The organism is Periweissella fabalis, from assembly GCF_012396505.1.
GTDB classification, from domain to species: domain Bacteria; phylum Bacillota; class Bacilli; order Lactobacillales; family Lactobacillaceae; genus Periweissella; species Periweissella fabalis.
The window spans coordinates 1-57,671 of the sequence record NZ_JAAXPN010000003.1; the positions used below are offsets into that span (position 1 = coordinate 1).

60 protein-coding genes (1 of these 60 running past the window's edge) are annotated in these 57,671 nt (G+C 38.2%); 8 read left to right on the forward strand and 52 right to left on the reverse strand.

Features of this window, described 5'->3' with window-relative positions; genetic code table 11:
- Positions 1-563 precede the first annotated feature (563 nt).
- Entirely contained in the window at positions 564-716 is a 153-nt protein-coding gene (locus HF964_RS03970) for a hypothetical protein (RefSeq protein WP_168721768.1), read from the forward strand.
- 50 nt (positions 717-766) lie between these two features.
- Here the strand turns inward: HF964_RS03970 and HF964_RS03975 are convergent, their stop codons facing one another.
- Positions 767-1,681, reverse strand: a complete 915-nt coding sequence (locus HF964_RS03975) for an NADP-dependent oxidoreductase (RefSeq protein ID WP_168721769.1) — start codon at positions 1,679-1,681, stop codon at positions 767-769.
- 20 nt (positions 1,682-1,701) lie between these two features.
- Entirely contained in the window at positions 1,702-2,028 is a 327-nt protein-coding gene (locus tag HF964_RS03980; RefSeq protein ID WP_168721770.1) for a hypothetical protein, read from the reverse strand.
- Positions 2,029-2,131: 103 nt separating this feature from the next.
- On the opposite strand from HF964_RS03980, the gene HF964_RS03985 reads away from it, so the two are divergent.
- From HF964_RS03985 to HF964_RS03995, 3 genes are all read left to right on the forward strand, one after another.
- Positions 2,132-2,767, forward strand: coding sequence for an NAD(P)H-hydrate epimerase (locus HF964_RS03985; RefSeq protein ID WP_276508942.1), 636 nt, complete (start codon positions 2,132-2,134; stop codon positions 2,765-2,767).
- Positions 2,768-2,800: 33 nt separating this feature from the next.
- On the forward strand, positions 2,801-4,663 hold the full coding sequence (locus HF964_RS03990; protein WP_168721772.1) for an FAD/NAD(P)-binding protein: 1,863 nt from the start codon (positions 2,801-2,803) through the stop codon (positions 4,661-4,663).
- A 229-nt stretch (positions 4,664-4,892) separates the two neighbouring features.
- A complete protein-coding gene (locus HF964_RS03995) occupies positions 4,893-6,281 on the forward strand; it encodes a methyl-accepting chemotaxis protein (RefSeq protein WP_168721773.1) in 1,389 nt (462 codons plus the stop codon).
- A gap of 199 nt (positions 6,282-6,480) precedes the next feature.
- On the opposite strand, the gene HF964_RS04000 is transcribed toward HF964_RS03995, so the two are convergent.
- On the reverse strand, positions 6,481-7,377 hold the full coding sequence (locus HF964_RS04000) for an alpha/beta hydrolase (protein WP_168721774.1): 897 nt from the start codon (positions 7,375-7,377) through the stop codon (positions 6,481-6,483).
- Between the two features lie 137 nt (positions 7,378-7,514).
- On the opposite strand from HF964_RS04000, the gene HF964_RS04005 reads away from it, so the two are divergent.
- Positions 7,515-8,771: a hypothetical protein gene (locus HF964_RS04005; protein ID WP_168721775.1), complete on the forward strand. Its 1,257-nt coding sequence runs from the start codon at positions 7,515-7,517 to the stop codon at positions 8,769-8,771.
- A gap of 429 nt (positions 8,772-9,200) precedes the next feature.
- Entirely contained in the window at positions 9,201-9,839 is a 639-nt protein-coding gene (locus tag HF964_RS04010) for a DUF4097 family beta strand repeat-containing protein (protein WP_168721776.1), read from the forward strand.
- Positions 9,840-9,978: 139 nt separating this feature from the next.
- Here the strand turns inward: HF964_RS04010 and HF964_RS04015 are convergent, their stop codons facing one another.
- Genes HF964_RS04015 through HF964_RS04030 form a run of 4 tightly spaced genes read right to left on the reverse strand, consistent with a single transcriptional unit; the run spans position 9,979 to position 13,139 of the window.
- Positions 9,979-10,614, reverse strand: coding sequence for an ATP-binding cassette domain-containing protein (locus tag HF964_RS04015; protein WP_168721777.1), 636 nt, complete (start codon positions 10,612-10,614; stop codon positions 9,979-9,981).
- The gene (locus HF964_RS04020; RefSeq protein ID WP_168721778.1) at positions 10,604-11,509 is read right to left on the reverse strand and encodes an iron chelate uptake ABC transporter family permease subunit; all 906 of its coding nucleotides are present in this window, start codon (positions 11,507-11,509) and stop codon (positions 10,604-10,606) included. The genes HF964_RS04015 and HF964_RS04020 overlap by 11 nt, the downstream gene beginning before the upstream one ends.
- Entirely contained in the window at positions 11,506-12,369 is an 864-nt protein-coding gene (locus HF964_RS04025) for an ABC transporter substrate-binding protein (protein WP_168721779.1), read from the reverse strand. Before HF964_RS04025 ends, HF964_RS04020 begins: the two co-directional genes overlap by 4 nt.
- A 20-nt stretch (positions 12,370-12,389) precedes the next feature.
- Complete coding sequence (locus HF964_RS04030; RefSeq protein WP_168721780.1) at positions 12,390-13,139, reverse strand: NEAT domain-containing protein; 750 nt, start codon at positions 13,137-13,139, stop codon at positions 12,390-12,392.
- A gap of 143 nt (positions 13,140-13,282) precedes the next feature.
- Between HF964_RS04030 and HF964_RS04035 the strand changes: the two genes are divergently transcribed.
- Complete coding sequence (locus HF964_RS04035; protein WP_168721781.1) at positions 13,283-15,940, forward strand: leucine-rich repeat domain-containing protein; 2,658 nt, start codon at positions 13,283-13,285, stop codon at positions 15,938-15,940.
- 53 nt (positions 15,941-15,993) lie between these two features.
- On the opposite strand, the gene fliS is transcribed toward HF964_RS04035, so the two are convergent.
- The 45 genes from fliS to flgB form a co-directional block, all read right to left on the reverse strand.
- Positions 15,994-16,365 (reverse strand): flagellar export chaperone FliS, encoded by a 372-nt coding sequence (gene fliS / locus HF964_RS04040; RefSeq protein ID WP_168721782.1) that lies wholly within the window; start codon positions 16,363-16,365, stop codon positions 15,994-15,996.
- Positions 16,366-16,379: 14 nt separating this feature from the next.
- Positions 16,380-16,709: a hypothetical protein gene (locus tag HF964_RS04045; protein WP_168721783.1), complete on the reverse strand. Its 330-nt coding sequence runs from the start codon at positions 16,707-16,709 to the stop codon at positions 16,380-16,382.
- A gap of 25 nt (positions 16,710-16,734) precedes the next feature.
- A complete protein-coding gene (fliD, locus tag HF964_RS04050) occupies positions 16,735-18,273 on the reverse strand; it encodes a flagellar filament capping protein FliD (protein ID WP_168721784.1) in 1,539 nt (512 codons plus the stop codon).
- 250 nt (positions 18,274-18,523) lie between these two features.
- Positions 18,524-19,444: a flagellin N-terminal helical domain-containing protein gene (locus HF964_RS04055; protein ID WP_168721785.1), complete on the reverse strand. Its 921-nt coding sequence runs from the start codon at positions 19,442-19,444 to the stop codon at positions 18,524-18,526.
- A 198-nt stretch (positions 19,445-19,642) separates the two neighbouring features.
- Positions 19,643-20,599 carry a flagellin N-terminal helical domain-containing protein gene (locus tag HF964_RS04060; protein ID WP_168721786.1) on the reverse strand — a complete coding sequence of 319 codons (957 nt, stop codon included), beginning with the start codon at positions 20,597-20,599 and terminating at the stop codon, positions 19,643-19,645.
- Between the two features lie 749 nt (positions 20,600-21,348).
- Positions 21,349-22,323: a flagellar hook-associated protein FlgL gene (gene flgL, locus HF964_RS04065; protein ID WP_168721787.1), complete on the reverse strand. Its 975-nt coding sequence runs from the start codon at positions 22,321-22,323 to the stop codon at positions 21,349-21,351.
- Positions 22,323-23,909 carry a flagellar hook-associated protein FlgK gene (gene flgK / locus HF964_RS04070; RefSeq protein WP_168721788.1) on the reverse strand — a complete coding sequence of 529 codons (1,587 nt, stop codon included), beginning with the start codon at positions 23,907-23,909 and terminating at the stop codon, positions 22,323-22,325. The genes flgL and flgK overlap by 1 nt, the downstream gene beginning before the upstream one ends.
- A gap of 9 nt (positions 23,910-23,918) precedes the next feature.
- Positions 23,919-24,278: a hypothetical protein gene (locus tag HF964_RS04075; protein ID WP_168721789.1), complete on the reverse strand. Its 360-nt coding sequence runs from the start codon at positions 24,276-24,278 to the stop codon at positions 23,919-23,921.
- 13 nt (positions 24,279-24,291) lie between these two features.
- Positions 24,292-24,597, reverse strand: coding sequence for a flagellar biosynthesis anti-sigma factor FlgM (gene flgM, locus HF964_RS04080; protein WP_168721790.1), 306 nt, complete (start codon positions 24,595-24,597; stop codon positions 24,292-24,294).
- A 111-nt stretch (positions 24,598-24,708) separates the two neighbouring features.
- Complete coding sequence (locus HF964_RS04085) at positions 24,709-24,960, reverse strand: hypothetical protein (protein WP_168721791.1); 252 nt, start codon at positions 24,958-24,960, stop codon at positions 24,709-24,711.
- 157 nt (positions 24,961-25,117) lie between these two features.
- Complete coding sequence (locus HF964_RS04090) at positions 25,118-27,277, reverse strand: methyl-accepting chemotaxis protein (protein ID WP_168721792.1); 2,160 nt, start codon at positions 27,275-27,277, stop codon at positions 25,118-25,120.
- A gap of 100 nt (positions 27,278-27,377) precedes the next feature.
- Positions 27,378-29,468 carry a methyl-accepting chemotaxis protein gene (locus tag HF964_RS04095; protein WP_168721793.1) on the reverse strand — a complete coding sequence of 697 codons (2,091 nt, stop codon included), beginning with the start codon at positions 29,466-29,468 and terminating at the stop codon, positions 27,378-27,380.
- Positions 29,469-29,733: 265 nt separating this feature from the next.
- Positions 29,734-30,900, reverse strand: a complete 1,167-nt coding sequence (gene fliY / locus HF964_RS04100) for a flagellar motor switch phosphatase FliY (RefSeq protein WP_168721794.1) — start codon at positions 30,898-30,900, stop codon at positions 29,734-29,736.
- Entirely contained in the window at positions 30,893-31,903 is a 1,011-nt protein-coding gene (gene fliM / locus HF964_RS04105; protein WP_168721795.1) for a flagellar motor switch protein FliM, read from the reverse strand. The genes fliY and fliM overlap by 8 nt, the downstream gene beginning before the upstream one ends.
- A gap of 15 nt (positions 31,904-31,918) precedes the next feature.
- The gene (locus HF964_RS04110; RefSeq protein WP_168721796.1) at positions 31,919-32,311 is read right to left on the reverse strand and encodes a chemotaxis protein CheW; all 393 of its coding nucleotides are present in this window, start codon (positions 32,309-32,311) and stop codon (positions 31,919-31,921) included.
- Between the two features lie 21 nt (positions 32,312-32,332).
- On the reverse strand, positions 32,333-32,695 hold the full coding sequence (locus HF964_RS04115; protein WP_168721797.1) for a response regulator: 363 nt from the start codon (positions 32,693-32,695) through the stop codon (positions 32,333-32,335).
- Between the two features lie 12 nt (positions 32,696-32,707).
- Positions 32,708-33,295, reverse strand: coding sequence for a chemotaxis protein CheC (locus tag HF964_RS04120; protein ID WP_168721798.1), 588 nt, complete (start codon positions 33,293-33,295; stop codon positions 32,708-32,710).
- Complete coding sequence (locus tag HF964_RS04125) at positions 33,285-35,345, reverse strand: chemotaxis protein CheA (protein WP_168721799.1); 2,061 nt, start codon at positions 35,343-35,345, stop codon at positions 33,285-33,287. The genes HF964_RS04120 and HF964_RS04125 overlap by 11 nt, the downstream gene beginning before the upstream one ends.
- A gap of 16 nt (positions 35,346-35,361) precedes the next feature.
- Positions 35,362-36,138 carry a CheR family methyltransferase gene (locus HF964_RS04130; protein WP_168721800.1) on the reverse strand — a complete coding sequence of 259 codons (777 nt, stop codon included), beginning with the start codon at positions 36,136-36,138 and terminating at the stop codon, positions 35,362-35,364.
- 2 nt (positions 36,139-36,140) lie between these two features.
- Complete coding sequence (gene cheB, locus HF964_RS04135; RefSeq protein WP_168721801.1) at positions 36,141-37,145, reverse strand: chemotaxis-specific protein-glutamate methyltransferase CheB; 1,005 nt, start codon at positions 37,143-37,145, stop codon at positions 36,141-36,143.
- Between the two features lie 17 nt (positions 37,146-37,162).
- Positions 37,163-37,645, reverse strand: a complete 483-nt coding sequence (locus HF964_RS04140) for a chemotaxis protein CheD (protein ID WP_168721802.1) — start codon at positions 37,643-37,645, stop codon at positions 37,163-37,165.
- Complete coding sequence (locus tag HF964_RS04145; RefSeq protein WP_168721803.1) at positions 37,638-38,108, reverse strand: chemotaxis protein CheW; 471 nt, start codon at positions 38,106-38,108, stop codon at positions 37,638-37,640. The genes HF964_RS04140 and HF964_RS04145 overlap by 8 nt, the downstream gene beginning before the upstream one ends.
- Before the next feature lie 16 nt (positions 38,109-38,124).
- Positions 38,125-39,249: a methyl-accepting chemotaxis protein gene (locus tag HF964_RS04150; protein WP_168721804.1), complete on the reverse strand. Its 1,125-nt coding sequence runs from the start codon at positions 39,247-39,249 to the stop codon at positions 38,125-38,127.
- A gap of 112 nt (positions 39,250-39,361) precedes the next feature.
- Positions 39,362-40,141, reverse strand: coding sequence for a flagellar hook-basal body protein (locus HF964_RS04155; protein ID WP_168721805.1), 780 nt, complete (start codon positions 40,139-40,141; stop codon positions 39,362-39,364).
- Between the two features lie 16 nt (positions 40,142-40,157).
- Complete coding sequence (locus HF964_RS04160) at positions 40,158-40,862, reverse strand: flagellar hook-basal body protein (RefSeq protein WP_168721806.1); 705 nt, start codon at positions 40,860-40,862, stop codon at positions 40,158-40,160.
- A complete protein-coding gene (locus HF964_RS04165; RefSeq protein ID WP_168721807.1) occupies positions 40,859-41,572 on the reverse strand; it encodes a sigma-70 family RNA polymerase sigma factor in 714 nt (237 codons plus the stop codon). The genes HF964_RS04160 and HF964_RS04165 overlap by 4 nt, the downstream gene beginning before the upstream one ends.
- A 32-nt stretch (positions 41,573-41,604) precedes the next feature.
- Positions 41,605-43,680, reverse strand: coding sequence for a flagellar biosynthesis protein FlhA (gene flhA, locus HF964_RS04170; protein WP_168721808.1), 2,076 nt, complete (start codon positions 43,678-43,680; stop codon positions 41,605-41,607).
- A gap of 22 nt (positions 43,681-43,702) precedes the next feature.
- Positions 43,703-44,770, reverse strand: a complete 1,068-nt coding sequence (flhB, locus tag HF964_RS04175; RefSeq protein ID WP_168721809.1) for a flagellar biosynthesis protein FlhB — start codon at positions 44,768-44,770, stop codon at positions 43,703-43,705.
- 3 nt (positions 44,771-44,773) lie between these two features.
- Positions 44,774-45,526 (reverse strand): flagellar biosynthetic protein FliR, encoded by a 753-nt coding sequence (gene fliR, locus HF964_RS04180; RefSeq protein WP_168721810.1) that lies wholly within the window; start codon positions 45,524-45,526, stop codon positions 44,774-44,776.
- 7 nt (positions 45,527-45,533) lie between these two features.
- Positions 45,534-45,797: a flagellar biosynthesis protein FliQ gene (gene fliQ / locus HF964_RS04185; RefSeq protein ID WP_168721811.1), complete on the reverse strand. Its 264-nt coding sequence runs from the start codon at positions 45,795-45,797 to the stop codon at positions 45,534-45,536.
- Between the two features lie 12 nt (positions 45,798-45,809).
- Positions 45,810-46,595: a flagellar type III secretion system pore protein FliP gene (gene fliP / locus HF964_RS04190; RefSeq protein WP_168721812.1), complete on the reverse strand. Its 786-nt coding sequence runs from the start codon at positions 46,593-46,595 to the stop codon at positions 45,810-45,812.
- On the reverse strand, positions 46,596-46,952 hold the full coding sequence (locus HF964_RS04195) for a flagellar biosynthetic protein FliO (protein ID WP_168721813.1): 357 nt from the start codon (positions 46,950-46,952) through the stop codon (positions 46,596-46,598).
- A 15-nt stretch (positions 46,953-46,967) separates the two neighbouring features.
- A complete protein-coding gene (locus HF964_RS04200) occupies positions 46,968-47,456 on the reverse strand; it encodes a flagellar basal body-associated FliL family protein (protein ID WP_168721814.1) in 489 nt (162 codons plus the stop codon).
- Between the two features lie 6 nt (positions 47,457-47,462).
- Entirely contained in the window at positions 47,463-47,657 is a 195-nt protein-coding gene (locus HF964_RS04205) for a flagellar FlbD family protein (protein WP_168721815.1), read from the reverse strand.
- Positions 47,658-47,674: 17 nt separating this feature from the next.
- Positions 47,675-48,553 carry a flagellar hook-basal body complex protein gene (locus tag HF964_RS04210; protein WP_168721816.1) on the reverse strand — a complete coding sequence of 293 codons (879 nt, stop codon included), beginning with the start codon at positions 48,551-48,553 and terminating at the stop codon, positions 47,675-47,677.
- Between the two features lie 62 nt (positions 48,554-48,615).
- On the reverse strand, positions 48,616-49,140 hold the full coding sequence (locus HF964_RS04215; protein ID WP_210726989.1) for a flagellar hook assembly protein FlgD: 525 nt from the start codon (positions 49,138-49,140) through the stop codon (positions 48,616-48,618).
- Between the two features lie 12 nt (positions 49,141-49,152).
- Positions 49,153-50,514 carry a flagellar hook-length control protein FliK gene (locus HF964_RS04220; protein ID WP_168721817.1) on the reverse strand — a complete coding sequence of 454 codons (1,362 nt, stop codon included), beginning with the start codon at positions 50,512-50,514 and terminating at the stop codon, positions 49,153-49,155.
- Between the two features lie 21 nt (positions 50,515-50,535).
- A complete protein-coding gene (locus HF964_RS04225; protein WP_168721818.1) occupies positions 50,536-50,976 on the reverse strand; it encodes a flagellar export protein FliJ in 441 nt (146 codons plus the stop codon).
- An 11-nt stretch (positions 50,977-50,987) separates the two neighbouring features.
- Positions 50,988-52,319 (reverse strand): flagellar protein export ATPase FliI, encoded by a 1,332-nt coding sequence (gene fliI, locus HF964_RS04230; RefSeq protein WP_168721819.1) that lies wholly within the window; start codon positions 52,317-52,319, stop codon positions 50,988-50,990.
- A 125-nt stretch (positions 52,320-52,444) separates the two neighbouring features.
- Positions 52,445-53,017 (reverse strand): FliH/SctL family protein, encoded by a 573-nt coding sequence (locus HF964_RS04235; protein ID WP_168721820.1) that lies wholly within the window; start codon positions 53,015-53,017, stop codon positions 52,445-52,447.
- Complete coding sequence (gene fliG / locus HF964_RS04240) at positions 53,001-54,005, reverse strand: flagellar motor switch protein FliG (protein WP_168721821.1); 1,005 nt, start codon at positions 54,003-54,005, stop codon at positions 53,001-53,003. The genes HF964_RS04235 and fliG overlap by 17 nt, the downstream gene beginning before the upstream one ends.
- Positions 54,006-54,026: 21 nt before the next feature.
- A complete protein-coding gene (fliF, locus tag HF964_RS04245) occupies positions 54,027-55,553 on the reverse strand; it encodes a flagellar basal-body MS-ring/collar protein FliF (RefSeq protein WP_168721822.1) in 1,527 nt (508 codons plus the stop codon).
- Positions 55,554-55,579: 26 nt separating this feature from the next.
- Positions 55,580-55,900: a flagellar hook-basal body complex protein FliE gene (fliE, locus tag HF964_RS04250; protein ID WP_210726990.1), complete on the reverse strand. Its 321-nt coding sequence runs from the start codon at positions 55,898-55,900 to the stop codon at positions 55,580-55,582.
- Between the two features lie 17 nt (positions 55,901-55,917).
- Positions 55,918-56,361, reverse strand: a complete 444-nt coding sequence (gene flgC / locus HF964_RS04255) for a flagellar basal body rod protein FlgC (protein ID WP_168721823.1) — start codon at positions 56,359-56,361, stop codon at positions 55,918-55,920.
- 20 nt (positions 56,362-56,381) lie between these two features.
- A complete protein-coding gene (gene flgB / locus HF964_RS04260) occupies positions 56,382-56,750 on the reverse strand; it encodes a flagellar basal body rod protein FlgB (RefSeq protein ID WP_168721824.1) in 369 nt (122 codons plus the stop codon).
- A 262-nt stretch (positions 56,751-57,012) separates the two neighbouring features.
- On the opposite strand from flgB, the gene HF964_RS04265 reads away from it, so the two are divergent.
- Positions 57,013-57,671: the 5' portion of a MotA/TolQ/ExbB proton channel family protein gene (locus tag HF964_RS04265; RefSeq protein WP_168721825.1), read on the forward strand. The gene runs 100 nt beyond the window's last position; only the first 659 of its 759 coding nucleotides appear in the window; it begins with the start codon at positions 57,013-57,015; its stop codon lies off the right edge, out of view.

Consider the following 57,671-nt stretch of genomic DNA (forward strand, 5'->3'; position numbering starts at 1 on the left):
GGAGACGTTTGAAGCATAATTTACTAGCGAAATTGACATTCGCAAATTTGTTTAACTCTGAAAATTAATTTCAAAGTACTTACACATTTGATTGTCAAAACTTTATTCAGTTTTCAAAGATCTACGTTTGTGCTTCGTAATGAAGCAACATCTAATTACTATACTCGCTTTAATTTAATAAGTCAACAACTTTTTAAATTAATTTTGAAATAGTTATTTGAATGTTGATGTCATGCGGTTTGGCTGTTTTTGTACTGCCTTACGAGACAACTTAAATATCATATAACAACATTGTAACCTACGCAAGTATTTTTTTAAAATAATTTGCTCATTGTAAATATTCACTGTCTATTAATAGTTTTGCTTCATTATATAAACGTTAAAAGATGAATTTACTAAATCATGTATTTATTATTAAAGCTACTACAATGTCCCCTGTTAAAATCACAAAACTTCACATATTTCAATAACTTTTCTCACAATTAATTGGTTTATTACTTGTACAAATGTCTTAGATACGTTAAAATAATTCGGTAGTACATTCACGAGAGGAGACATTAAACATGGCACAACGTAAACCATACAACTCATGGGCAGGCACACGTCCCGTTGCTCCTGCTAACGATACTGCTAAAGCTAAGCGTCGCGCAGAAGTTGACGCAATCGCAGCTTGGGCTAAAGGTAAGGGCGACCTTCCTACTAAAGACGCTAAGTAATTAGCCGTTAATAAAAACCGGTAACGAATTATCGTTACCGGTTTTTTTGTTTATTCATAAACTAAAACATATTTACGATCATAATGCCCACTACCAACTAATTCATGACCAACACGGACATTTGCTAACGTCATTGGTACTACTTCTATTGGCGGTAACATTAATACGCCATTTACAATCATGTTCAAAAGTGCTTCTAAGTCAGCTCCTGAACTAGTTAAGAATTCTTGGGTCGCCGTAATGTCAGGCCGTTGCGTATTAGGTTCATCAACAATTGAAACTAACTTACCACCCGATTTTAAGGCTACTAAAGAATCTTTTAACGTTTGACCACCAATTGTATCTAAAATTAAATCAAATTCAACACCAAACTCAGCTAAAGAGGTCTTAGTATAATCAATTGCAATAATATCAGGAAGCTTACTTAATTTAGCCACATTAGCTGTACTTGCAGTCGTATAAACTTGTGCACCAGTATTTTGGGCTAATTGAATTGCAATGCGCCCAACATTTCCCATCCCCCCATGAATTAAAATCTTTTGATTAGGCATGGGTTGTAAATAATGACGAATCATTTGATAAGCTGTTTGACCAGAAACGGCTAAACTTACTGCTTGAGCATAACTCATTTCAGCTGGAATGCGGGCTAGTTCGCGTTGGTTAACCGGTACATATTCACCATATGTTTTTAAATAACGTGAAGCAACCACTCGCTCACCAATATGATAACCGGTCACTGCATCCCCAACAGCGACAATCTCACCAGCTACACTTGAACCAGGAATAACAGGTAATACATGACCATCAGTCTGACCAGCACAAAAAGCTACATCATATGGCTCAATTGCAATCGCACACTGGCGTACTAAGACTTGCTTAGGGGTTAAGGTTGGTTCTGGTGTACTTATCTCCACTAAATGAGCTAAATCACCAAATTCACGTAATACATATGCTTCCATTTCCATGATTGACCTCCACGATCTAATTACCGCCCTAAAATTTTAACTACTTCTCGCTCCAACATATCCCACAAGAATGGGGCTTGATTTTCAAAAGCACTTACAAAGTTAAACTGGGTGTTAGTAATGGTACCAACTTCTTGTTTCATAAAGTCAGTGACAACAAAATCATCACCAACTTGTCGCACTGTATAGTAATGGCCTTCAAGTTTTTCATCAAAAATAGCTTGTAGACCACGTAATAATGTATCCATGATTAATAATGGGGCGGTCGTTGCTTGACCATTTGCATTCAAATATGCCAATTGTTCCATTAATTCTGGCATGTCAGCAGCAATGATATCTTTGTCCATCTTAATTAATTCTACCTTTATTGTTTTTACTTACTTTATTTCATTGTATAATAATAACCGAATTGATTCTAGAAATAATAATAAAGAAGTAGAGGTGAGCATTTTGGAACCAACTGTAGTAACAGCTCAACAGATGCAAGCTTACGACAAATATACAATTGAAACTATTGGTATGCCGAGTGCAGTCTTGATGGAACGAGCAGCTTTATCCGTAATTGCAACAGTTGCTGCTGGCGGCTTTGATTTGACACACGTCCTAGTTGTCGCCGGCACTGGTAATAATGGTGGCGATGGTTTAGCGATTGCTCGCATTTTGCACCTTAGAGGTGTTGATGTGAAGGTTTTATTGCTAGGTGATGAACGCAAATTATCAAAAGCTAACAAAGAGCAATTAGCAATTTGTCGTAAATATCAAGTTAAAGTCGGTCACTCAATCAAAGATTTCCGGGAATATACCGTTATTATCGATGCCCTCTTTGGGATTGGTTTAACGCGTGATATTACGGGTAAATTAGCAGAAGCGGTTAAAAAGATCAACGCTTCTAACCAGCCAGTTGTCGCCGTTGATATCCCATCAGGCTTAGATGCCACAACTGGGAAGATTCTAGGCTCAGCCATTCGTGCTAATACCACTGTTACTTTTGGCTATTTGAAAGTCGGTTTGACAGTCGGTGATGCCAACAAACGAGTTGGAAAAGTCATCGTCAAAGATATCGGGATTTACGCCCCAGAATTTTAAACGATTTTTCAAACTAGGAGAGAACCAAAAATTATGAAGACAATTCTCGTCGGTGCGGGGCCACGAAGCCTCATTTTAGCCGAACGTCTAATCAGCAACTATGAGCACGAGGCCAGCCAAGATACATTGAGTATCCAATTAATTGACCCCTACGCTATTGGGGGCCGCGTATGGCGTGTCGACCAAAATCCACTATTTTTAATGAATAGTGCGATTCAACAACTTACATTCTTCACAGATGACGCCGTAACCATGGCCGGGCCCGTGCACAATGGTCCTAATTTCTACGAGTGGGTTCAAACTCAAGCACCAACATATTTGACTACCCACATCGATCAACCAAATGCTAAGTACTTTTTAGACCATTTAGCTGATTTAACATTAAATAGTTATCCTAGTCGCGGCTTATTAAATTTTTATGCCAACTGGTTTTATGAACAACTACAAGCCCGTGCTCAAGCTGTAGGTATTGAATTAACTTACACACAAGCAGAAGTTACAGATATACAAAATAACCAACCACCTTACAATGTCATTACTGACAAAGGTACATTTTTAGCTGACCGTATTGTAATGGCCCTTGGACATTCTAGTAATCGACCAACACCAGAAGAGGCCCAACTCGCTAAATTTGCAGATGAACATGCCTTGCGTTATATTAAAGCCCAGCACCCAGCCGAGGCTGATTTAAACGTGATTCCAGCCGGTGAAGATGTTGTAATTCGTGGCTTAGGTTTAAACTTCTTTGACTATATGATTCAATTAACCATACATCGTGGTGGCCATTTTGAACCTACTGCAGCTGGTACATTACGTTATCACCCCAGTGGTCTAGAACCACATATCATTGCTGGTTCTCGTAGTGGATTACCCTTGCACGCCAAAGGAATCAACCAAAAAACGCAAGGCACTCGTTATCGGACGCATTTCTTAACGGAAGCTAAGTTAGCTGAATTGACTGATAATGGCCAACATCCAGTCGCTTATGAGACTTTTAAAGCCTTATTTGTTGCCGAAATGGAATACGTCTATTATACCAACCTAGCCAAGGAACGTGGAATTGCCAGTGATGATTTAGCAGCTGCATTAGTTGCTAGTACAAATTTAAATGCAACCGCTTTGGCCTTTGGTTTTAAGCCGGCTGATTTATTTGATCTCCAAAAGGTCATCCATCCATTTGGCAACGAAGATAATATCACATCAGAGTATGAGACATTAATCGAACGTTACTTAGCCTTTGATATTGAAGATTCTGGTAAAGGAAATCTTGATGCCCCATTGACCGCTGCTTTTGACTTAATTCGTGATATTCGTGATAATATTCGAATCTTGATTGAAGGCAATGGTTTTAGCAATGATGATCGCAAAAAATTCCTTACTGAGTTTAACGCATTATCAAGTTTGATTTCAGTTGGACCACCACGCCTGCGAATTCAGCAAATGCTTGCTTTAATTGAAGCTGGCGTTTTAGAAGTTGCACCAGCAGGCTTGCAAGTTGGTATTACTGAAGATAAATTTTTTGTATCAACTGATAATCCTAATTACCAATATATCGTTACAAACTTAGTAGAAGCTCGTCTTGGTGCGATTGATTTACATCGAAGTACCAATCCACTTGAAGAAAATTTACGTGATCGTGGAACAATGACAAGCGCTAGTTATCTACTAGCTGATCAATCAGTTTACTCAACTGGTGCTTTAATTGTTGATCGTAAGAACTTTGAATTAATCACCAGTACTGGTCAGCACATGACTGACTTACATGCATATGGTGTGCCGACTGAAAAATACATGTGGTTTACAACATCACTCCCTCGCCCCTATGGGAACGACCGGATGCTACGAGATGCCGATAACATTGCGCGCACAATTTTAGCTGGTGTTAAAGTATGCTAAATTAATCTGCAAATAAAAATGACATTGTCAGCGAGTAATTTTCACTTGCTGACAATGTCATTTTTTAATTACTAAAGATAGACAAAAAATTTGCTAATTATTTAAATTAAGTTTAGTCTATATTTGTTTATTGATTTAATTTATATATATAAAAGCTTTTTTGTTTAAATTTTAATCTTATTTAACTAATAAATAAACATATAGAACATAATCTTGGGGGATTAATATTATGACAAGTATCACGGGGAAAAGCATCATTGCAGCAAAAATGTACCAATTAGTTAGTGGCATAATAATTGCCATGTTAATTTCATTACTTGCTGGATATTTTATTATGCACCAAACTTTAATCAACGCAGGCATCAATACCCACCTTAATGCCCAAGCAACGCTAACATACTGGCTTGTTGGTTTATTGATAATCATTATTACTACTATAGTTCTAAGTATCATTGCAAAACGAGCAGCTACTGGGGTTACTATCTTCATGCGCTTTTTTTCTAATTTATATCTAGAAATCGGGCAAGGCAAATTAAAAAAAATCCACCCACTTACGGACGCCGAAAAAAAAGTGACTTCTAAGCAATTTCAAAAGCTCGCTACCTTATTTTTACCGGATCAAAACGGTAATGAAATGGCGCAAATGAGTTATAACTTCAACGTAATGTTAACAGCCATTGATCAAATTGTTAGTGAAGTGCAACAAGAAAGCCAAAATCTGGCCCATGATGCAACTGAATTATTGAGCTTAGCTACTAAAACTAATACTTCAACCGATGATGTTGCCCACACGATTACTGCAATTGCTCAAGTTACGGGTAGTCAGGCACAAGATACGGAAAAAAGTGTCGGCCAAGTGCGTGATTTGTCAGAAGTCGTAAGTGAATTAAAAAATCTTGTTTCACTAATGAGTGATAAATCCAATCAATCAGCACGCTTAAATAAAAATAATTTAGCATTAACTAATAGCGTTGATGCTAATTGGCAAAAAGAATTACAAAATATGCAAACGTTATTAAATAACGTCAGTATCATGAACACTAGCATCCAAAATATCGGCCAAATTATTAATGTCATTAATGGAATTTCGCAACAAACTAACTTATTAGCCCTAAATGCCTCAATTGAAGCTGCTAGTGCTGGTAAGGCAGGTGAAGGTTTCGCTGTAGTTGCTGCTGAGATTCGTAGTTTAGCTGAGCAAAGCAAAGCATCGACTAAAGACATTGTCAAAATCATTACTAAAGTCCAACAACAATCAAACGATATGGTGGCACAAACAACCACTTCCGTCAAAGGTGGTGAAAAGCAATCTGAACTAATTAGCCAATCAATTGATTCAACCCAGCAAGTATTTGACAATAATATTGCCTTAATTGAGAAAATCGATACGGTTGCAGAATTAAGTAATAAAATCAATCTCATTCAGAATGCGGTCCTAACTAACCTTGAAAATATTTCTGCTGCAACTGAAGAAAATTCAGCTGGAACTCAAGAAGTTTCTGCTAATGCCCATGATGTCCTCAATACAATGGGGGATTTTAGTAATCATGCTGGTCAACTATCAGTTACTGCTGACAAACTTAATACTTTAAGTAATAAATTTGTCGTCATTGAATAGATTTAATAAGCTGTACGAAAATAGTTGGCCGATTACTCTTTTCTATTAAAAGTTTATAGCTACGATCTAAAACTAAAAAAGCCCGACTGAATTTAAAAATTCGGTCGGGCTTTTCGTATTTTATGCTAGTAGCTGCCTTCTAGTATAAACTTTTTTAGTAATTTATAACTACTTCGAAACAATTGTCACATTATCTTTGTTAGGCTAAGCCCCATTGTTCTAAATGCGCAATTTTCCAAGCTAAAACTTCATCGTTAGCAAAATCAGCGGGCCCATGATCACCACCATTCACCCACCAACAAGCAACTTGAGCTGCGGGTAAAACTTGTAATGCCGTAACTGCTAAGTTTTGACTTTGTAAAACTGGCACGACGTGATCATCTGTCCCGGCTAGAATTAGCATTGGTGGCATTGCTGCATTAAAATATGTCACTGGATTATATTGTGCGACTAATTCTGGGACTTCTTTAGGTGCACGTTGATTAAACATCTGGCCTTCAAATGAGTTGGCAGCCCCAGTTTCGGGGAATTTCGGTGCTATCCCAAGGGCTTCAAATTGTTCCGGCATCACATCCATTTGGTATGGACCATATGAGGCAATTACCGCTTGAACTGTTTCTGGCTGATCTGGATACATACCAAATGTTGTATCACTCATCATCCCCCGACTGGCAGTAACTGCCGTTAAGACTGCCAAGTGGGCCCCAGATGATTCGCCACTTAAAATGATGCGATTAGGGTCAAGTTGGTATTTAGCCGCATGTTCTCGAACCCATCGGATGACTGCTTTGATTTCATAAATTTGGGTTGGAAATGGTTGCTGCCAGATTAATGAATAATCTGGACTAATAACCACATATCCTGATTTTATAAGTTTTAATGAGTTTTGTAACTTAAATGAACTCTTTTCACCAAAATATAATCCACCACCGTAAATATCGATAATAACTGGTCTTAACCCTTGATATGTTTGGCTTGGTTGGTAAATATCTAACGTATGTCGTTGCCCATCCATATACGAAATATCTGTGCTTACGACCACCTCATCTGGCACCATGACTGGTGTAAATTCATATGGTTTTTCAATAAAAAGCATGCCTACCTCCACTAGTGCGTTTAATATGTTTAGTATAGCATCATGTGCATAATTAAAAATTATAATTTTCTAAGAAATAACCGATTAATTCAAGTATAATAAGAATTAAATATTCAGTGAAAGTTTAAGGAGAGCGTATGTTAGCTAATTTTTTTGAAACGGTGCAAGCAGCCCAACTAACGAAAGAACTACAACAATTAGAATACCAAGTCCAAGTCCGACACCACGTCATTAATTCAGCTGGTGAAATCATTACTCCTGATTTGAGTGCATGGCAATTGCTCAATCATCCTAGTGTCGCGCTTGATAATACCAGTGATCAAATTATTTTGACAACTAAGCAACAACCACAAATTGATCGTTTATTAGATGAATTGACACTCTTAGCGGATGCTGTTGAAGCAAGTTTAGATGCCAATGAGTTAACATGGCCGTTTTCAATGCCACCTCGTTTGACAAAACCAGCACACTTAACCTTAGTTCAAACAAACCCTACACGTTTGCTCAATCAAGTTAGTGTAAGCATTAAATTCAATCCTTTAATGTTAGTTCAACTCTATACACGTGCTTATCATACGGAATACGTCGATCAAGCGAGCTTTAATGAAGCCGTACTACAAAAAGTTAGCGATCGTTTAACAATGTATCAGTGGTTTATTACGTATATGTTTGGTAATTCACCGTTCTTAGCAGAAGGTTTTGGCAGTATTAATCAAATCGGGTGTCGTAGTATCATTAGCAATCTTTGGCATCAACAACAACAACCAGCCATTACCATTACGCGGGATGTTCGTGGCTTAGCAGATGGAATTAAGTTTACTAATCTTGAATTAGATGGGACTTCATTAACCGGCATTGCCAGCACAACCTTAGATTTCTTATCACTATTCACCCTCTTTTGCCTAACTTTGGCCAATGATGATCCAAGTGCTGATGAATTAGCAGCCGCCCATGAATTAAATGCATATGTTGCAAGTGAAGAAGCAGCCGCCCCAACGATTGCCCAAGAAGGAGCCACGGCAATTTTGGCGGCTGTCACCCGATTTGCGACCGATTTAAACTTCAATTCACGTTATACTACCGTCTTAAACTTACTACGCAATCGCTTAGAAGATCCACGGCAAACGAATGCCGCTGAACTTGCTAACCAAGCTTTTAACGGTTCATTACTTAGCTACGGACGGCAACAAGCTGATGATTTGAAAGCCGAATGGTTAGCTGATAACGCCCTCTTGCCTTCATTGGCTGACTTGATTCCCCTACAACAAGCCACGGTGTATAACTTAATCAAAGCCGGCAAGCCGTTTGAATTAATGCCAAGCCATACGTTGGTGTATGATGGAAGTATGTATCCGGCGAGTGTTTCTTGGCCAGAGTGCGAGAACAACCGATAGGCAGTGAGCACTAACGAAAATCACTGATTATGTGGGTTGGGCATACTTAGTGATTTAAAGTTAGGCGGAACTGACTGGTTGTTCGAGCACGTTTTAGCAGAGTGCGAGAACAACCGATAGGCAGTGAGCACTAACGAAAATCACTGATTATGCGGGTTGGGCATACTTAGTGATTTAAAGTTAGGCGGAACTGACTGGTTGTTCGAGCACGTTTTAGCAGAGTGCGAGAACAACCGATAGGCAGTGAGCACTAACGAAAATCACTGATTATGCGGGTTGGGCATACTTAGTGATTTAAAGTTAGGCGGAACTGACTGGTTGTTCGAGCACGTTTTAGCAGAGTGCGAGTAACTGCACTAAGTGGCGTAATGTACCAACAATAGCCAATGACTTGAACGATTACCATGTATTTTCAGAAAGGAGTTATCCATGAAAACGACCAAAAAAAGAAATTTCATTATTATGATTCTCCTAGTAATCTGTCTTATTGTATGGGCGGGCGTTTATTTTTACCGAACCCAGGCGACCATGACACATTACCAATCAACTATCCCAACTAATGACGCTCTTCAAAATATTAGTTTAAATTCTGGTGGTAGTGATGTTAACTTAACCTTCGCTAATACCGGGGCCAGTGAAATTAATTTAGCCGGCGATGTGACACCAGCTTTTATAAAACAAAATGAAATTATTCAAAAAGAAGCGACCGCCTTACACCTTAATTTCAATAATTCACAGGGTCATCGGCTTTTTAATAGCAAAAAAACTTCCACACATGCAATTGATGTAACCATTCCAATTAGTGCCGCAATTAAACTCAAAACAGTCATTATTAATACACATGGTGGTGATATTCGCCTAGTAAACGTTAATCAATTACGAGCCTTAAAGATAAATACAAATGGCGGGGATGTTTATTTATCTGACCAAGACGCCTTAACTTTTAACCATAAGTTCACTACTAGCGGTGGTGATAATGACTTTGCTGATAGTGGGCGCGGCAATGTTAATAATGGTGGCACATTAGCCATCACTACAAATGGCGGAGATATTATTCGTAGTAAATAGCACCACATCAAACTTATTGGATACATAAAAAGCATGTATGACAAAAAAACTTTAGATACAATACAAAACTAAAAAAATCTCGACTGAAAAAATTCGGTCGGGATTTTTTAGTTTTATTTATCTCACAAGCATGTCGTACTTAAATCCAAAAGGCCACTGCACCATCAACGGTCTGGTGTAAAGACACCGGTGTGGCAAAAGTTGCCGTTAAATCGGTTGTAGTCATTATGTTACTTGGTTGGCCTTCATTTAATGTTGCTGCTGAAACTAACCAAATCCAATCCGCAACCCGATAAGCGTAATTTAAATCATGAACAACCATTAAGATAGTCGTTTTAAGCTGCGGTAATAACTGTAATAGACGCTGTTGATATCGTAAATCCAAACCATTTAAAGGTTCATCTAATAAGATAACTGGGGCATTTTGCAATAAAATAAACGCTATCCAGACACGTTGTTGTTGTCCGCCAGATAGTTGGTTAACTTGCTTGGCTAATAATGGTGCCAATTCAAGTTCGGTCACAATATCAATTGTAAGTGGGCTTGTGGCACGTTGCTGTCCCAAAGTTAACAAATCATCAACACTTAATGCATCATAACTTTGATTTTGTTGTGGTAAGTATGCACATTCAGGAAGATGCGTTGCTAAATACGCTAATAATGTCGATTTACCACTTCCGTTTGGACCTAATAATACTGTAATCTGTTGATCAGGTAAAGTTGCTTGGCTAACTTGCAAAAGATTGCGGGGCAACGTAATTTCTTTAATTAACATCGTGTCCTCGTTTCCAAAATACTAACAATAGTGGTGCCGTTAGTAACATCAATACCGCCCCGGTGGGCAATTCAAGTGGATAATGCAGACTATGGGCCAGTAAATCACTACCACTTAACATCACTGCTCCCAACAATCCTGTCACAACTAAACGATTTTGGGCAGGCTTAGTCATAAGTTGGGCAACGACTTGTGCAATGATTAAGCCAACAAAAAAAGTTGATCCCAATACCGCGGTCACCGCCCCGATAAATAACGCCGCTCCGAGTTGCCATAATAAGCTCAACCGCTTTTCATCAATCCCAAGTTGACCGACATGAATTTGGGGGAGTGCAAAATAAGTTAAGGTTGGCCCCGCTATTTGCCAAATAATAATCCCAACAACACAAAAGATTGCTAGTAACCACGTATCTTGCAGCGTGACATTGGCTAATGACTTCCCTACGAAGCCTTGATTACTCGTAATTAAAGTCGTAATCGCATTTAAGAGCATCGCCACACCCAAGCCACCTAATAACAACTGAAGTGGTTGGCGTAAGATGCGTAACATACTAGCACGTAAAATTAACAACCAAACAATAGCCCACAGTGCCCCGGTCAACACACGCCATGGTGTAGCTGGCGCAAATATCACCGCAATTAAAGCATTCCCTAATTCAACCCCACTGGCCAACCCCAACATACCGCCATCAACGTAGCGATTGCGAAGAGTAGTTTGAAAAATAACAGCACTAACTGCTAACATCCCACCACCAATTAAAGCAAATATTAGGCGGGGGACACGAAGTTGCCAAAAAATTTGTGTTGTGGGCCACATATGCCCTAGTGGCAAACCTAATGTTAAGCCACTAATTAGTAAGATTGCACTAATTAACCCACCACCTAAATACTTCATTTGGCTGCCTCCATCCACGTTTGAATCTGATGATAAGCTTCATTGACATGCATATTAGCGGTCAAACCAAATTCGGATGCTAAAGCATCATAGACATGGCCTTCGCGCGTGGCTGCCAAATTTTTGTAAGGTGCGTGTTTAAATGTTTCTTCAAAGTTAGCTTGAACACTGGCTGGCATGGCATGGGCAAAACGAATCACAACATCTGGATCCATTTCAGCAATCGTTTGCGGATTAACTGGTGCATAAGGACTATTGGGATCGCTAGCCACGACAGTCCCACCAGCTCTTGTGACTAAATCACCGACATAGCTATGTTGGTTTGCAACTAAAAATGCCCCGCCAGGCATCCCCATCAAAATTAAGACTTTAACCCCACTAGCTGGTTGTGCTTTAGGTAAAGTAATTTGTTTTAATAACCGTCTGGCTGCTCGTTCCTTATGATAGGTACTACCAATTTGGCTAATACTTTGTTGCATTTGTTCATAATTATTAAAGTTTAGCACTTGCATTGGTATCTTTTGTTGCTTTAATTTAGCACTGTAATCATCAGCAACTGCTTGATCGACATAGACGACACTGGATTTTATTTTGCTAATTTGTTCAAAATTAATACTTGTATGATTACCTACTTTGGGTAATTTTTGGACTTTCGCTGGTAAGGTTTCTGTCGTTGTGGGTACACCCGCAAGCTTAATTCCTAACCGATTAAAGATTTCTAGTTGCGCAACAGTTGTCACAACAGGTGTGTGAGCCGTCGTAGTTGTTGTGGTATTTGCTTGCTTGAAATGCCACAACACTCCACCAACTAGCAAGATTAGTAAAACAAAACTACTGAAAATAATTTTTTTATTATGCATTATCCATTCCTATTTTATTGTTAATGCTTTTTAAATAGCATTAATAAACCAACTAAAATTCCGCCACCGCCAATTCCACCAACAGCATACATCCATGTCGATCCATGTAAAAATGAATTAGTGGCTGGGGATGTTTGTTTAACGGTCGTGACCGATTGGGTAACCGCACTGCTGCTAGTTTGTGAAACTTTATTCACAAGACTACTACTACTACTAGTTTTAGCACTATTACTTTGTGAAGAACTGGCTTTGTTATCTGGACTGCTTGCACTATGACTGGTTACTTGGCTACTAGTCGTTGATGAACTCGCACTAGCTTTTGGGGTTGCAACCGCAGTTAATGGTGGTAAGCTCGTGGCATTAAATTTTAAACCAAAACCATAGTCATGGTGATAATTCAGTGCATCGACATCAACGTGCATGGCGCCATTAACTAAACTCGTTAAATTGGTGGTCAAAAAATTAAACGTATAATAATCGGTATTGCCTTGGGTGCGTTTACTAATTGATGGTGTTTGACCCGCTATGGAGCCAATTGTGACGGGGAAACTGCCTAAGTCATGAGTCGTGGCAATTGACACTGCAACATGATATTGGCCATTAATGACCGTTACATTGGCGGGATTGACAAAATAGGCACTTGCATATGACTGCTCACTTGAGCCATCCTTGAAAATTTGGTACGGTACAGCTTGGGCCCCCGCCAATGAACTGGTACTGATCAATGTGATCAATACCGTCGCCCCAGCGATTAATACTCGTTTAAACACGTTAGTTTCTCCTTAATTTGAGGTATAAAAAATTATTTATATGGTTTATCTAATTAATAAATTAAATAAGTATTTGTGAAGAGTTACTCAATAGTATACAATAATTTAATAGTTATTGACTATTCGAAAGGAATTTTTTTCAAATGAAAAAATATTATTTGGTTTTGTTATTAGCATCCCTTACCCTTGGGGGAGCGTTGCAAAATCATGTTCAGGCCACACCTATCAAGGCTACAGTCGCACAAAGTAACTCAAATATTGATACATGGATGCCAGATAAAAATCTCCAACAAGCTGTCCAAACTACCTTAGGAGCTAAGGTGCCATTAACACAAGCAAATATGTCTAAATTAACACAAGCTAATTTTACGAGTGCTAATATTAGTAATCTAAAAGGGCTAGAGTATGCCACCAATTTGCAACGGCTTGATTTAACCGATAACACGATTACAGATGTCAGTCCACTGGGGGCATTACCTAATCTGACCGCTTTAAGTTTGCGCCTTAATGATGCCGATAATTTGCCTGATTTAGCAGCTCTTAAAAATCCTAACTTGCAGATGCTAAATTTAATCGGTGATTATTATGGTGATCAACCAGCTAAATTAGCCGGTTTAGCTAATTTGACTAAGTTATCAAACCTCCAGATGGTTAGCACCCATTTAACTAGTATTCCAAGATTAGCTCCAAATGCCCCACTGACTACCTTGGATTTATCAGGGAATAAAATCACCGATGTTAGTGCTTTAGCTCGGTATCCTCAATTGACATCATTGGGAATTTCATCTAATAAAATCAGCAACTGGGCCCCAATTGCCAAGTTAACTAATTTAACAACTTTAATGGCAGGGAATAATCCCCAAACTAATATTGCTGATTTAAAGGCACTCACAAAATTACAAAAGTTAAATTTATCCCAACTTGGATTAACCGATGCCGATATTAAAACTTTATTACCTCAGTTGACCAGCTTAACTAATTTATCAATTGATTTTAACGGCCAAATTAGTGATCTAAGCCCATTGGCAAACTTAACTAAGTTAACGTATTTAAACTTCAATAAAGATGCTGTGAGTGACTTAACTCCATTAGCAAACTTAACTAAGTTAACAAGCTTGGCTTTCTCAAATAACCAAGTTAGTGATGTACGACCATTAGCAAATTTAACTAACTTAACTAGTCTTGGCTTCTTACGAAATCAAGTTTTAGACCTTAGCCCATTGCATAATTTAAAGCAACTTACTAACTTTAATGCTAAGTTTCAATTTGTAACTAAACCGAACTTAACTTTACCAGCTAAGCAAGGGTTAGTCGCCACCTTAGCAGCCAAAGATATTAATGGCACCGTGATTCCACTAACTTTTGCTAGCGGAACACCAGTTACGATTACTGGTGATAAAGTCAGCTACACGGCTCAGACAGTACCAGGTAGTACTAGTTTGGCTTGGAATAATACTAATGCTAATTCTGTAAGCAAAAACTTTAGTGGAAGCGTAGTGCAACCATTTACGTTACACCAAGATGCACCAACTGAGCCAATAAACCCAGTTAAATTACTAGTTACTAAAGGTGATAATCCAAATTTAACCTCTGTAGCTAGTAACTACATTATGCAGCAAGCTACTTTAGTCACCCATGCAAACGGCAGTGGAATATTGAACTTTAAAGTTGTGGTCCCCGTTGGTTACGGTAAAAATAGTATTTTATTCCAAGATGCTCAACAAATCAGTGCCGATAAGGTTGGTGATAGTTACGTTCTTAATTATCGTTTACCGCTAACAGCACACCAAATGAAGCAACCGGCCGTACTTGAACGGATGCATGTTGATATTAACTTCAATAACTTTGTCTACAATTATACGTATAACGTTTACTTTAAAATTGTGCATAATACCGATTATGACCCTCAACCAACCGTTGACCCTAATGGACCATTATTTGATTTACCAAGTCAGCCTACTAAGCAACCTAGCTCAACAGGTGATAATAATCCACGGCCAATTAGCAAGCCAATGGGACCATTTGACCAAATTCGTTCAGTTGGTTTGCAAATTCGTTCAGTTGGTTTGCAAATTCTCAAAGGTGATCAATCACAATCAGCTTCGGTAGCAAACCAATATATCCAACCAGTGGCAACATTACAAGTTCAACCTGATGGTAGTGGGATGTTATTAGTCAAAGCGGTTGTCCCAGCAGCTTTTGGACCTAATAGTATTAGCTTTTACAATGGTCGCCGTGTTAGTGCTGTTAAACAAGGTAGTAATTATGTGATGACATATGCCTTGCCATTGACGGCTGCACAATTAAATGCTCCCGAATTTTTAGAAACGATGCATGTTGACATTAAGGTTGGTAGCTTTATCTATAACCATATTTATAATGTTTTCTTCAAGTTACATGGTGGCAGTGGCTTTGCGGCCAATACACCAACTAACTTGATTGACCAAAGTTTTATAAATGCCGCAATTCTTAATGGTGGTACCCCACCAACGAATTTCCAAACTCCTAATACTAGTGGTAGTAGCATAACTGCAATGAGCAGTGATATTATCAGTGACGCGCAAAAACAACTAGTCGCTACTGAAAAGAATTCATCAAGCAAAAATGCTCAAACAGCAAACCAAAAAACAGTAACCCAAACGGCCAACAGCAACCGTAAATTAGCAGCCGTGGCAACCCAACCACAAGCTAGCTCCGTGAATGTCAGCGGTGATATCAAGAAAGTCAGTGCCTTTGTGGCCGCGCTCCTTGGTGTCGTCGCCGTCTATGGTGGCTGGTACTGGTTGAAGCAACGCAAGTAATGCGATACCCAACACAAAAGCGCCCACTAGTCTTTCTAGTGAGCGCTTTTAATTTATCCTTCAAGCTGTTTCCATGTCACCAACAAATCCGTCATTAACGTATCGACTTCGGCTAATTTAGCTGAATCGTTATTGATGTTAGCTTGGACTAATTGTTCGTACATGTAGTCGTATAAGTTGATCAATTCCGGGCCCACTGAACCTTCCACGTCTTGGTTAACCGCGTATTTAAGTTCCAAAATAATGTCTTGGGCTAAGAGAATCTTGGCGTGGGTCTTAGGCTTATCTTCGGCTTCAATCGCCTTTTGGGCTAACTTAACATTCTTAATTGCGCCGGCCATTAACATGCTAATCAATTGGGCGGGACTAGCACTCATCACTTGGTTTTTTAAATAACTTTGGTTCGTTTGTTGGTAGTTCATCATGGGTCATTTTCTCCTTATACATCCCGGTTAATGAAAGTCGCCTGCGCATCATATTGCATGTAGGCCGCGACGGTTGATTTTTTTTGCGTCATCGTCATAATTTGTGCTTGCACGGCATTTTTTTGTTGCTCGATGCCGACTAACAAATGTTGAAATTTATTTTGAATATTTTGGATTAATAACTGCTCATCAGCGGCTAACGTTGCGTAATCAAGTAGCGTTAGCTTGGCCAATAATTGGTCGTTAACGCGCAACACATCTTGAACCGCTTCCGGACTAGTCACTTCGCGCTCCAAATTATGCCCCAACATATCAATAATAATGCGGTCTGTTGTTGATAACATGCCGACTCCTTTCATTTACCAGTGGTTAAATCCCAGCGCCAATCTGTGAACTAAAGTAGGTCATTTGTGATTGAGCTTGGGCCATAAAGCTATCTAAAGCACTAAACTGGGTCACGTATTCGGCCCGTTTAGCGGTTAATTGATCTTGAAAATTACTAATTTGCGTGTTCAAATCTTGAATCGTTGAGTCAAAGCCAGCGGTCGTTAAGGCGATAATCCCTTGGTTGCCAGTTGAGTTAACTAAATATGAGTTCGTTAACTTCGCTAGGTCCGTCGCATAACCACTCTCATTGCTGACAATCCCGGTTTTAACATCAGTATCGGCGCTGTAAAAGAAATCTTTCACCGCTTGCGGATCAGCTTTAAGAGCTTTACTGAATTTATCAGTATCAAGCCCCAGCGTGCCATTTTTATCAATAAATGAAATCCCGACTGAATCTGAAGTCTTATATGGACTAGCGGGATTCCCCCCACTTACGCCTTCAGTCACCATGTTTTCGAGTGATTCTTGCAGTTGCGTTAAGGTCGCATCCCCAACCAGAGCCCCGGTTTGGTTATCCGCTTTGGTCGGGTCACCAGGATCCAGATCTGAACTAACTAACCCCATCAAACTATTATATTGATCAACCATTTTTGAGACCGCGCCTTGAAACTTACTCGTATCATCGGCCAAAGATAATGTTGTTGGCGTTTGCGTTGCATCAGCACCAGTACCACTCGTGGCACTAACACCGGCCAGAGTAATTGTTGCTCCGTCAAGAACATCCGTAACATTGTTAGTGTTACGCGCAATTGGAAGGTTATCTAATGAAAAAACTGCTGATTGGCCTTGGTTAGTGGCCGCTTGGGGCGTGCCTAAGCCAAGTTGGTCGGCAAGCCCGGCCGTTGAACTACTATCCACACTGAATGCCGCTTTCCCGGTCTGGGTACTCGTGAAGACAAGGTGGTTATCGACAATTGATGCTTGAATATCCGTATCCTTGGTCTGGGCATTAATCTGGGTGACAATTGAATTTAACGTGTCTCCGGGCTTAATATCAACCGCGACTTTACTACTAGTCGCCTTGCCATCCCCGATTGTAAAACCTGGCACATTAATCGGCTCACCATCGGTCCCAGTTACTGTATCCGATTGAGCATTTAAATCAATCGTGAAGTTCCCGGTAATATTTAGTGCCGTCTTACTATCAGGCACACTATTAACCCGACCACCAGTCCACTTAGACGCGGTCGCAAGTTGCTTGACAATAATATCGTGGCTGCCTTCACTAGCCGTGTCATCACTGCTAATCGTGGCGACACTCGTATTCGTACTATTGGCGACTTTTGAATTATACGTGTCCGATTTTTGTAAATCTTGGACATCGTTTAAAAAATTCGTCAAGCGACTACGAATATCACTCCAGGCTTGTTCTTGGCCTTGTAAGTCTTGCACTTGGTTTTGTAATAAGTTCATCGGGATTGAATCGGCTTGAATTAGTTGATCAATTGTTTGGGATGATACCCCCGAATATTGACCTAAATATTGATTAGAAGCCGCGGCCCCAACACCATCAGTTGTCATATGCTTATCCTCATCTTCACTACTAGCTCAGCCTTTGTTAATATATCGTCAATTTAGGCAGAAAGTTAATATCTAGTTCGTGATTTCTTTTTAATTTAGTTACGGACTATATCGGCTACGGCGGGTAGGAAATTAATTCATGTGGTATTATCTTAACGCTTGCTTAACTTTTGTGGACACAAAAAAATGGTCGAATTTTAGCAATTCAACCATTTCTTTTAGTTCTATTGTGTTAGTAGCTAACTTAAAATTAACCTTGTAACAATGAAAGGACACTATTAGGCATAGCATTAGCTTGCGCAAGCATTGAAGTTGATGCTTGTGACAAGATGTTAGTCTTAGTGAAGTTCATCATTTCTTGGGCCATATCAACGTCACGAATACGTGAGTTAGCATCTGACAAGTTAGTAGCAGTTGCACCCAGGTTGTTGATTGTGTGGTCAAGCGTGTTTTGAGTCGCACCCAATGATGAACGTTGGTCTGAAACAGCCTTGATAGATTTATCTATAGCATCAAGGTTCTTGTTTGCAGCTGCAATATCATCAGCATCAGTTTGATTATCGGCACCATCAGCGACACCATCTTTCTTAACAAGGCTCAAATGTTTCCCCGCAGTTGTTGTGTCAGTTGAGAATAAGTTTGCTGTACTCATATCATCAATTGAGACATCAACAGTTTGGTTAGCGTTAGCACCGACTTGAAAGCTAAACTTTGTGCTAGCATTCACCTTAGTAGCGTCTGAACCTTCTGCTGCAGTACCGTTCAACAAGTTCTTACCATTAAATTGCGTAGTTGTTGCAATTTTATCGATTTCACCTTGTAATGATTGGTATTCAGCATCAAGTTGCTTACGGTCGTCGTGGCTCAAAGTACCATTGGCACTTTGAACAGTAAGGTCACGCATGCGGCCAAGGATTGAGTGCGTTTCGTTCAAAGCACCTTCAGCAGTTTGCACAAGTGAAATCCCGTCTTGGGCGTTACGCTTAGCTTGGGTCAAACCACCGATTTGAGCTTTCATCTTTTCTGAGATAGCAAGACCGGCGGCGTCATCCCCAGCCTTGTTGATCCGTGAACCTGATGATAATTTAGCCAATGAATTAGCTTTCATACTGTTAGCAGAAACTAAGTTGTTATATGTGTTCATTGCTGCAACGTTTGTGTTAATACGCATAATTAATTCTCCATTTAATTTTTATTTTCAGAGGTTTGCCTCATAAATATATATATCGGTCGGGTTAATATTTTTTTAAGTATTTTTACAAATAAATTGAACAATTATTTATTATGTTATTAATTTTAATTAATATTAATTATATTATATAACAACAAAAAAACCGTCGCATAAAGCAACGGTTTAACAGTATTAATATTAACCTTGAAGCAATGAAAGCACACTGTTAGGCATAGCATTGGCTTGTGCTAGCATTGAAGTTGATGCTTGTGACAAGATGTTTGACTTAGTAAAGGTCATCATTTCTTGGGCCATATCAACATCGCGAATCCGTGAGTTAGCATCTGACAAGTTAGTCGTCGTTGCACCCAAGTTGTTGATGGTGTGTTGAAGAGTGTTTTGCGTTGCCCCAAGTGAAGAACGTTGATCTGAAACGGCTTTAATTGCCTTATCAATTAAACCAAGGTTCGTATTTGCTGATGAAATATCAGCCGTATCACCATTATCACCGTTATCAGCCCCACCAACCAAACCTGTGGCGGTTGTTAAGCTAAGGTGTGCAGTAGTACCGAAGATACTATCTGCATCCATCTTATTAATAGTTACATCAACATTTTGATTTTGGTTAGCTCCGATTTGGAAACTAAAAGTTGTTGATGTTGGAGCTGGTGTGCCACCTGGAGCTGGTGTGCCACCTGGGGCTGGTGTGCCACCTGGGGCTGGTGTGCCACCTTGAGCACCACCGTTCAATAAGTTCTTACCGTTAAATTGCGTTGTATTAGCGATGTTATCAATTTCATTTTGAAGTGATTGGTATTCGGCATCGATTTGCTTACGGTCATCGTGACTCAAGGTACCATTGGCACTTTGAACAGTAAGGTCACGCATCCGGCCAAGAATTGAGTGAGTTTCGTTTAAAGCTCCTTCAGCAGTTTGCACAAGTGAGATCCCGTCTTGGGCGTTACGACTCGCTTGTTGTAAACCACCGATTTGAGCCTTCATCTTTTCTGATATAGCAAGACCGGCGGCATCATCCCCGGCTTTGTTAATTCGTGAACCTGATGAAAGTTGTGCCAAGGCGTCGGCCTTCATTTGGTTAGCGTTAACTAAGTTATTGTATGTGTTCATTGCAGCAACGTTGGTGTTAATCCGCATAATTTATTCCTCCATATTGTCGAGGCCCTATTAGTACTCCTTGCCTCATGCCATATATATCGGTGGTGGTTAGCCTTGCTTAACACTTTTATGTTGCTCTTAATTCGTCCTTAGTTAACTTTATTTTTGCGATACCTTCTTAATTTTTGTTTAGGAATATCGCTTATTTTTCTTTAGAACATCGTTACTTTTTCACAATTTTTCCTTAATAATTGGAGTTACTCGGGAGTAGGAATAGCAAAACACCCCCGGAAGATGTCCGTCTTCCGGGGGTGTCGGGGTTATTTAATTGAAATTGATTTTCCTAAACGTGCTCTCCGCCTCAAACACCTCCGTCTAACTTTAAATCACTTATATGCCTAAACCGCATATTACGTGATTTTCGTTAGTACTCGCTGTTTACCGAGGAGGTTCGCACTCTTACTTCTAAAACGTGCAAAACGCTGCAAATACCGCCGCATATACACAATCACCTACTGACTCATAACCCAAGGTTAGTCGACGCACTAAACGTGCTCTCCCCCTCAAACACCTCCGTCTAACTTTAAATCACTTATATGCCTAAACCGCATATTACGTGATTTTCGTTAGTACTCGCTGTTTACCGAGGGGGTTCGCACTTGCTTCTAAAACGTGCAAAACGCTGCAAATACCGCCGCATATACACAATCACCTACTGACTCATAACCCAAGTCATTGGTGATTGCTAGTATGCGTTAGTATTTCCCGCAGCGTTTTGCACTCTTGTTTTACATATAATTCAAAATCGTCGTATTCATAATCTTTGTCCCCATCGCAAGGGTACTTTGATATGTCGTTTGGTCTTTTTGGTATTCCATGTAGGCTTTGGCCATGTCGACGTCTTGAACGTTGGACTTCATCGTTGTTAAGTTCAAGTTTTGGCTCGTGTTTTGTGCGCTGGCAATATTTAGACGGTTCACCACCGCACCGATCGTTGTTCGGACATTAACGACTTTATCCGAGAAATTCGTTGTTTGGCCGAGTAAATCACCACCTAAGGCGCTTTGCGCGGCGGCTAATTGATCGGGTTTGTTAATGCCTTCATTCAACGTTTGGATGACTTTAGCAAAGTAATCCCCGAGTTGCGTACCAGCGCCACCTTGGGTTGTCCCACCCACGATATTGGCACCATTCGTAGCTAAATCAATACTAACCCCACTTGAGATGGAGCGCGTTTGATTCGTCGTTGAACCATTGTACTTAATGCCAATGATATCGCCGGCTTGGACATTATTATCCGCGTCATCAGCGGTGGCTTTCACCAATTCAAAAGGTGGCTTATCGATTTTAGTCCCAGCAAAGACATACCGGCCACCATAATCGGCGTTCAATGAATCAACCACACTGGCCATCACTGAGCTAAGTTCCGTTTTGTTAGACTTTAATTCATCCGGCCCATACGCCCCATTGGCTGATGCTTGGACTAATGTGCGAATCCGCAACATTTGGTCACTTAACCCACTCAACGCACTATCTTGGGTTTGTGAGAGGTTAATTGCATCTTTAATCGTATTAGCATAGGTCGTGTTTTGCGTTAATGAACTACTAAGCGCCATAATTTGTGACGCGGCCAACGGATTATCCGATGGCTTGCTAACTTGTTGTTGGCTTGAGAGTTGTTGCATCGTTGCTTGTAAGCTTGATTGACTATTCCCTAGATTGTAGAGAAAGTTATTATAAGTTGTATTTTCAGAAATTCGCATTAGTTAACTCCTGTTCGGTTAATCAAAGTATCCAACATTTCGTTAACTACGGAAATCATCTTCGCGTTGGCTTGGAAGCCTTGTTGGAACTTAATGACATTTGACATTTCTTCGTTCATATTGACGCCCGAAATGGATTGTTGCTTGGCTTGAACTTGTTGGAGTAAGGCCAATTGTGTTTGGGCGTTATTGTTGGCGGCTTGTGTCACAATCCCATTTTGGGTCACGATATCGTTGTACATCCCCGATACCGTCGCCCCGGTTGCATCACCGACAAATGATAAGTTATCCGCACTCAACGTCAACCCTTTGCCACTCGCTGGATCAGCTAACTTGGTATTTTGTAAGTTGGCAATCGCTTGGGCTAACTTACCATCCCCGGCATCCGGATTAGTCCCGACGCCCGCTTGTAATTGGCTTGGATTATTAGCAATCGTAGTGTTCACTTGTAAGTTAGCCGCGTAGTTAACTTTAGGATCATAGACGGGTTGTGGGTTAGCTTGACCAGCGACACCTTTAAAGGTAAACATTAGCTTATCGGCTGACACACCATTCGCACTCATCAATGTGTTCGTAGCGGTCGCCAATTGGTAAGCAAATTTATTTAACTTACCCATTTGGTCATTTAAATCACCGAGAGCTTGTTGGTCCCCTTGAATCGTTCCACTACTAATCGTTACTGGTGTCGCCGTCGTTGTATTGTTAGCGACAAAAACTAAATCACCAGCTTTACCATTTGCGGGCACCGCAATCGCACTGTTTTCACTGTTCACATCGGTTGTGGCTGTAATAACGCCAGTCGCCTTAGCATCAACAACCCCCAACGTCCCTTTGACACCATCCGCGTCTAAAAGAGGGGTTGGGGTTACTTTACCATCGCTTCCTGACATATTAAGTGATACCGTTGCGCGCCCATATTGGTCAATCGTCGTTGTCGTATCAGCCATACTTGCGAGCTTTTGAATCACTTGATCACGCGTATCCAACAAATCATTCGGTTGGTCACCGTTTTGACTCATGTTATAGATTTGCTTATTTAAAGTATCCAGTTGCGTTAATGTTTGGTTGAAGTCCATCGCATTTTTAGCAACGGTACTAACTGTGTTACTTTGTAAGGCTTGCACATTGTTGGCCAATTTATTAATTGAATTGGCGACTGTTTGTGTTGCACCAACCACGGTCGTTTGAATCCCAGAAACGGATGGATCGTTGGCATAATTAGTCCAAGCAGCATTCATTTTATCAATCTGACTCAAGATCCCCGTTGATGACGGTTCGTTGTAGTATCCTTCTAATTGGCCTAACACATTCGCGCGTTCACTATAACTGTTTAACACGCCACCAACTTGGTTGAGTTGACCTTGCACGAAACTATCACTAATTCGTTGCACAGAACCAGCTCGTGCCCCCATCCCAATATCACCGATACCAGCAAAGTGCATCGCCGGCATCGTTTCAATATCAACGCGTTGCCGTGAATAATATGGATTATTGGCATTAGCGATATTGTGGCTGGTCGTCTGTAGGGACATTTCATTGACCCCTAAGCCGGTCGTGGCAGTATTTAATGTTCCAAATAAATTCATATCGTTCTCCTACATATCCGTATTTACTACTAACATTGCGGCTGGGGCTTGCCCTTTTGGACTTTGACCGTATGGATTGCGAGTGGTTTTTACTGATTCACGAACAGCATCCATCAACATTTTTTGATAATCCATTTCTAATTGCGTCAACAATAAATTTTGTTCCTGCAATAATTTAATTTGAGAAATGACAGCCTTAAGTCGTGGTGAAACTTCACCAGCATAATCATTTAACACGGTCACAAAAGTTTCTTTTTGGGCCACAATATTGGCTAACTTATCAGCTTGATTTGTTTTCAAGATTTTATTTTCTGTCTGTAATAAACGCAAAAATTGCGCTAATTTACTATAAAAATGTTGTTCGTTCATCACTTCCACCTAATTACTTTTGTTGGTCATGCATTTCAGCTGTTAGTTTCGTTGCTAATTTATCAATATCAACTTTATACTCACCCGTCATAATTTGACTCCGAATCGCCATTAACTTGGCATGGTCAACATGTTCTTCGCCATTTGTAGCTGCTGTTGGATGCGCAATTTGCTGAGCGGTACTTGAAAAGTCAAATAACTTAGCAACATGTGCACTGCTTGCATGCTCATTAGTTGGAACTGGCACATTTTGCTTGGCCGCCAAGTTAACTTGCTTGTTGTATTCGTTGTATTCGTTGTATCCTCGATCAATTTTCATGATTTCATTTCCTCCAGGTTAGATTTATATATTATTAAACTTTTTGATGTCTCTTATAGTATCGGCTTCCTTGGCTAGAATTTAAGTCAGGTCACTTGATTTACTAATTTCTTAAGCTTTAAAATGCTCGGCATGGGCCTTAATTTTTTGATTCACTTGGGCTGAAAGTTTGACTAACGATGCTTCATGAGCATGAGCCCGTGCTCGTTCTTGGGCCGCAAATGAAATATTATAGCTGTCTTTGGGTGTGACATTAATTTCTGGTAAGACTTGCTTGGTTAATTGTAACATTGGTGTTGTCTTACCAGCTGGATTAAGCGCAGTGAAATTTTTATTATAATCATTGATATTATTAATATTCATACTATCGCTCCCTAAGTTTTCTATCATATATTATCGGCTTAAATTGTACCCTTTAAAGGCAAACTAGCAAAAAACGACAAACTAGCTGAAATTTATTCTTCAGTCCATTTGTCGTTTTCTATCATATTTAAGTGCCTGGTATCACGCCTTATTGCAACTATTCTTTAATTTGAAATTGTTCACTAAGATCTTTTAACTCAGCTGCAATTTTTTCAAATTCAGCCACATTATTAGTGAATTCATCCATTGTTGCCAAGACTTCTTCTGCATTAGCTGAAACCTCTTGGGTTCCCGCAGCATTTTCTTCTGCTGCAGCTGCAATCGTGGCTAGACTTGTAGATACTTGATCTTTGACCGTTGTAATTTCAGTCATCTCATTACCAAGCATGTCAATGTCAGCTAGTAAACTTTGGTTAGCTTGATAAACCTCTTTTGTTGCCGCGATAGCTTCATCTAATAATTCAGATTGCTTCGCTCCACCGGTAACCGAATTAGTTGTCGCCGTCACCATTTCACTAGAATCCAATCGAATTTCAGCAATTAGTTTACGAATATCAAGGGTTGCCGCTTTGCTTTCTTCGGCTAACTTTCGCACTTCACTAGCTACAACTGCAAAGCCTTTGCCCGCTTCACCAGCACTAGCAGCCTCAATCGCCGCATTCAAAGCTAATAAATTAGTTTGTTTAGCAATCTGCTTAATAACATGAATAATACTATCAATATTTTGAACTTTAGCATCCATAAGTGTCATTTTCGTCATTAAAGCTTGCATCTTCGTTAACTCAGCTTGCCAATTATCACGAACATTATTAGTTGTTACCAGATTAGTTTGATTTAATTCTGCTGCATGCGTTGAAGTTGTTGTCATAGTAGCAATGTTACTATCTAATTTATCAACCACTTTATCAAGTGTTTGAACTTGAGTCACACTATGTTCCGTTTCAGTTGCTTGGCTCATTGAGACATTTGAAATTGCCCCGATGGTACTAGTAACTTCTTCAGTTGCTGCCGTTGTTTGCTTTGCTAGCTCAAGTAGTGCTTTTGCTCCATGGGCAACTTGTTGACTATTGGCTTGCACACGCATAATTAAAATACTAATTGATGCAATCATGGCATTATAATGCTCACCTAAACGGTTAAGTTCATGTCCGTCAGCTTTAGGCATACTAACTCGTGCAACTAAATTATCCATCGTCCATGTGCGTTGGCCTACCGGTTGAATCTGTTCCAACTTACCAGCCCCAACTTGCATAAAGTAGCGCTCGTAACTAGCAATTAAGCGTTCGAGGAAATTAACAATTAGAATGGTAATTAGAATAATCAAAATTGTCATTCCAACCAAGACCACCATTGAGGTAAAGTTCATCTCTCCTAGTTCTTGATGCATTTCACTTGGGGCAACCTGCGCATAGGCCCAAGTTTGACTATCCCGTGATGATTTATCAAAATAAACTTCACTAATTCGGTGCTGACCTGGAATTTGCACGACCCCACGCAATTGCTTGCTAGCTTCGATTGCTTTAAAAATTGGTTGCGTCGAAATGTCAGCCCCTGGCTTATTTACTAAAGATCTAGTAGCCCCTTCAGCTGAGATGACTGTTCCTGTAGCCGTAGTCAAAGTAACTGCACCCGTATGGCCAACTTTGATAGCTTTAGTAATATTACTGGTTGCATCGTTTAAGTAATCTATACTAATAACTCCAATATGCCCTTGTTGGTCTTTAATTGGTAAGGCTGCACTAGTAACAAACTTCCCAGTGGTTATATCTTGATGGGCTGGGGCAAAGAAGACCCCTTGTTTTTTAGCTAGTGCTCCTTTAAACCAATCTTTTGTTCGTGGATCAAAACCAACTGTGACCCCAGAGGTCGTAGCATATTGGCCATTAGGCATGCTAAAGGTAAAGCTAATATAATTAGTACCATTAGTTGTTTGAAATTGATTCAAAAGATTTTGAATTTTAGTTAAATCATAATTGTTAGTTGTAAATTCTGGTAATTTAGCAATCTGCTTTAATTCAGCAACAGCCTTATCACGTAAATTATTGTTAGAAGCGATCAAAACTGAAGTCGCGCTCATCTTATCGACATTTAAGCGGTTGTACATTAATTGGCGCGTAATTATATTAGCACTAACCATCATTACAATTAATGGGACAACGACTAATAAAATCATACCGCTACCTAAGAAGATTCCACTATTACGCTTATTGCCTCTTCGCTTAATTCGTGGCCACCATACTTTTGGCTGCCATTTTGTAGGCCATAATCGTACTCTACGGTGTAATATTTGCCGGATATCTAACTTAAATTTCATCATGTGTACCTTTCAAATATCTAAGATTTAACACTATCCAGGTAATATCGGTACTCCCAACATATTTTCAATAATATTTACAATTACTTTACAATTCTAAAATTTATTCTTTGATTTTAGCAACATCAACTGCACCATCAAGTTTGAAGAAATCAGCAGCTTGTGCTAATTCTTGGGCAACGTGCTTCAATTCGTTAACATTATTTGTAAATTCATCCATTGTTGCTAAGACTTCTTCAGCATTGGCCGAAACTTCCTCAGTTCCTGCTGAATTTTCTTCAGTAGATGCTGAGATACTTTCTAAGCTAGTAAGAACTTCATGTTGAATAGCTTCAACTTCAGCACTAGCCGTTTCAATTAAACTAATTCCGGCCACTAATTCTTCGTTATTATCAAAGACTTCTTTAGTTGAAGTAATTGATTGCTCAATTAACCGTGATTGTTTTTCACCACCTGCCACTGAGGTCGCTGTTTGTTCAACCATAGCTTCTGACTTAACTTGAATTTTTTGAATGATTGCTGCAATCTCTTTTGTTGCGGCCTTACTTTCTTCCGCTAACTTACGAATTTCAGCTGCAACAACTGCAAAGCCTTGACCAGCTTCACCAGCACTAGCAGCTTCAATTGAAGCATTTAGAGCTAGTAAGTTTGTTTGTTGTGAAATATCATTAATCACGCTAATAATCTGATTAATGTCTTGAACATTTTGATTCAAGTCTTCGGTACTATTCATCAGTTGTTCCATTTTAACCAGCTCTGCTTGCCAATTTTCATTAACATGAGCAGTTAAATCCATATTTTGCTGATTTAATTCAGCTGATGTTGATGCCTTGGTAGTCATAGCAATAACACTATCACGTACTTCCTTAATTACTTTTGAAAGATTTTGGACTTCAACGACACTGGCTTCTGTCTCACGAGCTTGATTACCAGTAACTTCTGCTATCCCAGTAATTGTACTTGCTACTTCTTCAGTTGCAACATCAGTTTGTTTAGCTAGTTCTAATAAATCAGCACTGCCTTTTGCAACATGTTGACTACTATCTTGGACCCTACTAATTAAGGCACTCATGCCTTCAATCATCGCGTTGAATTGATGACCAACCCGATTTAACTCGTGACCTTCCTCATCGGGTTTACGTAATCGGTATACTAGCGCATTGATCATACCAGTTGCTTGTTTATTTTCTGAAAATGCTACCAAGTTTCCTTGACCAGCTTCTTCAAAATAGTACATGTAGTAGTTTAATAGGCGGCGAATAACTCGCACTGCAATCATCGTAATACTTAAAATAACAATGATAATTACTATTAAAATAATACCTGCTGTTACGAAAATACTCCGTTGTTCTTTTGCCATTTCATGTGGTGATACTTCGGCAATCGCCCAAGCAGTACTACCTGGTTTTCCTTTATCAAAGTACAACTCGTGTCGGTTGCTACCTTGACCAACCATAATCTGACCAGTCCGTGTACTTGCCGCAGCAATCTTTTTATATAGCTCAGTATCTTTTAATTCAGTATTTGGCTGATAAACTAATTTTTTATCAATTCCTTTAGATGCTAAGACTAATCCTGTTGAGCCCATCAAGGTTGCACTTCCTGTACGACCAACTTTTAAAGCCTGAATCACATGTTCAGCCGTTTTATATGGGAAAGTTGCAACCAATACCCCTTGTTGGCCGCTCTTATTAGTTACCATAATTGAATATGATGATAACGTTAAACCAGTAACAGGATCACTATATGCAGGAGCAGCGTATGGTTTTTCTGGTTGTGCCATTACCCCTTTGTACCATGGTCTCACTTGAGCACTATAGCCGACAGGTAACTTAGACGTAAAGTCAATTTTACCATCTGGAGTTGCAAAACCAATGTTTACAATATCAGGATCACCATCCTCTTTAATGTAGCCAATTGTTTTATTAATACCATCCATATCAAATTTATCACCAGAAAAATCTGGTAATTTAGCAATGCGGTGTAACTCTAGGAAAGCTTTTTGTTGCATATTATCTTTAACTGCTGTTAAAACAGATGTCGCACTTTGTTCATCAACTTGTACTCGATCACTAATCAATGTATTGGAAATAGCGTATGAGCCAATTGCTGTTAAAATAACCGGTATAATTGCGATTGCTAATAAAAAAAATCGCAAACTTGGCGCAATACTTCTACGTTTTTGGTGTTTCATTAATTCTCTCCTAATGCTTTTTATTATTTTCATCTTTTAGTATCGGCTAAAAATATAAATTTTTAACCGATACTTTATATTCAGGTGGCTCAAAATCATAATGTTATTTGCTGAAAATTAATATATGTAAAAATCCCAGGGAAAATCAACTTCCCTGGGATTCTTACATATATTGCGAATATATCGAGTTTTTAAACCATATTTTAGCTACAAATTACTGCTAAAAATAGTTATGGCACCGTCGCTTTTAACTTTTATATCTTTACTAGTTATTGATTGATTGTAAGCGTTGACTCATTGATAAAATATTAGTGATTCGAATTCCGAAGTTTTCATTAATCACTACAACTTCTCCTTGAGCAATCAATTTACCATTTAACAAAATATCTAATGGTTCGTCCGTTAGGTTATCTAATTCAACCACTGAGCCAACGTTTAATGATAAAATATCACGAATTTTCTTTTGACTCCGTCCTAAAACAACACTTAAGTTTAAGGGAACATCCAAAATCAAATCAAGATTATCACCAGTTTTAACTGTACTATCAGCTAACGGTTGAAACTGTGGTTGACTAACTTGTGTCGTTGCTTGTTGTTGCATCGGTTGTGCAGCCGCTACTACTTGTGGTTGTTGCACTTGTGCTTGCGGTTGGTGTGGTGTCGGCTCAGCAGCTGGTGTCGGCTCAACATTTTCCATCGATACCATATTGGCCAGTGGAGATTCCTCACTAATACCTAGCATTGATTTCTCAATTTCTTCAACTACTTCATTTGAAAAGATTTGCATGATTTCACTCTCAATCAATCCTTCAACAGTTAAGTCAAATGAAATTCGATAAACATATTCATCAGGTTCAATCGTATCATAATCAATACTTTCAGGACTATTCCACATCCGAACATGTGGTGGGAGGATATCGACTTTACGTTCAATCATTGTTGACATTGAAGTCGAAGCTGAACCAATCATTTGATTCATCGCTTCAGCCACGGCACTTAATTGGAGATCAGTAAATTCAGTTGAAGATGGTTTACCTTCACCACCCATCATTAAATCAGCAATAATATTGGCATCATTGACGTCAAGGACCATTAAATTTGAGCCAAGTAAACCTTCTTTAAATTCAACAATTGTCGCAACTTTAGGAGTTTCCAATTCACCCATAATTTCACTAAAGCGACACTTCTTAACCCGTGGCGTTGTAATGTTAACCCGACGATTTAAAATTGATGATAATATCGTTGCTGCTTGTGACATTGAAATATTACCAACTTCACCTAATAAATCAAAGCGGGTACTTTCATCAGTTGTGTCAATAATTGGTTTCGGTGCTTCAGGAATATGTGCTTCATCAACTGGTGCTGGCGTTGATTCATCAAATGAGCCATTCATCATAGCATCAATTTCGGCTTGAGATAAAGTATCAGTCATTTTGTAATGCTCCTTGTGATCTTTCTAATAATTCAATTGCATATTGGCCATGGCTACTAGTCCCTGGCTTAACCTTAAAGTATTCATGTCCTTGAACATAGGTTGTTAACGGCTCAGAGATGCGACGATTTAACTTAATAACATCGCCAACTTCCATCGCAAGAAACTCTGATAACTTAATTTCAGCCTGTCCAAGCTCAGTTTCAATCCCTAATTTAACATCATCCATTCGTGCTCGCAAATCCTCAGAAGCACGCTCATTAGCTGAGTTAGTGTTATCAAACCAATTATGGAAACTCAATTTATCAGTAATACTTTCAAAGAAGACATATGGGATACAAATATTGATAAAGGTTTTAATTCCTAAAATATCAACTTCAATTGTTGAAAGTACTACCGGTTCATTGGGTGACATTGTTTGTAATAATTGGGGATTAGTATCCAATCCTTCTAACTTTGTATCAAGGTCAACAATTCCTGCCCAGGCTTGTTTAAAAGTCTCTGCTAAACGTTCCATAGTATCTTTTAACAATAATAACTCAATTTCTGAGAAGCGCTCTTTATCAACAAATAATGTTTTACCAGTTGAACTAATTCCTTGACCACCACATAAAAGATCGACCAATAGCATACTTAATTGGGGGTTAATTTCAATTAATTGCATCCCATTTAATGGTGCAGATTGTAAAATCCCAATTAATGTTACTCGTGGAATTGAATGTATAAATTCATCATAACTAATTTGTTCAACAGAGGCCAACTGGAGGCGTACACTAGTCCGAAGCTGCGTCGATAGGACGTTAGTCGCAATTTTAGCAAAATCCTCAAAAATCAAATGAACAGTATTGATATATTCCTTGGAAAGCTTAGTTGGCCGTCGGAAATCATATGTTTTAATTTTGACATCATTGGTATCTTCCGCGATGCTTTCTTCAGTGATATCACCATTATTCATGGCATTTAATAACTGATCAATTTCTTGTTGTGATAATACTTGATCCACAAGGCCTCCTCCTAACTAAAAACTTAATTTAGCAACATCGATTACATTGGCAATAACATCTTCAACTGCCACAACACCGACAAAATGAGAATCGTTATTAATACCAGACAATTGGATATCATGTTCTTCGATATCCAACACTTCCATAACTTCTTCAATCAATAATCCTTTACGATTACCCTCATGATTTAATACCAAAATATTTTTATTGGTACTTGATTCAGCAACATTAATTAAAGTAGCCAAATTGACAACGGTAATCACCGTCCCCCGGAGGTTAATTAATCCTTCAACCCATTCAGGTGCTAAGGGAACCTGTGTAATTGCGATTGTATCGACAACTTCTTCAACCAAATCGGCTGAAATTAAGTAATGCTGTTGATTCATTTTAAATAGAATCATTTGCATAGCTTATTCTCCTAGCCTAATTTATGCGAGTGCCTTTTCAAGTGCTTTAATTACACGATCTGTATCGAATGGTTTTACGATAAAATCAACCGCACCAGAACGAATGGCATCCATAACCATACCTTGTTGACCCATAGCACTACACATCACTACACGAGCGCTAGCGTCAGCTGCTTTAATCATCTTTAAAGCGTCAATTCCATCAACATCTGGCATGGTAATATCCATAGTAACTAAATCTGGTTTGGTTGCTTGATATAAATCAAAAGCTTCTTGACCATTTTGGGCTTCACCGGCTACTTCATAATCATTTGCTTCCAAAATGTTCTTTAACTTCATCCGCATAAATACCGCGTCATCTACAATCAATACTCGTTTAGCCATTATTTTTTCTCCTTAAAGTCCTATTGCATCAAACATTTTTTCTAAATTCCCACTTGCTGGGATAAAAAATAATGATGCATCTAAGTTTTGCTGTGCATATTTAAATTCATTACGAATTACTAAAATTTGTTCATCATACTGCTCTAATTCCATATACGTACTCGTTATCAAAGCACCAAAGACATCGTGCATCAATGTTGGAACATTAGCTTGAACATTCAAGCCAACTAGATCACCAACCGCACATAAGAATGAATTAGCAATGATATTGCCTAGTTCATTTAACGCTGATTGCTGTATCTCTAAACTAACATCTCGCGAGCCTGTCATAAATTGGGCCAACAAGTCGGATGTTTCATGTGAAACAACAAAAAGAAACACCCCGGTTAGATCGCCTTCGATTTGGTTATATACCGCATCCACAACTTGATCAGCCCCAATTAAATCTGTAAATAACTTTTGATAGTCCAACAACTTAACATCAGGAATAGCCATCTCAATTCGTTTGCCAGTCAATACTGCTAAACTGGTCGCTGCATGACCACCGCCAACGTTAATAATTTCACGTAAACTATCTAAGCGCACATCATCAAATTTCATTTATCAAGCCTACTTTAGTGGCATGACAAATTGCATTAACATCTAGGATTAATGCAACGGAACCATTTCCCAGAATCGTTGCGCCTTGATAACGATTAAGTTGTTGTAATAAGGTATCAATTTTCTTGATAACTATTTCTTGTTGGCCAAGTAGTTGATCAACTAATACCATAAAGTAATCTTTTTCAAGTTTTACCACAATACCATAGCGGCGTTGTAATTCTTGAGCTGGGATATCCAAGACTTTATCAGTTCGTAAAACTGAAATTAACATCCCCTGGAACGCATAAACTTCTTGATTGCCCGTCATTGTGATTTCATCTTCAGTCACCATAACAACTCGCTCAACTACATCTAATGGGGTGGCAAATGTTTCAGTGCCAACTTTAACTAGTAATGCTTGAATGATTGATAAAGTTAACGGCAATTTAATTGTAAAAGTTGTGCCAATATTAACCTCACTCGTCAAATCAAAAGTTCCACCAAGTTCAACAATCTTAGCCACGACGGCATCAAGGCCAACCCCACGACCAGAAATATTAGTAACTTCTTGGCTAGTTGAGAAACCGGGGTGGAAGACAAGTTTCTTAACTTCATCTTCACTCATTCCCTCAGTGTTAATTCCTTTACGTTCAGCACTTGCCCGAATTGCAACTGGATCAAGTCCTTTACCATCATCTTTTAAAGTGATATGAACCTTATTACCTTCTTGCATTGCTGATAATTCAATCACCCCTTGACGTGGTTTCCCATTAGCTTCTCGCACATCTGGTAATTCAATTCCATGGTCTAGTGAGTTACGGAATAAGTGAATCAATGGTTCGCTTAATTCAGCGACCACCGTCTTATCCAATTCAGTTTCTTCACCTTTAATGATTAATTCAATGTCTTTACCCAATTGTTGTGATAAATCACGAACCATTCGCGGAAAACGACTAAAGACGACATTTACTTGTTGCATCCGAATTTTCAAAACTAAATCTTGTAACTCTGAAGTCAAGCGTGAAACATGTTCAAGTGAATCTTTAACATCATCCATACTGTCACGCTTACTTGCATCTTCAAGTTGGTTACGATACACAACTAATTCTGACACAATATTTAAAAACAAGTCCAACCGATTTAAATCAACGCGAATTGATTGGTTATTGGCCGCTTTTTGTGGGTGATTATTTTTAGGGCTTTCAGTTTTCTTAGCTGATTGTGGTGTTACATCTGCTGTTGGTTGTGTATCGGTATTAGCTGCAACTGGTGGATTTACCGGTTTAGTTTCATCCTTAGCAGTTGCCCCATAGACATCAACTACAATTTCATCAATCTCACTAATGTTTTCAATATTACTACGTACTTCTGCTTGTGAATTCTTGGTAACATAAATGAATTTAAAATCAGTATCAAAGTCACCAGCCTCTAATCGTTCAGTATCAGGATCGATAATAATCACATCCCCACTTTGGCCAAGTTTTTCCATTACTAGAAAAACCCGTGCTCCTTTTAGAGCTGATTCTGCATCAATCCGAACCCCAATCTGAAAAGCATTATGGCCATCATCAATCGCTGCATTGATAACATTAATATCAGTTTCTTCTAAATCAGGGAAGCTATTATCAAGTGTTGTCTTTGTATTATCAATATGTGTTACTTCAACTGGTGCCTCACCATTTACTTGGGCTTCAACAACCGCAATCTTCGCTAAAGGACCGCTAATTTGTTCCTCACGTAATTCATTACCTTCACGTAAATCTTCTACTAATTGTGATAATGTATCCAAACAGGCAAAGATAATTGAAATATATTCACTGGTAACTTGTAATTTACCGGTCTTGAAAAAATCAAATAAATTCTCCATCTTATGTGTGATTTTGGTCATCACATCATAACCCATTGTGGCTGACATTCCTTTTAGCGTATGTGCTGCTCGGAAAATTTCATTAATCAAATCCATATTTTGCGGATCTGATTCTAACTGTAAAACACTATCATTTAATAACGATAGATTATCATCACTTTCTTCAAAAAATAGGTTTAAATAAACACTATTATCATCCATGTTGTCGACTCCTTTCTTAATTAACTTTTTGGTAAATAAAGTTATCAATCTTTTTTAAATTAAATTTTTCAGGGAAATTTATTGTCTCAGTTGCGCCGGTAAATAAAATACCATTTGGTGCTAACGCGTCACTAAATTTTTGATATACTTCATCGCGTGCATCTGGTTTAAAATAAATCGTGACATTACGACAAACAATAAAATGATAATTATGCTCGTAAGGATCACCTAATAAATCGTGCCGCTTAAAAGTTACTAATTGCTGAATTTTAGGAATTATTTGGTATTTATTAGGTGCTATTAAGTCAAAATAATTCGCTAAATCAGCACTAGGTACATTACGAACTTCCACGGCTGAATATTGACCAGCTTGAGCTGTTGCCAAAACCGCTTTATCTAAATCAGTAGCAGTAATGCTTACATTCGTTAATTGATGTTTAGCTGCCATCATTGCTAGTGTATATGGCTCTGAACCAATTGAACATGCTGCACTCCAAATTCGTAATGCAGTACTGTGTTTGGCCTTATATGCTACCAAATACTTTTCAAAGACTTCAAATATTTCGGGATTGCGATAAAAATCAGTAACATTAATTGTCACATATTGAAAAAAGTTCTCACGTGCTTGAGTATTGGTTTGTAATAATTGACTATATTGTGCAAAATTATTTAAACCTAATTTCTCAATTAAAGTCAGCAATCGTCGTTCCATCTGACGTTCTTTATAAGCAGTTAATCGTAAGCCATAAGTTGTCTCAACCCATGTACTAAATTGTTCAAAATTTTCGACCATCATTATGCTCCCACAAATTGATTTAATTTAGCCCCAATTGCCGTTAAACTTAACTCTTCATCAACAACATTTAATGCTACTGCACTTTTAGGCATCCCATATACGACACATGTTGCTTCATCTTGGACAATATTATAGCCGCCGTGTTGTTTAATTTGTGCCATCCCATCAGCTCCGTCATGTCCCATACCGGTTAAAAGAAAGGCTGTCACTCGTTGCCCATATTGGCTAGCAACAGATTTAAATAGATAATCAACTGCGGGGCGAGTGCCATGCATTTTAGGCTTACTATTTAACTTTATCCGTCCACCACTCAACTCCATATGAAAATCACCAGGCGCCAAGTAAACCGCATTTTCAATCACCATGCCATCGGCGGCCTCATAGACCCGATTAGTAGTAAATTCATTCAACCGGTTGGCAAAGTGGGTTGTGAAGCCTTTAGGCATATGTTGTACAATCAAAATTGGTATTTTAATTTTTGCTGGTAAGGCTTGAATAAGTTGCAATAATGCTTTGGGGCCGCCGGTTGAAGCACCAATCACAATTATTTCGGGACTTATATTTTGCTGTGTGTCCGTATATATAGTCCGAGGGTCTTTTTGTCCTAAGTGCGCATCATGGTTATCCGTACTAGCAATAATTTGCTCTTCAAACATAGTCAACCACAACGGATCAATCTGATGTAGATTGATGGGTTTTTCAATGAAGTCAAACGCCCCATATTCTAATGCTGCGATAGTTAAGGCTTGATTATTCAAAGCACTTAACATAATTACTGGTACATCTTGAATGTTTTTAATCGCTTTTAAAGCATTAATTCCATCCATAACTGGCATCTCAACATCTAAAATAACGACATCAAAAGATTCATTTTCAACAGCTGCCACTGCTAAAGCACCATTACGGACAATCTTAATAACCTCTACGTTGTTGAATTGACCAATAATGTCACTAATAACTTTGCGCATAAATGCGGAATCATCCGCTAATAAAACTTTAATCATCCCATGCTTCCTCTATCTTAGATATAGATGCTACCTTCATGCACAATCCTAATCATCGTTGAAAAATCAGCTAAGTCAACAATCATTGTCCGTCCTTGTGTGCCACCAACATGCTGAGCAATAATTGGAATTGCCAATTCAGCTAGGGTTGCTTGAACTGCCATAATATTGCGTTGCCCGATATTAAGTTGTTTGCTCGTTGTTTTAAACATCTGTGCACCACCGGCAATCTTAGCAGTAAGTGGCCCAGTCGCACCAGCTGCGCGCAATTCAGTTACCATTTGTGGCAAGGCTAAATTAGCAAACTTAGCCGGATTAGTTATTTGAGCGGCACTAAAAGCCGTGCTATCAGGGAGCATAATATGACTAATACCTCCAATATGATGTTGTGCATCATAGATAACTGTAGCAACGCATGAGCCTAGCCCCAAAGCAGCCAATGTAAATGGTTCTTGACCAATCTTATATTCTGCAATGCCGGCATGTAATTGCTCAGCCATGATTTGTTAACTCAGGTTCTGCATCAAGCGTTAATAATTGACCAGCTTGTTCATTATTAAATAAATAATCCAACTCAAGCGAAATTACAACATCTTCATTTAACTTCAAAAATTTATCAATATAACCATTTTTCAGATTAGCTTTACGTAACTCATCTTCATAGTTTGCTTCTTGAAGTTCAAAGATACCATCAATATCTGCTACATAAGCCCCCAATAGTCGGTCTTGCCATCGACATAAAATAACCTTTGCTTCTGGTGTCATTTCTGTAGGAATATTAAATAATTTTTGTCGCAAATCAATCACTGGAATCATTGCATTTTCGTATTCGTAAACTCCCATGACATAATCAGCAACTTCCGGAATCTTAATAAAGCTATCTGATTCAACGACTCGCTTTACAACATGAACATCAATTGCAAATGCTTGATCATTACTTTTAAATACTACATATTGCCCCATACTATCTACCTTTCACTTAGTTATTTTGACGGGTTTCAATTGCTGCTAAGTTCGCATCAATATCTGCCAAACCACTTGTAACTTCAGCTAATTTAGTCTTTACTTGTGGCCCTTGGTGTTGATTAAAATGGTTCGTTTTTTGTGTAATAATATTGTTAATCTCAGTAATTTGTTCTAAACCTTCTTTAATGGTTGTCATTTGTGGTCTTAGAGCATCCGTTTGATCTAAAACTTCTTTTAAGTCAGTTACCATTTCATCAAGTTTGGTTGTCCGTTCGGTATTACTTGAATATGATTCATTAAGTGCAATAACCATGTGTTCTGATTTACTACGAATAACTTCCATAATTGAAGTAATACTCTTAGCTGATTGACCACTTTGTTCCGCCAAATCACGGACTTCTTCAGCCACAATCGCAAAACCACGGCCAGCTTCACCAGCACGTGCAGCCTCAATTGAAGCATTAAGTGCAAGTAAGTTTGTTTGTTCTGAAATATCATTAATTAAGCTAACAATCTTAACAATACTTTGTACGTCTTGATCCATATCAACCATTTCTTGAATTAGTTGATTACTATTATCACGATCAGTTTGCCAAGCATGACCTAAGTCTTCTAATTCTGCAATTGCGACTTTATCTGCAGACACAACTTCATGATTAAAATCACCCAAAGTATCGATGCTTTCTATTACAAGCGCAACTTGCGTTTGCAAAGCTTGCACTTGCTTTTTGATCTCATCAGTAGTCGTGGTATGATCACTCAAAGTATCAAATGTAGCTAAAGTTGCTTGCAAGTTAGTACTAATTTCTTGTGCTGCTGCTAAATGTTCGGCAACATGCATATCAAAAGCAGGAGTTGCTTCAACGATAGGTTCAGATTCTACATCAGCACTTTCAACCAAATTCTCAGGTGCTACTGTCATTGTTGTATCATTAATTGTGTTAGTCTTAACCATTATGAGACCCATGTAGGCTAGCACACAGCAAATGGCCATAATAATACCGTAACCTATTAAAACTGTACTGATAATGCCATTACTAATTAAGAAAATCATTCCTATTAATAAAGAAATACCTGGCATAATGTAATTAATAACCCGGCCAAGTGCAGCACGTTTACTACCTTTTTTTTGAACCATAATAACTTCCTTCCGATAATTACCTTTGATTTAAAAACTTTGCCAATCTAATACTTGCTAATTAGCTAAACTTTCAATAATACCTATCGGAATTACTTGTTATAAATTAAAGTTATTGATTAAAATTATTTGTAACGTTTAAGATATTATCAGTTGCTTGAAGGGCTTTAGCGTTTAATTGATATGCCCGTTGTGTTGAAATCATATCCGCCATTTGGCTTGCCATATCAACATTTGAGTTTTCCAGAGCACCTTGTGTGATATTACCAGCTTCAGGAGTACCATTAATTAATTGCACCCCACCAGCTTGTACTTGGTAAGTAGTATTACCTGCAGCTTGCAAATCGCTCAAACTCAGAGGTTGATAGATATTTAATTGACCAACATTGACACTACCTTCTGGGGTCTGAATGTTGATGGCACCAGTAGCATTTACTGCCAGATTACCTTGTGGCCATTGATTTTGTGGTATGCGATCAGTTGTTGCAACATGAAAACCATTATCATTAACTAAGCTACCTTGAGCATCGCGCTTAAAATCACCAACCCGTGTTAAAAGTAATTGATTGTTAGCATCCCGGACGCCGAAAAAACCATTTCCTTGAATTGCAAAATCTAGTGGCTGGTTAGTCGTTTGTAAGCCACCTTGGCCAAAATTATCGATATTACTTCCAACTTTAAGCCCTGTATTAATTGCAATTGGAGTACTGTTAGCTGCTAATGGAACTTCTTGATTGGTAACTTGATTATTAATTAATGCTTGAAAAGTCCCACTTTTAGCTTTAAATCCTGTTGTTGTAAGATTGGCTAAATTATTGGCAATAATATCTAAATTATTTTGATTCCCATTCATACCGGCTTTGTTAACTTGTAATAGACTTTCAATATTCATTTATTTTTTCCTCATACTAATTAAGTGATCCAACTCGATTAACTGCTTTATCAAGGGTGGCATTATTCATCGATAATGCTCGTTGATTAGCTTCATATTCACGTGAAACTTGAATCATTGATGTCATCTGATCGGCAATTTGAACATTACTTTGTTCAAGCATACCAGCTTGAACTTGCGTATTTACATTGGTTCCAGGCGTAGTGCTTGTATAATATGTGTTGCCAATATTTGCTAATTGTGTCGCATTAGCAAAATTAGTAATTCTAAACGAAGGATTATCTGTCCCAACAATTGGTTGCCCATTTTGGCCTAAAACGTTGTAGCCATCTTGGGTTACCAATTGGTTTTGCTCGTTTAAGCGAAAGTTACCATTACGTGTATAAGCGGTTTGACCGTTAGGCATTAAAATATTAAAAAAGCCAGCTGTTGGAATTGCAAAATCAGTTTGCAAGCCCGTTGTCTTCATCGCTCCTTTATTAGTATTTAAACTACTGCCACTAATTTCATTTCCAAAAGTAAAACCACCAGCATCATTAAAAGTATTAATGTACTTTCCACCTTGATAATTATGTAAGCGCACCTCGCGCAATGTTGTTTGAAAGAGGTTTTGTTCCATGTATCCTGGCGTATTAGCATTAGCAATATTACTTGCTAAGTTAGCTTGGCGTTGCAACAATAAATCAAAATTATTTTGTAATGTATCCAGTGCCCGAATCATGCGAGTTCCTCTTCAATCATAGTTTTTAATTTAGCAATAATTTTGCCATGGAGCTGTGAAACACGTGCAATTGAAACATCTAAGACAACTGCAATTTCTTTGAGCGTCAAATTATCAACATAATATAAGTTCAAAATAACTTGATCTCGCTCTGGTAGTAGTTTAATTTTTTGTTTCAACACTTGTCGTTGTTCATCATCTTCTAAGCGCTCATCACTACTTTGTAATGTCGTATCTGGTAGGACTTCTTTGAGTGAAAAGCCTTCCGAATTATTACCAGAAAATAAAGTTGCATCTAATGAAACACTAGCTAAAAAATGCATACTGTCATAGATATCACTAAGTTGACTATTAGTAATCTGCATCTTACGAGCAATCTCATCATCACTTGGTTCCCGTTCCAATGCCACAGTTAAATCATGTTTGACGACATAAAATTGATTTAAAATTGCCATTCGATTTCTTGAAATCTTGGCATGTTTACGAACCTCATCAATAATTGAACCTTTAATGCGAAAAGTCGCATAAGCTTCAAAAGGAACCTTTTTTGTCGGATCAAACTTATGAATCGCATCAATTAACCCAATTACACCGATATTAAATAAGTCATCTTTTGAGTAATCAAAATTTTTGAGCGCCAAACGATTAACTACTCGTTGTACTAGCGGTAGATAACTTAAAATTTTTGTTTCAACATCGATTTCATACATAACAAAGTGCTCCTTATAACTTATTTTTATGGCTAATCGAGACTAAGGGTTGCGATGGCTTCAATTGCCACTTCATTTGGAATTTCATTTAATGACAAGATGGGGGTATCAGCAAAGTTAAATGCAATTAATTTCCGTAAGGCCAACCGTGTTTTGGGTGACGTTAAAATAACGTAACTTAAATCTTGGACCAATAACGTTTGCTGAATTGTGCCAACTGCTTGTAATAATTTATTAACTGTTTCAGGCGGTAAGACCGGATAAGATCCGGTTGGTGTCTGCTGAATACTATTACCGATTAATTCTTCCAACTGTGGATGGAGAGTAACAACATTAATCTTGTCATTTTCACCAACATACTTAGCTGCAATTGTACGTTTTAATGCTTGGCGGACGTATTCAGTCAACATTTCACCATCTTTAGTCACCAAGCCGTAATCCGCTAAAGTTTCCAAAATTGTGGCTAAGTCATTAATCGGAATTTTTTCATCAAGTAAGTTTTGCAAGACTTTTTGTACTTCTCCCAAACGCATAATATCAGGAATCAATTCGTCAATAACGACATTACTTTGATCCTTAATTCCTTCCAACAACTTTTTAACTTCTTGACGACCAAGAAGTTCGGGAGCATGGCTATAAATAATTTCTTTTAAATGCGTTGTGATCACCGTCAAAGGTTCAATCACTGTAAACCCTTGTAGTTCAGCATTTTCTTTATCTTTAGCTTCAATCCAGATTGCATCTAGATTAAATGCAGGTTCTTTTGTTTTAATTCCATCAAACGGAAATTCATCATCACCTTGGCTAATAATCATGTATTTATCAAGATAAATATCACCTTTACCAACTTCGTTCCCACGAATTTTAATTGAATAGTCATTAGCACCTAAATACAAATTATCGCGAATTCGGACTGGACTAACTAAAATTCCCAACTCACGCGCACTTTGCTTTCGAATACCAACAATCCGCTTCATCAAGCTATTTTCAACTGAATCATCAACAATTGAGATCAACCCATAACCGATTTCAATTGCAATTGGTTCAACTTGGAAGGAAGCAACTGATTCATCTTCCTCTTCAGCTTGCTTTTTCTGTTCTAAAGCCAAAATTTGTTCTTCTCGTTTAAGCTCAATTTGACGTTGATCTTCTTTTTGTTTGATAAAGTAGCTAGCAGCAATTAGCGCAATCCCGACAATCATGAATGGTAAAAATGGAAAATGCGGTACTAATGCCAATAAGATTAAAATGACCCCAATAATTTTAAATAAATTAGGGTTACGTAGCCCATCAGCTTTAATTTCAAGACCAAAGCTTTTATTATTTTCCGATCTAGTTACAATAATCCCGGTTGCAACCGAAATTAATAATGATGGTACCGCACTAACAAGTCCATCCCCAATTGATAATTTACCAAAGTTACTAAGGGCATCAACAATTGTCATCTTGCCACCGATTGAAAAAATCGCAGCTCCACCAAGTAAATTAATTGCCACGATTAAAACACTGGCAATGGCATCCCCTTTAACAAACTTACTAGCCCCATCCATTGCTCCAAAGAAATTGGCTTCACGCTGTAAATCGTTACGCCGGCGTTGGGCCGTTTTTTGATCAATTAAACCAGCATTTAAATCTGAGTCAATTGACATTTGCTTCCCAGGCATCGCATCCAAAGTAAAACGGGCTGAAACTTCAGATACTCGGCCCGCCCCATTCGTTACGACAACCAATTGGACAACCATAATAATTACAAATAAGATAATCCCAACTAAGTAATTGTTTCCGGCCACAACATCTGCAAAGGCTTCAATCACCTTCCCTGCAGAACCATTCGTTAAAATTAATCGTGTTGAAGCCATGTTTAATCCAAGCTTTAACATGGTAGTAATCAACAATAATGTTGGAAAAGTTGTAAATTCTAATACTGATTTAGTAAATAATGTAATCAGTAAGATATTCATCGCTACAGTCAAATTGATAACGATTAAGAAATCAAGTAAAAATGGTGGCAATGGAACGATGATTAAGCCCATAATCCCTAACACAAGGCAGGCAATTAATATGTCAGCTGATTTTATTTTGGAACTTTTTTTAGCGGCTTTTTGCATCCTGTCAATCCTCTTGTATTTCTTAAATCTTACCGATTTTATCGGCTTCTAACTTGTACACAACGGCAATAATTCCCGCAACGGCTTCAAATAATTCTGCGGGAATAAATTCACCTGGTTCAACGGCTTTAAATAGTGCTCGCGCAACGGGACGGTTTTCAATCATTGGAATATCAAGCCGTTTGGCTTCGGCTTTCATCTTTTGGGCAACTTCATCAGCGCCTTTGGCCAGAACTACTGGCACACCAACCTTGCTATCGTATTTAATTGCGATTGCAAAGTGGGTCGGATTAGTAATGACAACAGTTGCTTCTTTAACTTTAGCAACTGAGTTATATAACATTCGTTGATATTGGGCCCGCCGTTGTGCTTTAATCTTGGGATCACCTTCGTTTTGTTTATATTCGTCCTTAACTTCTTGCTTTGACATGCGTAGTTTTTTCATAAAGCTATAACGCTGAAAAACATAATCAATTAAAGCCAAAAATAATAAGAAAATGGCAACTTTCAAAGCAATGTCATGGGCAAAAGTTAACACAAATTGAAAAACATCTTGAGGGCCAACAGCAGCTAAATTAACAATCTGAGGAATCGCTTGTTGATAAGCACCATACGCAATGAAGCTCACGATTACAAATTTAAATAGTGTTTTCCCCAAGTTAACTACCGTTGTAATACTGTAGAAGTTCTTGATACCTGTAATCGGGTTAATCTTTTTAAAATCTGGTTTAAGTGGCTGGGCGGTAAATAAGATTCCCGTCTGTAATAAATTGCCTACCAATCCAATAATGACAGCCAACAACATAAATGGACCGGCTAAGATAAATAACATCATAATTGATTGTGTCCCAATGCGTGGTAACGTATCAAAAGCTAATTTAGTCTGATAAACATGTTGAAAGCTAGCAGTTAAATAATTAACCAAGCTACCACCAACATTTCGCCACATTGGTTCAAGTACTAAAGCAAAGCCTAGTAATGATAATGCAATTACTAAGTCTTGACTTTTAGCAATCTGACCACGTTTACGTGCATCGCGTAATCTTTTAGCGGAGGGCTTTTCGGTTTTATTTGCTTTATCTTCTGCCATTAGCTACCTCACTGATTTAATAAACTCCCACATTGTTTGAACTGAATTAGGAATATCGTGCATTAACATACTTAAAATGTTTGGTAATAAAATAATCGTAATTAAAAATCCTAATGCTTGTTTAACTGGTAAACTCATCATCAAAACATTAAGTTGTGGTACTGTCCGTGAGACAAATCCTAATGTAATATCAATCGTGATTAATGCTACAACTAATGGGGCCGCCAGACTGACTCCCATGGCAAATGAAGTAGCAAAAGTCTGAACAATTCCATCAATTGTTGCACCAGTGTAATTAATACCACCTAAGGGCACCACACTAAAAGATAAGAGAATCCCTTTAATTAACAAGCGATGCAGTCCACTAATAAAAAATGCACACAAAGCTAACCAGTAATAAACACGTCCATATTGCGACATTGATGATTCAAAAGATGGATCATATAATTGGGCAGCTGAAAAACCGATTTGAAAATCAATCACACTTCCGGCTAACATCACGGCACTAAAAATTAGCTTAGTAATATATCCCATCGACATCCCAAAAATAACTTCTTTAATTACTAGTAACGCAAAAATGACATATGATTGCGTCCCTGTAAAATGTGTAACTGCTGGCCATGCCATAATGGTTAGTGCACCACTTAAGCCGACTTTAGCTGTTTGGGGAAAATTTTTCTCTGAAAATACCGGACTAATGGCAATAAATGCCGCAATCCGGCATAAAATCAATAATCCTTCTTGCACTTGTGCCATTACGACCTCACATTTTGGCAATCATTCTAAAGATTGACTTGGTAAATTCCAATAACATCGTCAACATAAAATTCCCACAAACAATCATCGCCACTAAGATTGCCACTAACTTGGGTACAAAACTTAGAGTTTGTTCTTGAATTTGAGTCACGGCTTGAAAAATACTAATAAGCACCCCTACAACTAATGCCACTCCAAGTGCCGGGCTAGCAACTAATAAAATCCGAATAAATGCATCGCGAATTACTTCTAAAACTGTTCCTACTGACATCGATGTTCCACCTTATTGAAATCCTTGAATTAATGACTGCACTAATAAATACCAACCATTAACGAGTACAAATAATAGTAATTTAAATGGCAATGAAATCACCATTGGCGACAGCATTACCATTCCCATCGACATCAATACACTGGAGACAACCATATCAATAATCATAAACGGTAAGAAAATCAAGAAACCAATACTAAAGGCTGTTTTCATTTCACTAATAATGAAAGCTGGTACTATTATTGATAAATCTATTTTGTCTGAATTCTTAGGTACTGACTTACTTGAACCTAAATTATTTTCATCAGCATGTAAAAATAAATCCAAATCCTTTTGACTAGTTTGTTTATACATGAATTTCTTAAACCGGTTTTCTGTCCGATCAAGCAATTGCTGTTGGCTAATGTGATGTTGATTATATGGAACGATGGCATCATTGTAGACATCCGTAAAGACCGGTTTCATCGTAAAGAAAGTTAAAAATAATGCCAAGCCAATTAATACTTGGTTAGGCGGATTTTGCTGTGTTCCTAGGGCGCTACGGACAAATGACAACACCATGATGATGCGTGTAAAAGACGTCATCATAATTAAAATCATAGGAATAACCGACAACAATGTCATCAATAAAAAGGTATTGATATACTGATTAGCACCACCACCAATATTTTTGAAAATATTGTTACTCGTGGTCGTCACTTGGTTAATATCAATTGCATATACTGGGCTTGGTAAACTAACTAATATGCATATGGCACTTGCTAACATTAAAACAATTGCTAAATTTTGCTTTTTCATTTACTTTCCCTTACCTAGTTTTTGCAATAATATTTTGGTGAATTCAGCACTTACTTGCTGTGGCTTAGCAGCATTAGCTTGGCGCGTAGCAATCTCAGCTACCACCTTATCTTGCTCGGCTGGAGTTAATTCACGCACAATTTGATTTTGCTGTTCGGCTAAACTCATGACATAGTATTGATCGACAATTTTAACAATTGCCAATGCAGACGTTTTAGTTACCGCAATCTTTTGAATAATTTGAATTGCCGCATCCTTTTGCGTGCTATGTTTGGCAAGTAATTTAAGCGTGATATTAATTAAATAAATCACCACTAAAAGCATTACAATTGTTTGAATAATCGACCATACTGTCATTTGTTTTTTCCTCGTTTATTGCAAGACCATATCTGTAATGTAGACATCCAAAATTGCTGGTAAGCCAACAGTACTATTAATTTTGTTCTTCAATTGATTCTTTAATGTTTGCAAATCATTATTGCTTGATATAATATCGTTTTGATTTTTTTGACTTAATACACTAATAACACTATCGCGAATGATAGGTAGCTTACCTTGTAATGCTGCCTTGGCTTTGTCATCTGGTACTGATACTGTCAAACTAATTTTGATATAGTGTGGTGTATTGTCATCTTGAGTTTTAGCAAGATTAATAGTGAATGTTGATAATGGCATCATTACGACTTTACTTGCTAAAGCTTGAGACTCGCTTTGTGACAAGGCTGATTTTGGCGCTTTGTCCATATACTTATTGATTGCAAAAGCCCCACCAGCACTCCCAATAATCACTAATAAAATAACAACAATCCAAATTAATGGTGAGCGTTTGCGACTTACATTCTCTTCTTTTGCTTTTGCCATGCTTCCCTATCCTTGTAATTTTTGTTGTACCTGGTGCTGAAATTCAATAATTAATTGCACAACTTGTGCCGCTGATTCTTGCACGACAAAAGTTTTACCGTCCGTTAAGGTAAGGACCGTATCCGGCGTTTCTGCCATTTGTTCAATTAAATTAAAATTTAAGTAAAACTGTTTACCAACTAATGATGTTAATTGAATCATTAATCATCTCCTCACGCTTATTGCTTCAAGCTAATCAAAGTTTGGAGAATTTCATCGGAAGTAGTAATTGATTTAGCATTAGCTTGGTAGGCACGACTGGCAACAATCATGTTCGTAAATTCAGTTGAAAGGTCGACGTTTGACATTTCAAGTGCCCCACTCCGAACGACGGCAACCCCACTAGCTGCGGCATTACTAATTACCGGATCACCAGAGTTAGGACTAGCCGTAAAGTTGGTACCCCCAGCTTTGGCCAAACCATTCGGGTTCGTAAAGTTAGCAATTGCAATCCGACCAACAGCAATTTTAGTACCACCATACGATTGCGTAATTACCCCATCAGCCCCAATTTCTGGCGTTCCAGTAGCATTCACTGTGGCCCCTTTAATCGTTGCCGTAGCGGGAATTTTAATTGATGTTAATGTTGCACCTAAAGCTGGGGCAGTTGAAGTATCGGTAACAGTTGCATTAGCTGCTCCCATCACTTTAACACCACTGTTATTAACCAAGTAACCATTAGCATCAACTTGTAAAGCCCCGGCACGAGTATACATTTGACTACCACTAGTATCTTGCATAACTAAGAATCCTGGACCATCAAGATATACATCAAGCCCATTCCCAGTTGTTTGTTGGGCTCCGTTACCCATCATCGTATCAATTGATGCTGTCGTTACCCCCAACCCAATTTGCATTGGATTGGTTCCACCAAGACCACCAGCTGCATTATTACCAGCTGCGGCCGGGCGCATATTTTGACTCATAATATCTTGGAAATTAACTCGACTAGATTTGAAACCAATAGTGTTAACGTTGGCGATATTATTTGCAACGACGTCGAGTTCGTTTTGCAAATTCTTCATTCCACTAACACCTGAATATAATGAACGTAACATTTTACTTTTCCTCCGTAATGCGCCACTAAGGCGTCTCAGTAAATTAATAAGTTGCTATATTTTTAATTAGTTGGGGCCGATGAATCAGTTGGGGCTGGAGTTGGGACGATAGGATTCGTTGTATCAGGACCTAATTTACCATCGACTTCATTTAAAGCACTTAGGTCATAATATTTACCTTTTACTTGAATCATTGCATAACCATTGTTGAACTGAACCCGATCAACAGGTCCACTAATGGCAATCGGTTTTTTGGTACTAGGATCAATATCACTGACCACCACGTTTTGGCCCATCAAACCAAAGGCTTGTTGTTGTTGGGACATCATCACCGTGGCCTGTAAGTTTTGGCCTAATTCGTTCATTTTTTGTAATTCACTAAATTGGGCTAACTGTGATAGATAATCAGTGTTTCCTGCACCACCGCCCCCTGAGCCACCATCCATTGATGGATTACTCATCGTTGCGGCCATAATTTTTAGGAACTGATCCATCGAAATTCCTGTACCGTTATCATTATTGTTGCTAATTTTAACTGAGCCCGGTAAAACGGTATTCAGAGCATTCGCATTGTTTGCTATATCCATCAGACTTCCTCCTTAAACTAAAATACTAACCGTCGCATCAGCTTCGGGTTGGGTTTCAACTGGTTCAACCACAACTTCTTGCGGTCCTTGATAGGCTTTACGTTTATCACCTGCAAATGGTTGACCATGACCGTGTTGGCCTTGCTGGTTAAACATCATCTGTTGATTCATATCACTCAGCGTATGATTGGTTGGTGCACTAACATTGGTCACCACTGGTGTTGGAGCTGGATTATTAATTTGCATTGGCGTATCCGTCGTCGCTTTTAAAATCTCTTGTAACTTGGGCATAGCCGCTGCTAACATTTGGTGCGTTTGGCTTTGTTCCATTTTAAATTCAACGGAAACTTGCTGTTGATTAATTTGTAAATTAACGTTAATTGGTCCCAACCCCGCTGGTTCAAGGCGGAAAACGACCACTTTGGTATCACCTGAGCCCATTGTCTTAACTTGTTGTGTGATAACTTGCGCCATATTATTAATTTGATTCGTTGGCATCAGCGGCTGACTTTCAATCTTAACCGTTGTTATCACTGGCGTATTTGTAATCGTTGAACCTTGATTTGGTACCATATTTTCGGTACTTACAGATGGTACTTCCGTAACTTGACTTGGCAGTTGCGCAGTTGTATTAGCTGATACTTTCGATGCATCCTTATCTTGCGTGGCAGTCGAATCAAGTGCTTCTTGGGCCGCTGTTACCGGTTTAAGTTCATTAGATGATTTTGATAACATTTGTAATGACTTTTCAACGCCAGATGCTTTGTTACTATTATCTTCAAAGTTATTTATCACATCTGTATTTAAATTTGTAACATTTTTAGTATCAATAACATTATTAATAGTGCTTATTTGTTTTGAATCTTTATTTAAATTGACATTATCACTTAGTAATGTCGTATCAACAGCAGGTGCTACAGATGATAATTCCACACTTATTGGCTGCTTAGTAAGGCCCGTTAATTGACTGCTTTGCTCAGCAGTAGGTGATAATTCTGAGCCTGATGTAGTGGAAATATTTACACTTACCAAATTAGGATTACTATTAGTGACCACCATCGTTGGCGGTGTTGGCGGCGGTACTAATTGGGGCCTTGGTATCACCGGTTGACTTAGGCTTTCATCACCTTGATTTGGTGACACATTGGTTTGTTTTGACTGATCAATTACCTGTACTAAATCATCGCTTGATTCCTTAGTTATATTCTCAGATAACCTTGGCTTTTGATCAGGAACTACTTGTGTCGTTGGTGTAAGTAAACTAGCAAAAATTGCAGCTAATGCTTGGTTATCGTCACTAGCATTAGTAGTTGTTTTACCATTTTTAGTAAGCGAACTAGTCTTATTTGGTATTGGCGGTGTTATCTGATTCATTTCGTACTCCTTTCCTAGCTTTTAATAGCTCCCAACTTGGCGACGCAAATAGTTTTGGGTGCCAACTTCATCAAGAAAAATTTGTTCTGTCCGCTTAACTTCAGCTTGATACTCAGCAAATTTCTTGGCATATAGTTTTTCAATAACTTGGCGGGCCTGTTGGGTATTTCTTAACACTTGTTGAGCTTCTTTAACTGCTAATTCACGTTGCCTTTTCTGTAACCCTAAAGTGGTTAATTGATTTTCAATATCAATTAAATATCGTCGTTGAGCTTGTAGTAGTTCAACTGATTTAGATGCATACTCAAAGATTGCATGTTTTTCATTTAGCAATTCAGTTGTTGCCCTGTCAGCTTGTATAACAGCTTGTTGGGCTAAGGCGTATGCTTGTTTAGCATTTTGTTCTTCTTGTTGGCGAAACTCGAGTAAGCTTGCTAACTCAAATTTAAATTTCTGCATCATTTAAAACCTATCTACATCATCGTTGGTTGTTGAAATAATTGCTTTAATTGATTAACGGTATTATCAAATAAAGCATGTTCATCAACTGACTGCGTTAAAATTTGATTAATTGGTTGATGTAAATTAATTGCTTGGTCAACATTCTGATTAGTGCCAATTTGATATGCACCTATCTCGATTAGGTCCTTGGTTTCGTTATAGGTTGCCATACTTTGGCGTAACTTATTAGCAGCAGTTGCATGTTCTGGTGAAACCAAACTTTTCATCAATCGACTCAAGCTACTTTGCACGTCAATTGCTGGGTAATGATTTTGACCTGCAATTTTTCGAGATAAAATAATATGACCATCTAAAATCCCACGAACCGCATCAGCAATTGGTTCATTCATATCATCCCCTTCTACCAAGACTGTATAGAATGCCGTAATTGATCCATGTTCAGCTGGACCACTGCGTTCTAATAATTTAGGTAGCATCGCAAAAACTGATGGCGTGTAACCCCGCGTAGTTGGTGGCTCACCAGTTGAAAGACCAATTTCACGTTGAGCCATCGCAAACCGAGTCACCGAATCCATCATCAAGACGACTTTTTTTCCTTGATCACGGAAATATTCAGCAATTGCGGTAGCGACGTAGGCTCCTTTTAACCGGACCAATGGTGGCATGTCAGATGTTGCGCAAACAACAACTGCTTTTTTATACCCTTCTGGACCAAGATCTTTTTCAATGAACTCGCGAACTTCCCGCCCCCGCTCACCGATTAAACCAATCACAATGACATCAGCTTCAGCATATTTAGCCATCATTCCAAGCAAGGTACTTTTACCAACCCCACTTCCGGCAAAGATTCCCATCCGTTGGCCATTACCAACAGTTAACACACCATCAATGGCTCGTACTCCGGTCGGTAATGTTTCTCTAATTGGCGGCCGTTTAAATGGGTCGGGTGCATCTCGCATTACTGAATATTCAGTAAAATCATCTGTAATTTCTAGATCATCCATTGGGCGTCCAAGGCCATCTAATGTATGTCCTAATAAAGCTGGATTAACTTTAATCGTCAATGCTCGCCCTGTTGGTACAACTAAACACCCTGGACTAATCCCTTCAAGATCATCGAGTGGCATCAATAATACTGTATTTTTAACAAATCCAACAACTTCAGTTAAAGCTATTTTATTGTTACTAGTTAAATGGACTTCACAAATTTCACCAACAAAGCTTGCCAAACCAACAACCTTAATTACCAAACCAACAACTTCGCTGACTTTACCAAAAGTTTGTGTAAATGGTTGTTGCTTAACAACGTTTAAATATTTAGCTGTCGTTAATGCAAATGTCATTATTTATCCAACCTTTTGTAATTGCTTTAGTAAGTTTTTTAATTCAGTTTCTAAATCAAAAACTACTAGGGTGTCACTAGTTTCAACCTTTAAATCCGTTAATTCAAATTGCATATTATCGATAATTAAATAGTGAAAATTAGGAATTTCATTTTTTTGTCATCTAATTTAGCTGCTAAAATATCATGATGTACTGGATTTGCTGTTACCGTTACTAATTGATCAGGCTGAGCTAAATTCATCAATATCGGGGCAAGAATTGTTCCAATCGTCGTTTCATCTAGTGTAATTTGTTTTTTTACAATTTCACCAGCCATTTCAACCGCAAAAGCAACTATTTCAGCCTCTTTATCACGTAAATACGTAGCAATTTCAGCTTGAGCAGCCGCATAATTTTGTTCAGCCTCGAAGCTAATTTGTTGTGCCATTTGGTCACCAGCTAGCTTTCCTTCCTGATAACCATCCTCATATCCAGCGGCTTGACCTTCAGTAAATGCCTGTGATTTTAAGGCTTCAGCTGCTTCTTGAGCTTTTGTCATAATTTGTTGACGTAACTCTTGATTAGCCGCATTAATTGCTTGAACTGTTTGATCATCTGATTCAACTACTAACTCAATTAGACTTTCAGTTATTATTGGTTTGGGGGCATTATTATCAATCACTTTTGCTTGCTTCCAAACATTATTTGACAATTCCATCCGTATTTCCTCGTTCAATATAAATTTCACCTTGATCATCTAAACGACGAATTTCAGCAACCACTTTTTGCTGTGCTTCTTCAATTGTGGCTAAGCGCGTTGGTCCCATAAATTCAAGTTCTTCTTGAATAGTATCAGCCGCACGTTGTGATAAGTTTTTGAAAATAAATTCTTTAATATCAGCTGTTGCACCTTTCAAGGCCAACTTAAGGGTTTCATTATCAATAGCACGAAGTACTTTTTGGACATCCATATCTGATAATGAAGTAATATCATCAAAGGTAAAGAGACTCGTTTTAATTTCAGTTGCCAAGTCTGGCTGCCGTTCTTCCAAATCACCCAAGATATTCTTTTCAGTACTCCGACTAGCGGCATTTAAAATACCAACTAAGACAGATACACCACCAACGTTTTCAGTATCAGCCACTTCGAAGTTTGATAATTGAGCTTCGAGTGACTTTTCAATACGCTTAATAACTTCCGGTGAAGTAGTAGTAATCATCCCCACGCGCTCAGCAACGTCAACTTGTAGCTCACGAGGTAATTGTGCCAATAAAGCGGCCCCTTTTTCAGGTTGCATATAGCACAAAACTAATGCAATTACTTGGGGGTGTTCATCAATTAAAACATTGATTAGCTGTTGTAAATCAGCTGTTCGAGCAATATCAAATGGTCGTTCACGCATCTGTAATTGCTTTAAAACATCTAAAATTTCTTTTGCTTTCTGTGGCCCTAATCCTTGGTTCAAAACGCTTTTGGCGTAATCATAACCACCATCTAAAATATATTGGCGCCCATTAGCCGTATTAATAAATTCATCTAAAACTTGATCTCGTCGTTCTGGCTTAACGTAATCAGTATTAGCGATTTCATAACTAATTTTCTGAATGTAATCATCCGGTAGTTGTTTCATAACTTGTGCTGAAACTTCTGAACCTAAAGAAATTAGCAGAACCGCGGCTTTTTTTACGCCTTCAGTCTGATTCATGCACTCTTAACTCCTAGTGTTTTATTTATCTTCACGAACCCATGTCTTAACTAAATCAGCGACAATATCGGGATTCTTAGTAGCAAATTCTTTTGCTTGATTAGTTTTGCTTTCAACAACTGATTCGGCATTCTCGTCAAGTTCAACCGGAGCACTCTTAGGTGCTTCAACAACCTCTTCAATCTCATCTTCATATTCTTCATATTCATCTTCTTCAGCCCGTCGGCGCCGGCTGCGAATAATAAAGAATGTTGCTAATCCGAGCGTGATAATTCCTGCAGCAACAGCTAAGTAGATCCATAAATTATTATCTTTTTTAGTTGGCGCAGTAGAACTAGTCGCATTAGTTTTTGTTTTGGCAAAAGCTATATCTTGAATGTTAACTGTATCACCACGTTTGGGATTTAAACCAATTGCATTAGCAACCATTGTTTGAACTTGATCCGAACTTATCGCGTTACCAGCATTCCCATTTAATGCAACGGAAGCTGTGATGCGTTGTACTGAACCTGGGGCATTGATAATCTTTGTCGTATCCGTATCAAGTTCATTATTAATCGTGCGGTTAAACGTCCCATCTTGATCTTTTTTAGCACCTGCAACATTAGCGGCATTATCTGGTTGACCACTTGTTTGCTGATTATTAGCATTATTACCCGCAATTTGTAAATTTTCACTACGAATATTTGGATTAGTGTACTTAACTGTGTTACGTTCAACGGAATTAAAGTCTAAATCAACATTAATGGCTACTTGATACTTACCTGCTCCATAAATAGGTGCAAGTAAAGCATTTAATTTTTGCGTCAATTGATTTTCATATTGTTGCTTCATTTGCAAGACTTTACTATTACCACCAGTAAGTGAGTTGTCATCATCGTTACTACCATCAGCTAAAACGTTACCATTACTATCCACAACTTTAACGTTGTCTGGGTTTAAGTTTTCAACTGAAGCAGAAGTTAAAGCAACAATCCCTTGCACGGCTGAATTTGAAATTGTATTACCTTTCAAAGTCAAAATAACTGAAGCAGAGGCTTTTTTATCCGTACTATCATCAAAAACACTTTGACTAGGTGTTACCAAGATTACACGTGCTGATTGCACTTCATTTAAAGAACTAATTGAGCGTTCCAATTCACCAGTCAATGCACGTTGGTACATAATTTTACGGTCCTGATCCGTTGTCATCATATTTGTTTTATCAAATAATTCAAAACCACTAGTACTATTTGGCAACTTATTAGCCATTGCCAAATCAATACGCGTTTGATCAACTTTATCATCAGGAATCATAATAGTTGTTCCACCATCAACTAATTTATATGGAACATTTTGTGATTTTAATGTTGCGGTGATATTACCTGCGTCACCTTGACTCACATTAGCGAACAAAACACCATATTGGACACGAGTTAATAATGTGAAACTAATCACACCGATTGCAATTAAACTAAGCAACCCACTGACAATTCCAATCTTCATTGGTCGACTGAGTGATAACCATTTATCCTTAATATTTTCAAATCTATTATTAACTTGATCCACTTACTTACATCCCTTTCACACGGTTCCTAGAATTGCATATTTTTAATATCATTGTAGGCATCAAGCACTTTATTTCGTACTTGTACCGCGGTTTGAACTGAGAGTTGTGCTTCTGTCATTTGCACCATCGTTTTCCCTAGGTCATTATTAGTTCCTGAAATTAAACCAGCTGTCCCTTGCTCCATGGCGTTTACATTATTGTTGAGACCATTAATCGCATTACTAAGTAACTGGCTGAAATTAGCACTGTGGGCTGTTGCAAAATCCGAATTTTCTAAACCTGTTTGCTTCGCAAGTAAACCTTGGTAATTTTGTACATTCGATAACATACTATTGATTGAATCCATTTATTTTCTCCTAAATTTTAGCCATTCAATGAAATTTGTAACGCCTTTTGTAAAATTGATTTATTCATTTCAGTTGCCGAAACATTCGCTTCATATGAACGTTGGGCTTGAATCATCTTAACCATTTCATCGGCCAAATTTACATTAGATTGTGCCACATATCCATTAGCATCCGCATTGGGATTAGTTGGATCGTATGTACGTTTAATGTTTTGATTTGCAGTAATTCCTGTCACTTTAACACCATAACTTGGTGAATTAAATGCACTACTAGGATCATTTAAATTTGCTTGACTAGCCATTAAATTCTCACTGAATGCCACACTTTTAGCTTTATAAGGCCCACCTTCCGGGGTGGTATTAGTATTAACATTAGCAATATTTGTTGAACTAACATCCATCTGTAAACGATTAAGTGCTAAACCACTCGCATTGATATTTAATCCATTAAAAAAACTCATCTGAAATCCCCTTAAATAATTTAGTGATTCACAATATAACTCATCATTTGGTAGCGACCATTTAATTGACCAACTAACATGTTGTAATAAATACCGTTCTGAGCTTGATCAACCATTTCCGTATCCAAGTCAACATTGTTTCCGTTGGCACGAACTTGAGTACCTGTTTCTGTAACAACTTGTGGCTGGATATTATTTAAAGCACCAATATGTCGTGGATTATCAGTTACCATTTTAGTTGGCCCAGTAGCTTGTTGTAATAAATTTTCAAATTCAACCCGTTTTGCCTTATAGTCAGGGGTATTTAAATTAGCAATATTTGACGAAATTGTTTGTGCTCGCGTATTTGAAACTGATAAGGCCGTCTTCAATAAATTATCGATTTCCATTATGAGTCCTCATTTTGTAATATTTTTATATTTATAAACAATAAATTTCTCTGAAATATATAAAGTTTATTTATTGGTGATTAAACAAAGTATGATTTAACTAAATTTTTTTGTACATATTTTTCAATGTTTTTAACTATAACTTAAAATTTATATTATTTCTAGGGGCAAATTTACGATATTAATAAAAATCATTAAACTTTACAATTTTAATACCGATACTTTATTCAGTATTTAAAAAAATTTTTTGGAGGTCTAATAAATGCAAATTTCACTAATTTTAGGAATTATTCTGGGTTTTGCGTCAGTAATTGTTGGGATGATTCTAAAAGGTGCTAATATTGCTACGTTACTCAATCCCGCAGCGGCGACAATCATTTTTGTCGGTATTATTGCTACTTTGCTCAATACTTTTTCAAGTAATGACGTAAAACGTATCCCAGGAATCGTACGTATCTTGTTTAAAAAACGCGAGCAAAACATCCCTGATACAATTGCTGAAATCGTTGAGTTATCTAATACTGCTCGTCGAAACGGTTTACTAGCATTAGAATCAGTTTTAACTGAAGATAATAATCCTTTTTTAGTTCGTGGTTTACAAATGGTTATCGACGGTGTTGCAGCCGATCAAGTCAAAGAAATTTTAGAAAATGAAATTGATGCCATTGAAGAACGGCATACTCGTGGTGCTGATATTTTTAAAACAGCAGGTACAACTTCGCCAACCTTAGGAGTTTTAGGAGCTGTTATTGGTTTAATTGGAGCTTTAGGTCATCTAAACGATATCAATGCTTTGGGTCATAGTATTTCGGCTGCCTTTGTCGCAACTCTTTATGGAATTTTCTTTGGTTACGTGCTCTTCATTCCTTTTTCCACGCGCCTTAAACAAGCTTCAAAAGCTGAATTACAAGCACTTGAGGT

Excerpts from the sequence above, each read along its gene's own strand:
- fliI (WP_168721819.1), bottom strand. The coding sequence starts at position 52,319 with ATGACATTTGCATTAACGACAGCTAAATATTTAAACGTTGTTAAGCAA.
- cheB (WP_168721801.1), bottom strand. The coding sequence starts at position 37,145 with ATGATTAAAGTTTTATTAGCGGATGATTCCGCATTTATGCGCAAAGTT.
- flgM (WP_168721790.1), bottom strand. The coding sequence starts at position 24,597 with ATGAAAATTGATCGAGGATACAACGAATACAACGAATACAACAAGCAA.
- flhB (WP_168721809.1), bottom strand. The coding sequence starts at position 44,770 with ATGGCAGAAGATAAAGCAAATAAAACCGAAAAGCCCTCCGCTAAAAGA.
- HF964_RS04205 (WP_168721815.1), bottom strand. The coding sequence starts at position 47,657 with ATGATTCAATTAACATCATTAGTTGGTAAACAGTTTTACTTAAATTTT.
- HF964_RS04210 (WP_168721816.1), bottom strand. The coding sequence starts at position 48,553 with ATGTTACGTTCATTATATTCAGGTGTTAGTGGAATGAAGAATTTGCAA.
- flgL (WP_168721787.1), bottom strand. The coding sequence starts at position 22,323 with ATGCGAATTTCTGAAAATACAACTTATAATAACTTTCTCTACAATCTA.
- HF964_RS04165 (WP_168721807.1), bottom strand. The coding sequence starts at position 41,572 with ATGTATGAAATCGATGTTGAAACAAAAATTTTAAGTTATCTACCGCTA.
- HF964_RS04035 (WP_168721781.1), top strand. The coding sequence starts at position 13,283 with ATGAAAAAATATTATTTGGTTTTGTTATTAGCATCCCTTACCCTTGGG.
- HF964_RS04000 (WP_168721774.1), bottom strand. The coding sequence starts at position 7,377 with ATGCTTTTTATTGAAAAACCATATGAATTTACACCAGTCATGGTGCCA.
- fliQ (WP_168721811.1), bottom strand. The coding sequence starts at position 45,797 with ATGTCAGTAGGAACAGTTTTAGAAGTAATTCGCGATGCATTTATTCGG.
- HF964_RS04145 (WP_168721803.1), bottom strand. The coding sequence starts at position 38,108 with ATGGGGCAATATGTAGTATTTAAAAGTAATGATCAAGCATTTGCAATT.
- HF964_RS04200 (WP_168721814.1), bottom strand. The coding sequence starts at position 47,456 with ATGGCAAAAGCAAAAGAAGAGAATGTAAGTCGCAAACGCTCACCATTA.
- HF964_RS04015 (WP_168721777.1), bottom strand. The coding sequence starts at position 10,614 with ATGTTAATTAAAGAAATTACGTTGCCCCGCAATCTTTTGCAAGTTAGC.
- HF964_RS04120 (WP_168721798.1), bottom strand. The coding sequence starts at position 33,295 with ATGAAATTTGATGATGTGCGCTTAGATAGTTTACGTGAAATTATTAAC.
- HF964_RS04075 (WP_168721789.1), bottom strand. The coding sequence starts at position 24,278 with ATGAACGAACAACATTTTTATAGTAAATTAGCGCAATTTTTGCGTTTA.
- HF964_RS03980 (WP_168721770.1), bottom strand. The coding sequence starts at position 2,028 with ATGGACAAAGATATCATTGCTGCTGACATGCCAGAATTAATGGAACAA.
- HF964_RS04160 (WP_168721806.1), bottom strand. The coding sequence starts at position 40,862 with ATGATTCGGGCACTGGATACATTACAAAATAATTTTGATTTATTGTTG.
- fliD (WP_168721784.1), bottom strand. The coding sequence starts at position 18,273 with ATGACAACTGATGGTGTTGGGGCCGCGGCTTCTAATCAATATTTAGGT.
- HF964_RS04060 (WP_168721786.1), bottom strand. The coding sequence starts at position 20,599 with ATGCGGATTAACACCAACGTTGCTGCAATGAACACATACAATAACTTA.
- fliP (WP_168721812.1), bottom strand. The coding sequence starts at position 46,595 with ATGAAAAAGCAAAATTTAGCAATTGTTTTAATGTTAGCAAGTGCCATA.
- HF964_RS04115 (WP_168721797.1), bottom strand. The coding sequence starts at position 32,695 with ATGGCTAAACGAGTATTGATTGTAGATGACGCGGTATTTATGCGGATG.
- flhA (WP_168721808.1), bottom strand. The coding sequence starts at position 43,680 with ATGCAAAAAGCCGCTAAAAAAAGTTCCAAAATAAAATCAGCTGACATA.
- HF964_RS04130 (WP_168721800.1), bottom strand. The coding sequence starts at position 36,138 with ATGGTCGAAAATTTTGAACAATTTAGTACATGGGTTGAGACAACTTAT.
- HF964_RS04215 (WP_210726989.1), bottom strand. The coding sequence starts at position 49,140 with ATGGATATAGCAAACAATGCGAATGCTCTGAATACCGTTTTACCGGGC.
- HF964_RS04090 (WP_168721792.1), bottom strand. The coding sequence starts at position 27,277 with ATGATGAAATTTAAGTTAGATATCCGGCAAATATTACACCGTAGAGTA.
- HF964_RS04155 (WP_168721805.1), bottom strand. The coding sequence starts at position 40,141 with ATGAATATTGAAAGTCTATTACAAGTTAACAAAGCCGGTATGAATGGG.
- HF964_RS04195 (WP_168721813.1), bottom strand. The coding sequence starts at position 46,952 with ATGACAGTATGGTCGATTATTCAAACAATTGTAATGCTTTTAGTGGTG.
- HF964_RS04045 (WP_168721783.1), bottom strand. The coding sequence starts at position 16,709 with ATGTTATCAACAACAGACCGCATTATTATTGATATGTTGGGGCATAAT.
- HF964_RS04110 (WP_168721796.1), bottom strand. The coding sequence starts at position 32,311 with ATGCAAATGATTCTATTTAAAATGAATCAACAGCATTACTTAATTTCA.
- flgB (WP_168721824.1), bottom strand. The coding sequence starts at position 56,750 with ATGGAAATCGATAATTTATTGAAGACGGCCTTATCAGTTTCAAATACG.
- HF964_RS03990 (WP_168721772.1), top strand. The coding sequence starts at position 2,801 with ATGAAGACAATTCTCGTCGGTGCGGGGCCACGAAGCCTCATTTTAGCC.
- HF964_RS04140 (WP_168721802.1), bottom strand. The coding sequence starts at position 37,645 with ATGGCTGAGCAATTACATGCCGGCATTGCAGAATATAAGATTGGTCAA.
- fliR (WP_168721810.1), bottom strand. The coding sequence starts at position 45,526 with ATGGCACAAGTGCAAGAAGGATTATTGATTTTATGCCGGATTGCGGCA.
- fliY (WP_168721794.1), bottom strand. The coding sequence starts at position 30,900 with ATGACTGATACTTTATCTCAAGCCGAAATTGATGCTATGATGAATGGC.
- HF964_RS04220 (WP_168721817.1), bottom strand. The coding sequence starts at position 50,514 with ATGAATCAGATAACACCGCCAATACCAAATAAGACTAGTTCGCTTACT.
- HF964_RS04005 (WP_168721775.1), top strand. The coding sequence starts at position 7,515 with ATGTTAGCTAATTTTTTTGAAACGGTGCAAGCAGCCCAACTAACGAAA.
- HF964_RS03975 (WP_168721769.1), bottom strand. The coding sequence starts at position 1,681 with ATGGAAATGGAAGCATATGTATTACGTGAATTTGGTGATTTAGCTCAT.
- HF964_RS03995 (WP_168721773.1), top strand. The coding sequence starts at position 4,893 with ATGACAAGTATCACGGGGAAAAGCATCATTGCAGCAAAAATGTACCAA.
- HF964_RS04150 (WP_168721804.1), bottom strand. The coding sequence starts at position 39,249 with ATGGTTCAAAAAAAAGGTAGTAAACGTGCTGCACTTGGCCGGGTTATT.
- HF964_RS04235 (WP_168721820.1), bottom strand. The coding sequence starts at position 53,017 with ATGGAATTGTCAAATAATGTTTGGAAGCAAGCAAAAGTGATTGATAAT.
- flgC (WP_168721823.1), bottom strand. The coding sequence starts at position 56,361 with ATGAGTTTTTTTAATGGATTAAATATCAATGCGAGTGGTTTAGCACTT.
- fliG (WP_168721821.1), bottom strand. The coding sequence starts at position 54,005 with ATGAATCAGACTGAAGGCGTAAAAAAAGCCGCGGTTCTGCTAATTTCT.
- HF964_RS04010 (WP_168721776.1), top strand. The coding sequence starts at position 9,201 with ATGAAAACGACCAAAAAAAGAAATTTCATTATTATGATTCTCCTAGTA.
- HF964_RS04055 (WP_168721785.1), bottom strand. The coding sequence starts at position 19,444 with ATGCGTATTAACACAAACGTTGCAGCAATGAACACATATAACAACTTA.
- HF964_RS04025 (WP_168721779.1), bottom strand. The coding sequence starts at position 12,369 with ATGCATAATAAAAAAATTATTTTCAGTAGTTTTGTTTTACTAATCTTG.
- HF964_RS03970 (WP_168721768.1), top strand. The coding sequence starts at position 564 with ATGGCACAACGTAAACCATACAACTCATGGGCAGGCACACGTCCCGTT.
- HF964_RS04085 (WP_168721791.1), bottom strand. The coding sequence starts at position 24,960 with ATGAATATTAATAATATCAATGATTATAATAAAAATTTCACTGCGCTT.
- fliE (WP_210726990.1), bottom strand. The coding sequence starts at position 55,900 with ATGGATTCAATCAATAGTATGTTATCGAATGTACAAAATTACCAAGGT.
- flgK (WP_168721788.1), bottom strand. The coding sequence starts at position 23,909 with ATGAATTTATTTGGAACATTAAATACTGCCACGACCGGCTTAGGGGTC.
- HF964_RS04020 (WP_168721778.1), bottom strand. The coding sequence starts at position 11,509 with ATGAAGTATTTAGGTGGTGGGTTAATTAGTGCAATCTTACTAATTAGT.
- fliS (WP_168721782.1), bottom strand. The coding sequence starts at position 16,365 with ATGATGAACTACCAACAAACGAACCAAAGTTATTTAAAAAACCAAGTG.
- HF964_RS04095 (WP_168721793.1), bottom strand. The coding sequence starts at position 29,468 with ATGAAACACCAAAAACGTAGAAGTATTGCGCCAAGTTTGCGATTTTTT.
- HF964_RS04125 (WP_168721799.1), bottom strand. The coding sequence starts at position 35,345 with ATGGATGATAATAGTGTTTATTTAAACCTATTTTTTGAAGAAAGTGAT.
- HF964_RS04225 (WP_168721818.1), bottom strand. The coding sequence starts at position 50,976 with ATGATGCAGAAATTTAAATTTGAGTTAGCAAGCTTACTCGAGTTTCGC.